Consider the following 56,185-nt stretch of genomic DNA (forward strand, 5'->3'; position numbering starts at 1 on the left):
TCGATCGTGAACGTGAACGGCGGCGCCATCGCCATCGGTCATCCCATCGGCGCCTCGGGTGCGCGCGTGCTCGTGACACTGCTGCACGAGATGGGCCGGCGCAATGCCAAGAAGGGCCTCGCCACCCTGTGCATCGGCGGCGGCATGGGCGTCGCCATGTGCCTTGAAAGATAAAAGCTGCCTGGAACGCTGAAAGCGATCTGACCCCGAAAGTGGATTGCACTTTCGGGGTCAATCCATGCTCATCGTCCAGGTTTGCGCTGAAAACTTTCGCAGGCTCCTGAAATTCGGGAGCTTCACCCTTCCCCGCACCGTCGTTTATCCTAAGCTATGTCGTGAGGCGGTTTGAACAGAGCCGCCTCACGAAGGGATCCTCGAGAGATCCGCTAGGGAATGATCTTGGGAAGGAAACAGCATGGCGCGCGTTGCATTGGTCACCGGCGGCACCCGCGGCATCGGTGCCGCGATTTCAACGGCCTTGAAGCAAGCAGGCTACAAAGTTGCCGCCAACTATGGCGGCAATGACGAAGCCGCCAACCAGTTCAAAGCCGAGACCGGCATCCCGGTCTTCAAGTTCGACGTCTCCGATTCCTCTGCCTGCGAGACGGGCATCCGCGCCGTCGAGGCCGAACTCGGCCCCGTCGACATTCTCGTCAACAATGCGGGCATCACCCGCGACGGCATGTTCCACAGGATGAACTTCGATCAGTGGTCCGCCGTCATCCGCACCAATCTCGATTCCATGTTCACCTGCACGCGCCCGGTGATCGAGGGCATGCGCGAGCGCGGGTTTGGACGCATCATCATCATCTCCTCCATCAACGGCCAGAAGGGCCAGATGGGGCAGGCCAACTACTCGGCGGCCAAGGCCGGCGTGGTCGGCTTCGCCAAGGCGCTCGCGCAGGAGAACGCCAACAAGGGCGTCACCGTCAACGTGATCGCGCCGGGCTATATCGCCACCGAGATGGTAAAGGCGGTGCCCGAAGAGGTGCTCAAGGCGAAGATCCTGCCGCTCATCCCCGTCGGCCGCCTCGGCGAGGCGGAGGAGATCGCACGCGGCGTGCTCTTCCTCGCGGGCGACGAGGCCGGGTTCGTGACCGGCTCGACCCTGTCCATGAACGGCGGCCAGTACATGGCCTGACCGTCGGCCTGACCGTCGGCCTGACCGAACGCGCGATCCCGGACAGAATCGTCCCGGGATCGCCGCCCGCCCTGCTCCTCAGCCAGAAACCACGAGTCTCACGCATGAATCGCATCGACATGACCGGCCGGACCGTCGTGATCACGGGCGGCGCCCGCGGCATCGGCTATGCGATCGGCGAAAGGCTCGTGAAATCGGGCGCCAGAATCGCCGTCTGGGACCTGAGGCTCGAAGAGGCGCAGGCGAGCGCCGCGTCGCTCTCGAAGGAGAGCATCGGGCTCAGCGTCGACGTCGCGGACGGCCTTTCCGTCGAGCACGCAGCCCAGCAGACCCAGGCCGCCTTCGAGCGCATCGACGGGCTGGTGAACGGCGCCGGCATCACCGGCCCGGTCAAGCCGCTCGCCGATTATTCCGTCGAGGAATGGCGCAGCGTCGTCGAGGTCAACCTGACCGGGACCTTCAATTGCTGCCGCGCCATCGTGCCGATCATGCAGCAGGACGATTACGGCCGCATCGTCAACATCTCGTCGGTCGCCGGCAAGGAGGGCAATCCGAACCTCGCCGCCTACAGCGCAGCGAAAGCCGGCATCATCGGCCTCACCAAATCGCTGGGCAAGGAGTTGGCGAAGACCGGCATCGCGGTCAACTGCATCACGCCCACCACCGCCAAGACGAAGATTTTGGATACGCTCACGCCCGAATTCATCGAGTACATGCGCGTGCGCATTCCGCGAGACCGTTTCGCGGAGCTGCACGAGATCGCCGCCATGGTGGTCTGGATGCTGTCGGAGGAAAACTCCTTCACCACCGCCGCCACCTTCGACCTCAGCGGCGGACGAACGACTTATTAGAGCGACGTTGTCATAGGTTTGCATCCAACGGCAGGTTCGCGCCTCATGCGGAGGCTCAAACGAACTCGACGCCGTATTTCGCCGCGATCTCACGGAAGCTCGATGACCCGGCCCTCGCCGGGCCGCCGGTGTCCACCTGAGCGTCGACGATCTCGGTGATGAGTGCTTCGAACACCCCAGCCGGAGAGGTGATTCCTATCTGTCGCCCAGGATCGGGGCCAAGGCTCTTCAATCCATGAACGGTTCCCCCAGGAGCGAACATGGCGCCGCCCGGACCGAGGATTCGGACTTCGTTCCCGACCTGACATTCCCATCGTCCTTCGATGATGACGTGCCACTCGTCATATGGATGCCGGTGCAGGCCGGCGCCGGAGCCCGGAGGGCTGTGAGCCATGCAGACGCTGTAGTCGCCGTGGGTCGAGCCCGGATTCAGGAAGGTCAGGTCGATCGTGCCGAGCCGAACGGTTCTGCCTTCGTCAACGCCAAGGAAGCCGGATATCTGAGCCATCTCACCCTCCCGTGTCCCCGGCGATTTTACACAAAGCGCATCCCATGCGCCCGGAGCAAACGGAGAGAATTTCGTGCCAAGACTGAATTCGCTTCATCAGGAAAGTCGTGGTAGGTGGCGGCCATCATGCCGACTCGCACCGCCACTTCCATCGGCCTCATCGCCATCCTGCTCTGGTCCATGCTCGCGCTGTTCACGGCGGCGACCGGCACGATCCCGCCGTTTCAGCTCGCAGCGATGACCTTCCTCGTCGGCGGGCTCGTCGGCGTCATAAGCTGGATCATGCGGCCGCAGGGGCTCAAGGCGCTGCGCCAGAAGCCTGTCGTGTGGGCGCTCGGGATCGGCGGGTTGTTCGGCTATCACGCCCTCTATTTCGCTGCTTTGCGCTGGGCGCCGCCGGCGGAATCGGGCCTGATCAATTATCTCTGGCCGCTCCTGATCGTACTCTTCTCATCCCTCCTCCCGGGCGAGCATCTGCGGCGCGCACATATCGTCGGGGCGCTTCTCGGCTTTGCCGGCGTGATCGTGCTGATCGCCGGACGCGGCGCCTTCGACGCGCGGGCGGAGTACATGCCGGGCTATCTCTGCGCTTTCGTCGCGGCCTTCGTCTGGGCCGGCTATTCGGTGCTCTCCCGCCGCTTCGGCCAGGTGCCGACCGACGCGGTGGCGGGCTTCTGCCTCGCGACCGCGCTCCTGAGCCTCGTCTGCCATCTCGCCTTCGAGACCACATTGTGGCCCGAGACGACGACGCAATGGCTCGCCGTTCTCGGGCTCGGCCTCGGTCCCGTGGGTGCCGCCTTCTATGTCTGGGACATCGGCATGAAGCGGGGCGACATCCGCTTTCTCGGCGTCGCCTCCTACGCGACGCCGGTGCTGTCGACCCTGCTTCTCGTGGTCGCCGGCTATGCGGAGCCGACCCTGACGCTCGCGCTCGCATGCGGCCTCATCGTGGCCGGTGCACTCGTGGCGACGCTTACTCCGAAGAAGACCGCCCCGGCATGACGCGGTGGGTGTAGCGGTAGGCGATCCGGAAGCCGAAGGCCTCGTAGAGTGAACGGGCGATCTCGTTCTCCTCGCGCACCTGCAGATAGGCGGTATGCGCTCCCTGACCGTAGCCCCAGGCCATGAGGCTCGACACCACGCGGCGGCCGAGACCGATGCCTCGCAGATCCGGCGAAACGACGATGTCGTAGAGGCCGACATAACCGCGCTCGACGACGCCGAGGCCCCAGGCGACCGGGCGATCATCCAGGCTGAGCGTCGCGAAGGCCGTCTTCTGACGGATGCGGGCGACGATGCGCATCAAGGTTTCATCGTCGGCCTTGTCGCCGCCATAGGATTTCGCCGCCTCGCGCACCCAGCGCTTCGACACCTGCGGCTCCAGATCGACCTCGGGATCGATCTCGGCATGGTCGATCCCGATCGGCGCGGTGAGGACATGCGTCGGCTCGATTTCCTTGAACCCACGCTGCTTGAGGAGTTCCTCGGCGTTCGGATCCTCCACGCCGTTGAGGCGGAAGGTCGGGCGCACGTTCGCCTCGACGAAACGGGCAACCATGTAGTCGATCAGTTCGTCGTCGAGACCGACATCGGGCCGGAACGGGGTCGCCGAATTGGCACGCTTTGAATAGCCGTTCGCGAGACGCAGAACCCAGCCGTCATAGAGCTGATAATCGAACGAAGGCCACGCATTCAAAAGGCGGCTCTCGAGTCCGATGATGAGGCTGTGGTCTTTCATAAGGCTGTTCGCTCCCGGAAGGTCATGCCTCTCATCAGAACCTGTTCTTCCATTCGCGCAAGGCCTGAAACACCTCTACCGGCGTCGCACCCTCTTTTTGAACGGCTTTTGCAAGCGCCGGCTCGCCCGCACGCAGGAAGGGATTGGTCGCCTTCTCATGCCCGATGGTCGAGGGCACGAGGAAACGTCCTTCGGACTTGGCTTTTTCCGCTTCCGCTGTCCGTGCCTTCAGCGCCTCGTTGTCCGGATCGGCCGCAAGCGCGAAGCGTGCATTCGAGAGCGTGTAGTCGTGTCCGCAGAAAACGCGCGCCTCCTCCGGCAACGCCGCGAGGCGCTGGAGCGAGGCCCAGAACTCGGCGTAGGTTCCTTCGAACATCCGCCCGCAGCCGAGGGTGAAGAGCGTATCGCCGGCGAACAGGGCGCGATCAGCCGCGAACCAGTAGGAGACGTGATCGACGCAATGGCCTGGCGTCTCCCACACATGCGCCTGCAAGCTTCCCACGACCGCCGTGTCGCCCTCGCGCACATAGGCGTCGGCCGATGGCACGGACTCGCGCGCCTTCAGCGGCGCGATCACACGGCAACCAGTGCGGCGCTTCAGGGGCTCGACGGCCTGCACGTGATCGGAATGACGGTGGGTGACGAGGATGTCGGTGAGCTGCCAGCCCGTCTCCGCGAGAGCCGCGAGGATCGGCTCCTCTTCTGGCGCGTCGATGGCGGCGCAGGCGCCGGTGTTGGGATCGTGGATCAGAACACCGATATTGTCCTGAAGGCAGAGAAAGGCGTGGATCTGGGCGGACATCGGGGAACCCTGGCTTGATGTGCTTTGAGCTATCATGGAACAGTCGTCTCCCGAAACCAGACCCCGATCTCAGCTTTGCGCCTGCCGGGCCGGATCGAGAGGCATTCGCTTTGTGGCCATGAGCATCGACATCACCGATCTGCGCGGCTTCTACGCCAGTCCCCTCGGGGCGGTGACGCGCCGCTTCGTCGGGCGGGCCATCGACCGGTTCTGGGGCCCGCTCACGGGCCTGCGCGTGCTCGGCCTCGGCTATGCGCCGCCCTATCTTGCCGCCGTGAAGGGCGAAAGCGAGCGCACGCTCGCCTTCATGCCGGCGAACCAGGGCGTGGTGAACTGGCCTCGGACCGGTGCTTCGGCCTCGGCGCTGGTCGATCCCCTCATGATGCCCCTTCCCGATGCCTCCATCGACCGGGTTCTCCTGGTCCATGCCCTCGAGACCGTAGAGAGCCCAAGCGAACTCCTGCACGAGATCTGGCGCATTCTCACCCCCGGCGGCCGGATCATCCTCGTCGCCCCCAACCGCCGTGGCCTTTGGGCACGCATGGACACCACCCCCTTCGGATACGGCCAGCCCTACAGCCGCTCGCAGCTGAAAAGCCTCATGCGCCAGACCTGGTTCTCGCCGGAAGGTTGGGCCGAGACGCTCTACGTCCCGCCCTTGCGCAACCGCCTTCTGCTCCAGAGCGCGCAGGTCTGGGAGCAGATCGGCGCCGGCTTCTCCCTGCCCTTTGCAGGGCTCCACATCGTCGAGGCGACGAAGCAGCTCTACCGGCCCGGCGCCGTGCGTGCCGTGCGCCGCTCCCGCCGCTTCTCCCCGGTTTTCGTTCCCGCTCCGGCGGCTCCGGCCTCGCGGATGAGCGAACTTCCATGATTTGGCCGCGTTTTGCGGGAGTAAGGTGGGCTCAACTTGACTTCACCCCCCTGAAACGCCAGTGTCCGCCCCGCTTCGGCAGGGCCTTAGGACCTGCCGGTCTTCTTTTGCATAGAGTCCGATGCGCAGTTATCTCGATTTCGAAAAGCCCGTCGCCGAGCTTGAAGCCAAGGTCGAGGAGCTTCGCGCCCTCGGCGAGAACCGGGACGCCGTCTCCATCGCCGACGACATCTCGCGCCTGGAGGTCAAGGCCGCCGACGCGCTGAAGGAGCTCTATGCCAAGCTCACGCCCTGGCAGAAGACCCTTGTCGCGCGCCATCCGCAGCGGCCGCATTTCGTCGATTACTGCTCCGGCCTCATCACCGAGTTCACGCCGCTCGCCGGCGACCGCAAGTTCTCAGAGGACGAGGCGATCGTCGGCGGCTTCGGCCGCTTCCGCGGCCAGCCGGTCTGCGTGATGGGCCAGGAGAAGGGCTTCAACACCGAGACCCGCATCCGGCACAATTTCGGCATGGCCCGCCCCGAGGGCTATCGCAAGGCCGTGCGCCTGATGGAGATGGCGGACCGCTTCGGACTGCCGGTGATCTCCTTCGTCGATACCGCCGGCGCCTATCCGGGCATCGAGGCGGAGGAGCGCGGACAGGCCGAGGCCATCGCCCGCTCGACGGAGGCGCAGCTGGGCCTCGGCGTTCCCAACGTCTCCGTCGTGATCGGCGAAGGCGGCTCGGGCGGCGCCATCGCGATCGCCACCGCCAACAAGGTGCTGATGCTGGAACACGCGATCTACAGCGTGATCTCGCCGGAAGGCGCCGCCTCGATCCTCTGGCGCGATGCGGCTCGCGCCCAGGACGCCGCCACCAACATGAAGATCACGGCGCAGGACCTGCTGCGGCTCGGCATCATCGACGGCATCGTCACCGAGCCCGTAGGCGGTGCCCATCGGGAGCCGCAGACGGCCATCGAGGCCACCGGCAATGCCATCGAGGAGGCCCTGCACGACCTCGGCAACATGGGACCGGCGGAAATCCGCGATCACCGCGCCGACAAGTTCCTCAATATCGGACGCAAGCTTTAAGACTCAGGCCCTGTGGATTTCGGGACCTGCCCGGCCTCGTCGGCGGGTTCCGTTGCTGCGCAATCCGTGCTTTACCTCGGAAGAGATGTGCTTCCTCCGATGAAAGGCACACGAACGCTTCGCAGGCGGACTTTTTACCTTCCTTTAAGCATAACTCCATCACAGCCACGCTTGCAGTAACAGGCAGTTAAGGCTAACGATTTAAGGGTTAAAGGGGAACTGACCGGCAGAAAGCCGGGCAGATCAAAAATTGCGGGGTCCCCCATGATGAAGCGTTTCGCATTGGCCGCGAGCCTGGCGCTCGCACTCGCAGCCTGTCAGGACGACAACCTCACCCGTGGCTCGACAAGGCATCTTGCGCCGATTCCGCCTGCCACCATGGCGCTGATGTCGACCAAGGGCATGTCCAAGAACGATCCCATCCTGGTCCGGGCCTACAAGAAGGAATCGGAGCTGGAGATCTGGAAGCGCGGCTCCAACGGGAAATACGCGCTCCTCAAGACCTATCCGGTCTGCCGCTGGTCGGGGCAGCTCGGCCCCAAGACCCGCGAAGGCGACCGTCAGGTGCCCGAGGGCTTCTATTCGGTCAGCCCGGCCCAGATGAACCCGAATTCGGCCTATTACCTGTCCTTCGACACGGGCTATCCGAACGCCTACGACCGCTCCTTCGGCCGTAACGGCGGCGACATCATGGTTCACGGCGCGTGCTCGTCGCGCGGCTGTTTCGCCATGACCGACCAGAACATCTCGGAAATCTACGCCATCGCCCGCGAGGCGCTGAGCGCCGGCCAGCGCGGCTTCCAGTTCCAGTCCTATCCGTTCCGGATGACGGCCGAGAACTTGGCCAAGCACCGCCTCGACCCGAATATCGGCTTCTGGAAGAACCTGAAGGAAGGTTCCGACACCTTCGACGTCACGAAGGAAGAGCTGCGGGTGGCCGTCACCAACCACCGCTACGTCTTCAACGCGGACGAGAGCGTCGCTTCCGTCGTGGCGCAGAAGAGCGCACAAGACGAGAAGGACGTCGCCGATCTGGTCTCCAAGGGCGAGAAGCCGGTCAAGCTCGTCTACCATGACGGCGACACCCACGAATCCTTCCGCGAGGCGCTCGCCAATGTCTCGGGCGTCTCCGACACCAAGCTCGGCTTCGTAAGCCGCACCGAGGGCATTTCCTCGGGACCGCGGGTGGTCGCGCTCAACGATAGCGGCCAGGAGAAGCAGGAAGCCCCGCCGACGGCGCTCGCCTTCGCGTCCATGCGGGAAGTCCCGGTCTCGCAGCCCGCTGCTGAGCCGCGTCAGCCGGAGACCCGGGTGGCCGTGGCGCAGAAGACCGCTCCCATGGCGGCTGCCGCTGCTGCCTCCTCCACATCCGAGACACCCTTCTACAAGAAGATGTTCAGCAGCGTGACCGACCTGTTCAGCTCCTCGAGTGCCGAGCCGGTGGCCGAAACGGTCCAGGTGGCTCCCACCCCCCCCGTCAAGATGGCTCCCGCCGGCAAGGCGATACCGCAAAAGCGCGCGGACGCGCCGACGGGCGTCAGGGTGGCGACAGCCAACTGAGCACCTACCCCTCTCGAAAGAAAAAGCCCGCCTCGCCGGCGGGCTTTTTCTTTGGGTTTAGCGGAGCGGTTTCCGGCGCCCGCAAATGCGCCATGTAATGAGCTGAGCGTCGGTCCAGGGCCATCATCCGCCCGTCCCCGAGGGAGGCACCATGCATGGCCTTTCGCACCGGTTGTCCTGTGGCGTTATCGTCCTGGCCTGTATCGCAGCCGGCGGCGTCGGCGCGGCACCGGCTGTCGTCGACCTCTATGTCGGCTCCTTCTCCGGGTCGGGAACCATCCTGGAAGGGCCGGAGGCCAACTCCCATCAGGTCGGCTGCCAGTTCACGATCCTGCAGCAGGGCGCCACGGGCCTGTCGCTCCAGGGCACATGCCGGGCTTACCTCATCCTCACACGCACGGTCAGCGCCCGCCTGTCCTGGGATCCCGGTTCGGGACAGGTGACCGGCACCTATACGGGCTCGCGGGTCGGCACGGCGAAGCTCACCGGCCGGCAGCGCGGCACGGATTTCGATCTGACGATCGAATGGCCGAGACCCCTCTATGGCGACACGACGGCCCGGATGCGCGTCGCCAGCCTCGATCAGGACCGCTTCCGGATCGTCGTCACGGACCGCATCGGCGCCAACGGACCCGTCCGGGCCACCACCGACCTGACACTCCTTCGGCAATGAGGGAAAGCAAAAAGCCCGGCACCAAGGCCGGGCTTTCATTCGTTCGCAATGCAGGACCGATCACCCGAACAGGGCGTCGATCGCGTCCTGGGAGGTGCGCGTCGGATCGTCGTCGAGCGCCGGCCCGTTCAGGAGAGCCTCATCCCCTTCCCGCTCCGGCATCTTGAAGGCCTCCACGTCGTTGAAGCTCTCCAGGCCGCCCCAGATCTGTGCCATCTGGGTCACGCGCTCCTCGATGAACTTCATCGCGTTCACGACCTTGCCGATGCGCTGGCCGGTAATGTCCTGGAAATTGCAGGCCTCGAAGATCGTGATGACCCGGTCGGAGATCTGCCGGGCCAGCTCGGCATCCTCGCCCGCCAGCCGCGCAGTGAGCTTGCCGGTCATGTCGTCGATCTCCTCGGCTGCCGCCAGGATGCTGTTGGTGGCGGCCTCCGTGCCGCAGACCACGGCACCGAGCTCATCCGTGACGCTGGTCACCTGTCCGCCGGGCGTGCGGGAATGCAGGGTCGCGATCTCGCGCTTCGTGCGTTGGATCGACTCGGCGATGGCGTCGAGTTCCTCCTTGAGCCGAAGCGCCTCGCGCAGGTCGGTCCGGATCTGGTCTAGGAGAGCTTTCGACGCCCCGCTATTCGGCTCGAGCGCCGCATGGATCGCAGCCATGCCGCGCATGACCTCGGCATGGCGCCGGGCCGCGATGCTCTCGCGCGACTGAGCGAGAAGATCGAGGCTCAATGGATCGAAAGACACAGGGGGTGGGAGACGCATCGCGACTACTCACCCAGAACGGCGGCGATCTTCGAGCGCAGGGTTTCCGCGTTGAACGGCTTGACGATGTAGTTGTTCACGCCGGCCTGCTTGGCGGCGACCACGTTCTCGGTCTTGGCTTCCGCGGTGATCATGATGAAGGGCAGCGCGTTCAGCTCCGCATCGGCACGCACCTTCTGCAGCAGCTCGAAACCGGTCATCGGCGCCATGTTCCAGTCGGAAATCACGAGCCCGTACTGCTTGTCCTTCAGCTTGCCGAGCGCCTCCGTGCCGTCCTTGGCCTCGTCCACATCGGTGAAGCCGATCTGCTTGAGGAGGTTGCGGATAATTCGCAGCATGGTCTGGTAATCGTCAACGATAAGAACGGGAAGCGACGTATTCAATGCCATAATATTTCAGCCTGTGGAGTGAACGGGAGAGGCCCGAAAATGCGGGATCTCTCCTTTGGAGAAAGCTTGTGAGCGCACTCTAGTGTCTGATGCTTGCCCGATGCTTGCTTCGTCCAAGCGTCGCACAGCAAAAGTCCGGCACGGCGGCCGGGCTTTTCTCGGAGAATAATCCTGAAGCGCTTAAATCTAGTGCCGCAGCCCCGGCGCTTCCTGGCCGGTGCGCGCCACGTATTCGGTGTAGCCGCCGCCATATTGATGGATACCGTCCGGCGTGAGCTCGAGGACGCGGTTCGAGAGAGCCGCCAGGAAATGGCGGTCGTGCGAGACGAAGAGCATGGTGCCCTCGTATTTCGACAGCGCGTCGATCAGCATCTCCTTGGTCGCCATGTCGAGATGGTTCGTCGGCTCGTCGAGCACCAGCAGGTTCGGCGGGTCGTAGAGCATCTTCGCCATCACGAGACGCGCCTTCTCGCCGCCCGAGAGCACACGGCATTTCTTCTCGGCATCATCGCCCGAAAATCCGAAACAGCCGGCAAGCGTGCGCAGCGAACCCTGCCCCGCCTGAGGGAAGGAATCCTCCAGGAACTCGAACACCGTGCGGTCGCCTTCCAGCACTTCCATGGCATGCTGGGCGAAATAGCCCATCTTCACGCTCGCCCCGATCGCGACCGCTCCCTCGTCGGGCGCGGTAGAGCCTGCGACCAGCTTCAGGAGCGTCGATTTGCCGGCGCCGTTGACGCCCATCACGCACCAGCGCTCCTTGCGGCGCACCGAGAAGTCGAGCCCCTCATAGATGCTGCGGCTGCCGTAGCGCTTGTGCACGTTCTTCAGGCTGATCACATCGTCGCCCGAGCGCGGCGCGGGCAGGAAGTCGAAAGCCACACTCTGGCGCCGCTTCGGCGGCTCGACGCGGTCGATCTTCTCCAGCTTCTTGACGCGGCTCTGCACCTGGGCTGCATGCGAGGCGCGGGCCTTGAAGCGTTCGATGAACTTGATCTCCTTGGCGAGCATCGCCTGCTGGCGCTCGTATTGCGCCTGCTGCTGCTGCTCGCTCAACGCGCGCTGCTGCTCGTAGAATTCGTAATCGCCGGAATAGGTGGTGAGCGACCCGCCGTCGATCTCCATGATCTTGTTGACGATGCGATTCATGAAGGCGCGGTCGTGCGAGGTCATGAGCAGCGCGCCGTCATAGCCCTTCAGGAACTCCTCAAGCCAGATCAGGCTTTCGAGATCGAGATGGTTGCTTGGCTCGTCGAGCAGCATCGCATCCGGGCGCATGAGCAGGATCCGGCCCAAGGCCACGCGCATCTTCCATCCGCCGGACAGGCCACCCACGTCGCCGTCCATCATTTCCTGGCTGAAGCCGAGGCCCGCGAGAACCTCGCGCGCACGGCCATCGAGGGAATAGCCGTCGAGTTCCTCGTAGCGCGCCTGGACCTCGCCGTAGCGCTCGATGATCGCCTCGAGATCGTCCGCCTTGTCCGGATCCACCATCGCCGCTTCGAGCTCGCGCAGCTCGGCCGCCACCGCGCTCACGGGGCCGGCGCCTTCCATCACCTCGGCGACGGCGCTCCGGCCTGCCATCTCGCCGACATCCTGGCTGAAATAGCCGATGGTGACGCCGCGATCGACGGAAACCTGCCCCTCGTCCGGGACCTCGTCCTTGGTGATCATGCGGAACAGCGTGGTCTTTCCGGCGCCGTTCGGTCCCACCAGGCCGATCTTCTCCCCCTTCTGAAGGGTGCCGGAGGCTTCGATGAAGAGGATCCGGTGGCTGTTCTGCTTGCTGACGTTCTCGATGCGAATCATGGGAGTTCAAGGTCTGAAGGGATTTTGCGCGGCCTTATGGCATGGGATTTCCTCGAGGACGAGGGTCTCGGATCGGGCAAATTGTCGGGGGTCGGCGCGACTTCCGCTCAAGCGACAGGAATGTTTCCCCGTTCGCGTTTCGGAAAATTGCCGGAACCTCCGGCCTGACCGGCGATTAGCCCTGTTCGTGTCCTTATCCGTAGCGTCAGCAGAGTTTCCTCCCCGTGCCCCTGTCCAATGCGCAAGATTATCCCGTCTGGATCAATGCCGGGATCTTTCTCGCCGCGGCGGTGCTCGTGTGGATCGCCGGCACCCGGCTGACCCATGCCCTCGACGCGATCACGCGCAAAACCGGCTGGGGGCAGGCCTTCGTGGGCATGCTGCTTCTCGGCGGCATCACCTCCCTGCCCGAGATCGCCAACGCGATCACCTCGTCCTGGACCGGTAATCCGGCACTGGCCGTCAACAACCTGCTCGGCAGCGCCTCCATCAACATCCTGCTGCTTGCCGTCGCCGATGCCTTCATCGGCCGCGATGCCGTGACCTCCGCCGTCGCCCGCCCGTCGACGCTGATGATGGCAACCCTATGCATGCTGGTGCTCATCACCGTCGCCGCGGCCATCACCGTCACGGATACGCTCGTCATGGGCGTCGGCATCTGGTCCATCGCCATCTTCGGCCTCAGCATCGGCGCGTTTGGCCTGTCCGTGGGCTATAACGACCGCGCTCCATGGGTCGTCAAGGATGCCGAGCCGGAGACGGAGGACGAGGTCGAAGAGGAAAAGGTCACCGCGTCGATGCGATCCCTGGTGATCACGAGCGCGATCACCGGCGCCATCATCTTCATTGCAGGCTACGCGCTGGCCCAGACGGGCGATGCCCTCGCCGAGCAGACCGGGATCGGCCAGGGCATGGTAGGCTTTGCCCTGATCGGCCTCTCGACCTCCATGCCGGAGCTGAGCTCGATCATCGCCGCTCTCAGGCTCAAGCGCTACGAGATGGCCTTCGGCCAGGTGCTCGGCACGAATTTCGTCAACCTCTCGCTGATCCTGCTCGCCGACGGCGTCTTTTCCGGCGGACCGGTCATCAACGAACTGTCCCGCTTCGAAAGCGTCTCGGCCCTGCTCGGCGCCGTGCTGATCGGCGTGTTCCTGATCGGGCTTCTCGAGCGGCGAAACCCAACCGTGATGAAGATGGGCTGGGACTCGCTTGCCGTGATGATCCTCTTCGCGGGCGGCCTCGCCGTGCTCTACGCGGTCGAGTGAAGGCGGCGCTCGGCGAACCGACCGGCACCAAATTTGCAGGTCTCTTGTTCCATCGATGCAGTACCCATTGTTTAGCCGGATGTTGTAAGGCAGACCGACCAGTGCAATCCGCGTGAGGTCAGGGTCGACAGAGATGAGTTCCAGGGGCTGGGCGGCCTTCCGCCATCGCGATTTCCGGCTGTTCTGCGCCGCCCGCTTCGCGATGGCGCTCGCAACGCAGATCCAGACGGTCGCCGTCGCCTGGCTCGTCTACGACACCAGTGGAAGCGCCTTGAACCTCGGTCTCGTCGGGTTGGCTTCCTTCCTGCCAAGCATCGCCCTCGTGCTGGTGACCGGCCTCGTGGCGGATCGATACAGCCGGCGCTGGGTCCTGATGATCGTCTTCGCCGCCATGATGCTGACCTCGCTCGGCCTTCTCGCGCAGGTCTCCGCAGGCGTGCCGAAGCTCTGGCCGATCTACGTCCTCGTGGCGACGTTCGGCGCCGCCCGCGCCTTCGGCAATCCCGCGGCACAGGCGACCGTCCCCGCCCTGGTGCCCGAGGGGGATCTCGCGAACGCCATCGCCTGGAATTCCTCGGTCATGCAGATGGCAACCATCAGCGGCCCGGCGGTCGGCGGCATTCTCTATGCGGTCGATCCGACCGCGCCGTTCATCGGCTCGGCCATCTGCTTCGGCCTGTCGGCTCTGGTCATCGCGGCTTTGCGCCTGCGCCCTGCGGCCGCGAAGCGGGAACCCGTCACCTGGTCCCGCCTCGTCGCCGGCCTCGTCTTCCTGCGGACGAAGCCGATCCTGCTCGGCGCGATCTCGCTCGATCTCTTCGCCGTCCTCCTCGGCGGCGCGACCGCCCTCATGCCGATCTTCGCCCGCGACGTCTTCCATGTCGGGCCCTGGGGCCTCGGCCTCCTGCGGTCGATGCCGGCCGTGGGCGCCCTGACCATGGCGATCGTGCTCGCCCATTCATCCCTGCTCTCCCGACGCGCGGGCCTGCGCATGCTGCAGGCTGTCGCAATCTTCGGCCTCGCGACGATCGGCTTCGGATTGTCGACCAATTTCACGCTGACACTGGTGCTGCTCGCGATCCTCGGCGCCGCGGACATGGTGAGCGTGGTGGTGCGCCAGACCCTCGTCCAGGCGGAGACGCCGGATGAACTGCGCGGGCGTGTGGCTGCCGTGAACACGGTGTTCATCGGAGCCTCGAACGAACTCGGCGAATTCGAATCGGGAACGCTCGCATGGCTGGTGGGCCCTTCCGCCGCCGTCGTGATCGGCGGCGTCGGCACCTTCATGCTGGCCATATGCTGGCGCTCCTGGTTCCCCGATCTCGCTCACCGGGATTCGCTCATCAGGCGCGAAGCGACCGCTCTGGCGAAGGCAACGCCGTAAGCGGAGCGGCTGCGCGACGGAAGCGTGGCCGGAAGGTGCCGAATAAGCGCTTCTAACCCTCATTTTCCATGGTTCTGCGCGAAGGAAGGGACCATTCTGCGCGAACGGGGGGAAGGGAGGATGGTCATCATGAAAAAGACCGTCGTTGCTGCACTGGGCATCCTGATCGCCGGTGGTGTCGGCGTTCTAGCCCAGTCGGGCGATCCGATCGGCCAGCGCCAGAATCTGATGAAGAACAATCAGGAGCAGATGAGAACCCTGACCGGCATGTCTCGTGGGCAGGTTCCGTTCAATGCCGCAACCGCCCAGGCCGCCTTCCAGCGGCTCGAGCAGAACGGCCGGCAAATTCCCACCTTGTTCCCCGCCGGCTCGACCCAGGGCAAGACGGCAGCTCTTCCCGCCATCTGGGAGCGCAAGGCCGATTTCGACGCGCATGCGGCGAAACTCGAACAGGATGCGAAGGCGGTGCAGGCCGGAATTACGGATCAGGCGAGCCTTCAGGCCGCGATCCAGCGGGTCGGGTCCGCTTGCGGCAGTTGCCACGACGCCTATCGCAGGAAGGAAAGCTGAGACCATCCAGGGCGGGGGGTACAGGCCCATCGATGGAAGGGGATCGCAATGCGCTATCCCAAGGCTTCTTGGCTGCTTTGCCTTGCCGGAGTCGGGCTGCTGCCGTTCGTCTCCGCCTGGTATCGCGCGCCCGTCGACGTCGACCTCGCGCTCGTCATCGCGGTCGACGTCTCCACCTCCATGGATCCTGACGAGCAGGACCTTCAGCGGCAGGGCTATGTGGAAGCCTTCCGCTCGCCGATGGTCTATGGCGCCATCCGGGAGGGCATGACGGGCCGCATCGCCGTCACCTATGTGGAATGGGCCGGCGCGCATCCGCGCTTCCAGAACGTGGTCGTGCCCTGGACCGTTCTGGAGAGCCCGAAGGACATCATTACCTTCGCCGACCGTCTCTCTCAGGCACCGATCTATCGCAAATCCGGCACGTCCATCGCCGAGGCCATCGATTTCAGCCTGGACCTCCTTGCCGCCGACAACCTTCTCGCCTCGCGGCGCGTGATCGACATTTCGGGAGACGGCGCGAACAACCAGGGCGCCCTGGTCACCGAGGCCCGCGACAGGGCGGTCTCACGCGGCGTCACCATCAACGGCCTTCCGATCATGATCCGGCAGCCCGACCAGGGCGAGAACCTCGCGCTCGATGCCTATTACCGAGATTGTGTGATCGGAGGCTCGAACGCCTTCATGATCCCGGTGCGCGAGCGCCGGCAGTTCCTCACCGAGACCCGCCTCAAGATCGTCCGCGAAATCGCGGACACGAAAGTTCCGTATGCGCAACGGCAACCCGCAGGAATGAGGCCGGCGGCGGATTGCGATACCAGCGAGAGCCTCTGGGACGACCCCGGATCCGATCCTCATCTCCCGAGGCGCAGCGCAGGCCAGGAATTGTAGTGGCAGGGCCCGCTTCACTGGTTCGCTGCAGCAAAAAGCCCGGCCTAGGACCGGGCTTTTTCTTCAACGGTTCTGCTTGGCCGCCGTCAGGCGACGTACTGGCCGTGGCAATGCTTGAACTTCTTGCCGGAGCCGCAGGGGCAGAGCTCGTTGCGGCTGACGCGGCCCCAGGTCGAGGGGTCGTTCGGGTCGCGGGACGAGCCCTGTTCCGTCGCGGCGGCAGCAGCGAAGCCGAGCGCCGGAGCTGCGCCGAAGGCATTGCCCCGGGCGAGATCGAACTCGTTCTCGCCGGTGGCCGGATCGAGATGCTGGGCGAACATGGGCGGCAGCTGCTGCGGCTCGGGCTGCTGGAACACGACCTGGATCCGCATGAGCTGACCCGTCACCTGCTCGCGCAGATGGCCGATCATCGTGTTGAAGAGCTCGAAGGCCTCGGACTTGTATTCGTTGAGCGGATCGCGCTGCGCCAGACCGCGCCAGCCGATGACCTGACGCAGGTGGTCGAGGGTCACGAGATGCTCGCGCCAGAGGTGATCGAGGCTCTGCAGCAGGACCTGCTTCTCGACGTAGTTCATGACCTCGGCCGAGTTCGCCTCGACACGCTGGGCATAGCCTTCGTCGGCCGCCTTGGTGATGCGCTCGCGGATCTCGTCGTCGGCAATGCCCTCCTCCTTCGCCCATTCCTCGATTGGCAGATCGAGATTGAGGAAGTTGACGACGTTCTCCTTCAGGCCCGCCACATCCCATTGCTCGGCATAGGCGTTCTCGGGAATGGCGCGGGAGACGATGTCGTCGATCACGCCGTGGCGCATGTCGTCGATGGTGTCGCGCACGCTCTCTTCCGCCATGAACTCCTTGCGCTGCTCGAAGACGACCTTGCGCTGGTCGTTCATGACGTTGTCGTATTTCAGGATGTTCTTGCGGATGTCGAAGTTGCGCGCCTCGACCTTCGCCTGCGCCCGCTCGATGGCCTTGTTGATCCACGGATGGATGATGGCCTCGCCTTCCTTCAGGCCGAGCTTCTGCAGCATGCCGTCCATGCGGTCGGAGCCGAAGATGCGCATCAGGTCGTCCTGGAGCGACAGGTAGAACTTGGAGCGGCCCGGATCGCCCTGGCGGCCCGAGCGGCCGCGCAGCTGGTTGTCGATTCGGCGGGATTCATGGCGCTCGGTGCCGAGCACGTAGAGGCCGCCGGCGGCGAGCGCCTTCTCCTTGAAGGAAGCGACCTCGTCGAGGATCGCCTTCTCCTTGGCCACGCGCTCCTCGCCCTCGATGCCGGTGAGCTCGCGCTCGATGCGCATCTTGGCGTTACCGCCGAGCTGGATGTCGGTGCCGCGGCCGGCCATGTTGGTGGCGATCGTGATCGCGCCCGGCACGCCGGCCTGGGCGACGATGAAGGCCTCCTGCTCGTGGAAGCGGGCGTTCAGTACCGCGAAATGCTTGGTGCCGCGGCCTGCGCGAGCATCGCGATAGAGCGGCTCGAGAGCCTGCGGGTTCTCGAAATCGATGAGGGTATAGCCCTCCTTGACCAGCATATCGGCCAAGTGCTCCGACTTCTCGATGGAGGTGGTGCCGACCAGGATCGGCTGACCCTTGGCGGAGGCCGCCTCGATGTCCCGGATGACAGCCTGGTAGCGTTCATCCATGGTCCGGTAGACCTCGTCGTCCTCGTCGAGACGGGAGACGGGGCGGTTGGTCGGGATCTCGACCACTTCGAGGTTGTAGATCTCCAGGAACTCGTCGGCTTCGGTCGCCGCCGTGCCGGTCATGCCGCTGAGCTTGCCGTAGAGGCGGAAGTAATTCTGGAAGGTGATGGAGGCGAGCGTCTGGTTCTCGGGCTGGACCTGGACGTGTTCCTTGGCCTCGAGCGCCTGGTGCAGGCCTTCCGAATAGCGGCGGCCCTGCATCATGCGGCCGGTGAACTCGTCGATGATCACCACCTCGCCGTTGCGGACGATGTAGTCCTTGTCGCGCTGGAACAGGGTGTGGGCGCGCAGCGCCTGGTTCATGTGGTGAACGAGGGTCGCGTTCTGGGCGTCGTAGAGGTCGCCTTCCTTCAGGAGGCCCTCGGCGCGCAGGAGCTGCTCGATCTTTTCGGTGCCGTCCTCGGTAAGCGCCACGGAGCGCTGCTTCTCGTCGAGCTCGTAATCGCTCTTGTCGAGGCGCGGGAGGACCTTGTCGATGGCGTTGTAGAGGTCCGAGCGGTCGTCGAGGGGACCGGAGATGATGAGCGGCGTGCGGGCCTCGTCGACGAGGATCGAGTCGACCTCGTCCACGATGGCGAAGTTGTGGCCCCTCTGGACCATCTGCGCCATCTCGTACTTCATGTTGTCGCGAAGATAGTCGAAGCCGTATTCGTTGTTGGTGCCGTAGGTGATATCGGCCTTATAGGCCGCGGCACGCTCCTCGTCGTCGAGCCCGTGGACGATGATGCCTACGGTCAGGCCCAGGAAGCGGTAGATCTGGCCCATCCATTCGGCGTCGCGGCGGGCAAGATAGTCGTTCACCGTCACCACGTGGACGCCCTTGCCGGCGAGCGCGTTGAGGTAGACCGGCAGGGTCGCCACCAGGGTCTTGCCTTCACCGGTGCGCATCTCGGCGATGGATCCCTCGTGGAGGACCATGCCGCCGATGAGCTGCACGTCGAAATGGCGCTGGCCGAGCGTCCGCTTGGCGGCCTCGCGGACGGTGGCGAAGGCCGGCACCAGGATGTCGTCCAGGGTCTTGCCGGCGGCGAGCTGGGCCTTGAAGTCCTCCGTGCGGGCGCGGAGCTGCTCGTCGGACAGGGCCTCCAGCTCGGCCTCCATCGCGTTGATGGCCGCTACCTTCGGCCGATAGGACTTCAGCCGGCGATCATTGACCGAGCCGAAGATTTTCTTCGCGAGAGAACCGAACATCGGGAGCCTTCGAAAATTCCATGAAGAGACAAAGGGGGCGTTTGCGCCGCCTTATAGACCTAATTATGCCAGAGTGCATCTTAAAGGCTGTGCCGGAGTGGCGCAGCCTCAAGTGTCTCCCGAGGGGTCGTTCAAGACCCTGCGAGCGGCGATGCTGTGACATAAATATGCCATCACTTGCAAACGTAAACACATTCAGCCATCTCATCGTCGCTGTCCGTGGGCGATTACGCTCACCAGAGGAAACCCCATGTCTCGCTCACATAACGTTCGGAAGAGCCTCCTGACCCTCGGCGTCGCCCTGCCTCTCATGGCCGGAGCGGCCCTCGCCCAGACGCCGCCCGCCCCGACCCCTCCGGTTCCGGCGACCTCGCCCGCGGCGGTTCCGGCCGTCGACCCTGCCAAGGTGGTCGCCCGCGTCAACGGCACCGATATTACGGAGGGCGATCTCGCCATCGCGGCCGAGGACCCGGCCCTGCAGATGCCGAACGTGCCCGACGAGCAGAAGCGGGAGCTGCTGACCGGCTACCTGATCGACCTGAAGCTCGGCGCCAAGGCGGCCGAGACGGCGAAGGTGGGCAGCGGCGCCGAATTCGCCCGCAAGATCGCCTATAACCGGGACAAGACCCTGCTCGACGCGTATCTCGACCAGGAGGCCAAGAAGGCCGTGACCCCCGAGGCCGCCCGCAAGCTCTATGAAGAGACCGTCAAGAGCGTGCCGGCCGAGCAGGAGGTGCGCGCCCGTCACATCCTCGTCGAGAACGAGGACGACGCCAAGAAGATCGCAGTTCGGGTGAAGGGCGGCGAGGACTTCGCCAAGGTGGCCGGTGAGGTCTCGAAGGACCCCGGCTCCAAGACCGACGGCGGCGATCTCGGCTTCTTCACCAAGGACCGCATGGTCGAGCCCTTCGCCGAGGCCGCCTTCAAGCTCGAGCCCGGCCAGATCTCGGACCCGGTGAAGAGCCAGTTCGGCTGGCACGTGATCAAGGTCGAGGAGAAGCGCAACAAGCCGGCCCCGACCTTCGAGGAGACCAAGGACCAGGTCGAGACCTACCTCGCCCGCAAGGCGCAGCAGGACCTGATCATGGGCCTGCGCAAGAACGCCAAGGTCGAGCGCCTGGACGACAAGGGCAACCTCGTCGAGCAGAAGCAGCAGTAAGCCTTTTCAGAACTCACGACGTTCAAGGGCGGCCTTTAAGGTCGCCCTTTTCGTTTCGAGTGTCATTCCCGGCCGGAGCGCCCCGGAGGGGAAAGGAATCCATAGTGCCGGCGCGCTCATGAGTGGATCCCCTTCCCGGCCTGCGGCCGCCGGGGATGACATTGCCTTCGATGACAGTGCCGCTTTTGATCCAGCCCAATCCGGCTCGGATCAATGGCACCGAATGGCCCCTCCGGCGTTTTCGACTCTGTCGCCATGAAGCTTCGATGAAGCTTTGACTTGACAAGAAGCCTTAAAAAACCACAGGTCGCGGCTCGCAACGTCGTATCCCAACAGCCTTTTTTCGAGTCACCCATGTCCAAGACCGCGTCTCCGCTCGCGCCCAAATCGTTTCCGGCCCTTCCCGCCATCGACGGGGTCAGAATCGCGACGGCGGAGGCCGGCATCCGATACAAGAACCGGACCGACGTTCTCTACATGACCCTGGCCAAGGATACGGCGGTGGCGGGCGTGTTCACCCGCTCGAAATGCCCCTCGGCTCCCGTCGACTGGTGCCGCAAGAACCTCGCCAAGGGCACCGCCCGCGCGTTGGTGGTGAATTCCGGCAATGCCAATGCCTTCACCGGAAAGAAGGGCTCGGAAGCGGTGAAGATGACCGCGGATATCGCCGCCGAGGCGGCTGGCTGCCGCGCCTCGCAGGTCTTCATCGCCTCCACCGGCGTCATCGGTGAACCTCTCGACGCGACGAAGTTCGGAAACGTGCTCGCGGCTTGCGAGAAGAAGGCGAAGACCACCGCCTGGCTCGACGCCGCGAAGGCGATCATGACAACCGACACCTTCCCGAAAGTGGCGACGCGGACCGCCACCATCGGCGGCGTCGAGGTGACGATCAACGGCATCGCCAAGGGGGCGGGCATGATCGCGCCGGACATGGCGACCATGCTCTCCTTCATCTTCACCGATGCCCCGATCGCGGCTTCGGTGCTGCAGGCGCTTTTGAAGAAAGGTGCCGACAAGAGCTTCAACTGCGTGACGGTCGACAGCGACACCTCCACCTCCGACACGCTGCTCTTCTTCGCGACGGGGGCCGCCGCCGCCAAGGGCGCGCCGGCGATCGCGCTCCCGAGCGACCGTCGCCTGAAGGAATTCCGCGGTGCCCTGGAGAGCCTGCTCTGCGATCTCGCCCAGCAGGTCGCCCGCGACGGTGAGGGCGCGCGCAAATTCGTCACCGTGAAGGTGACCGGCGCCACGGGCGCCATCTCCGCCAAGCGCATCGCCATGTCCATCGCCAATTCGCCGCTGGTGAAGACGGCCGTTGCCGGCGAGGATGCCAATTGGGGCCGCGTGGTCATGGCCGTCGGCAAGGCGGGCGAGCCCGCCGAACGCGACAAGCTCGCAATCTGGTTCGGCGACATTCGCGTCGCCGTCAAAGGCGCCCGCGACCCGGAATACGACGAGGCCAAGACCACCGCCTATATGAGGGGCGACGAGATCACGATCCGCGTCGATCTCGGCCTCGGCCGGGGCGAAGCCAAGGCCTGGACCTGCGACCTCACCAAGGCCTATGTGGAAATCAACGGCGACTACCGGAGCTGACCGGCCCGGTCAGGGAATGACCCTGACCTTCATTTTGGTCGTGACGCGCATCGGGCCGCCGTATTGGTCGGTTCCGATGATGGCATAGGAAAACTCGTCCGGTCCCTGATAGCCCGGCTTCGCTACGTAATAGGGCATGATCCCTTGCACACCGGCCATTCCGGCTTTCGGCTTCTGAACGATGACTGCTTCCCTGATCGCTCCCTCAATGCCGTTCAGGCCGAAGCCGCATCCCTTGCCGGCCTTGACGGTCATCTCGCCTTCCAGATTCGCGACATGCGAGTTGAACGTCATCGGCGCCACGGCGCAGTCCTGGGCTTGTGCGCCGGCCGCGAGGAACGTGCAGGTAAGGCCGAAAACGGCCAGGGAAACAGGCTTTCTCATCGTTTCCTCCACTCTTTGAAATGAAATGTAATTTCGATACAAATCATCATCTATCGTGGAGGCTGGCTCGTGCAAGAAGCCGATTGGGATCGCCGGAACTGCCCTGTGCGTAACCTCACATCACGTCACCGGCGATGGAGCCAGACAGAAAGTCGGATCCCCTTTTGCGCACGATGCGCTCGAGCATTTTTCGGCGAAGTGGATCCGGTTCGCCGTTAAAAAATGCGGCAAAGTAAAGAAGAGAGCTGATTCCATGTCAGTGGAAACAGCTCTAAGAGACTAACAACTCGCCCTCAACGCCGTTTTCCTGAGCAGATTCATCAGTGCCCCCTCTCAAGCTCACCCTTGTCGTCGCCGTCGCCCTGATCGACACAGACAACCGCATCCTTCTGGCGCAACGGCCGGAAGGAAAGCAGCTCGCGGGTCTGTGGGAGTTTCCCGGAGGTAAGGTGGAGCCGGGCGAGCGGCCGGAGGAGACGCTGATCCGCGAGCTGCGCGAAGAGCTCGGAATCTCGGTGAAGGAGCCCTGCCTCGCGCCTCTGACCTTCGCGAGTTACGCTTATGAGAGCTTCCACCTGCTCATGCCGCTCTATGTCTGCCGCCGCTGGGACGGCTTCGTGCAGCCGCTCGAAGGCCAGGGCCTGAAATGGGTCAAGCCGCAGGAGCTGCGCTCCTATCCCATGCCGCCGGCCGATGAGCCGCTGATCCCCTTCCTCACCGATCTTCTCGGGCCCTAGAAGCGCATCCATGTCGTCCCAGCAAGCAACGGAAGCGGCTTCCGCAACGCCCGTTCCCACGGCCGCCTTCGTCGCCTCCAACCTGCTCGTTTGCTCGATGCTTTGGGGAAGCTCGCTTCTCCTGATCAAGCTGAGCGGCAATCAGAACCCCTTCGTTCTCGCGGCCATGCGTGGGCTGGTCGGCGGCACCACGCTCGGCCTCTGGTTCGCAATCCAGGGCAAAAGCGTTCTGCCGAAGCGAGGTGAATGGGGGATCTGGGCGACGCTCGGTACGCTCAACGGCTGGCTGCCGAACGTGCTCCTGGCCTATGCCCTGACACGAATTCCCACCGCGCCCGCAGGCATGATCCAGGCCTCCTCGCCTCTGATGGTGGCGGTGATGTCGCATATCCTTTTTGCCGACGAGCGGCTGAGCCCGCAGCGCTTCGTCGGTGTCGTGATCGGGCTCGTCGGCATGGCCATTCTGATCGGTCCGGCCGCCCTCCCCGACAGCGGCCTCGACGCGGTGGGCGTTCTGATCATGGTGGCGGTCGCCTTCAGCTATGCGACCGCGAACGTCTATGTCCGCACCGTCAGGCGAGCCGATCCGGCCCGCATGGCGCTCGGCCAGCAGGTTTGCTCCGGCTTGGGGGCGATGGTGCTCGCGCTGACCCTGGCCGGGCCGCCGGCCTTCGCGTCCGTGCCGCAGAACCTGTTGCCGCTCATCGCGCTCGGCGCCCTCGCCACGGCTTTGCCGATGCTGCTCTTCATGCATCTGATCAGCCGCACCGGCCCGACCCGCGCCGCGATGGTCGGCTACCTGACGCCGGTCTGGACCACCGTCATGGCGGTGCTGTTTCTCAACGAGAGCATCGGCCTGCGCGAGATCATCGGCGGCGCCGTGGTGATGGTGGGCGTGGCGTTCGTTTCCTTAAGCGGCCGGATCAGGTCAGCTCGCTGAGAGCCCTCCGGGTCTCGAACGGGATCTCCACCGGCCGCTGGGTGGCGCGGTCCACATAGACATGGACGAAGTGCCCCTGTGCTGCGGCCTGAAGGGCGCCTTCCTGGAAGATCCCGATCCGGTAGCGCACGGACGAACGCCCGAGATGGGCGACCGCGATGCCGGCCTCAAGCGCATCGGGAAAGGCGACGCTCTCGAAATAGCTGCAGCCCGATTCGACCACGAGGCCAATGACCGGGCTATCGGCGATGGCGAGCAAGCCCTTTTCGACGAGCCAGCCGTTCACGGCGCTATCGAAATACGAGTAGTAATGAACGTTGTTCACATGCCCATAGGCATCGTTGTCCATCCAGCGGGTGGCGATGGGACGAAACAGGCGGAAAGCGGAGCGGTCGGTGCGCGCGGGACGGTCGGACATGGAGCAGGTCACCAGGCCGCTTCGTAGATCGCTCGCGCATCCTGAAGCGTCAGCGGGCGCGGATTGTTCACGAGGAGCCGCGTCTGCTTCATCGCATCCTCCGCCATCATCGCCAATGCCTCCCGTGGAATGCCGACATCGCGCAGGCGCGGCTGCAGCCCGACCTTCGTGCAGAGCGACGCCAGCGCCTCGACGAAGGCGGCCGCATTGGCCTGGCCTTCGAGATCGGGAAACGCATGTGGCGCAAGCTCCGCATAGGCGGCCTCGCAGGCGCCGGCATTGAAGCGCAGCACATGCGGCAACACGAGCGCGTTGGACAGCCCGTGCGGGATGCCGAAATGCCCGCCGATGGGATAGGCGAGCGCATGAACGGCTGCCACCGGCGAGTTGGCGAAAGCCTGGCCTGCGAGCAGGGAGCCGAGCAGCATCGCGGAGCGCGCCTCCAGATCCTTTCCGTCATGCACGGCGCGCTCGATGTTGCGGCCGAGCAGACGCAGCGCCTCCTTCGCCAAAGCCTGCGAGACGGGGTTGTTGTTGGCGCTGGTCGAGGTATAGGCCTCGATGGCATGGACCATCGCGTCGATGCCGGTCGCGGCGGTCACATGCGGCGGAAGGCCGAGCGTGAGATCGGGATCAAGCAGCGCGATGTCCGGTATGATGAGCGGCGACACGACGCCCTTCTTCTCGTGCGCACCCGTGGTGACGATGGAGATCGGCGTGACCTCCGATCCGGTGCCGGCGGTGGTGGGAATGGCGAGCAGCGGCAGACGCGGTCCCTTCGCCATGCCGACACCGTAGATCTCCGACAGGCTCTCGCCGCCCGGGGTCAGCAGCGCCACGAGCTTCGCCACGTCGATGGACGATCCGCCGCCGAAGCCGATCACGGCCCGCGCTTCGAAATCGCGCGCCTTCTCAACGGCTGCCAGCACCACCTCCTCGGGCGGATCCGCGACGACCGCGTCGAACACGTCGACGGCGATGCCTGCCTCTTCCAGTGCATGCAAAGCGGGCGCGATCAGCCCTGCCTTCACGAGACCGGCATCGGTGATCAAAGCCACCCGTGGCCCGAGCCGCTGCGCCGCGATTTCCCCGAGGCGCGCAATGCTGCCGGAGCCGACGACGAGGGAGGGCGCGGTGTTGAAGGTGAACGGCAGCATGGGATTTCCTGCAGATAAGGTGCCTTTGCACCCGAGATTGCCCCGCAGGCCGCGGGCCAGCAACCAACAGCTGTTACGCCCTTAGGCGAAGACCTTAGTCGTTGAACTCTTCGATGGCGTCGACCTTCTCCGGATAGAAGGCCAGATGCTCCCTGATGGCCTCGACCGAGGGAAACGGCGTCTCATAGCTCCAGGCCGCGTTCTCCCGCACCAGCCCGCCGCCGTTCACCGTGAAATAGGACGCATCACCCTTGTAGGGGCAATGGGTGCGGTGATCGGTGGGATCGAGCAGGTCCATCCGGACATCCTCGCGCGGAATGTACTGCACCGCCGGAAGGGTCGCTTCCTGCAGGGTGAGCGCCTGCGTGGTCTCGGCGACGATGAAGCCGCCGAGCATGACCCGGATCCGGTGCGGATTCCTGGTGATGGTGATCGGATGATCCGGACCGGGCTCTTTCATGAAGCGATGCTTTCCAGAGACGTTTCTGGGAAAATCAGTATAGGTCAACTCGGTTGCGGCCCAAAGTGGCGGCAGGTTTACTTCTTATTGCTCTCGGGTCCGCCCTCTCTCACGCCGAGCGCATCGGCGAGCCGCACCTTGGCCGATCCGGGGCGCAGAGGCTTCTGCTGGCTTTCGTGCGGGGTCCAGCCCGAAAGCCACACGATCTCGAAGGTCGCCGGAATGCGGCCGTCGGCCTCGCCGAAGCGCTCCGCGTAGATCTCCGCCGTTCTCAGCAAGGTCGCACGCCGCAGCGGTGTCTTGCGGCGGTCGTTGAGGGCATTGGTCAGGCCCATGCGGCGCAGGTCCTGCATCAGGGCGAAGGCATGGGCATAGCGGACCCTGACGACGTCCGAATCGGTCACCGGCAGGGCAAATCCCGCCCGCTGCAGCAACCCGCCAATGTCGCGCAGATCGGCGAAGGGTGCGACACGCGGGCTTGCGCCGCCCTCGATCTCCGCTTCGGCCTGGGCCAGGGCCTGACGCAGCTCCGTCAGGGTCGAACCGCCCAGAAGCGCGCCGATGAACAATCCGTCGGCCTTCAGCGCCCGCCGGATCTGGACGAGCGCGCCGGGCAGGTCGTTCACCCCATGCAGAGCGAGGAGCGACACCGCCAGGTCGAAGCGCTCGCCGAAGAACGGCAATTGCTCCTCGTCGCCGAGAACGCTGCCCGGCTCGGGCACCGGAGACAGACGGATCACGGTCTCGGCACGCCCGCTCCGGCGCAGGGCCTCGGCCGCCGCCGGCGTCGGCGTGCCCACGTCGAGGGCGAGGGAGAAGGTCCGCAACACGGCAGAGAGCCGCTCTTCCAGATCCTCGACCGCGCGGGCGAGGAGAAAATCGGCATAGCCCTGACTCAGCGCCCGCGACAGGCGGCGGCGGACGAGGGAACGGTCGAAGACGAGAGGTGTGCTCATGAGGCGCTCGATATGGCGTCTGCCGTGCGAAGGTCCAAGGGATTTTTCAGGATCAAGCGCTTGTCATCCCCGGCGAGCGTAGCGAGGTAAGGGGATCCACAATCAGGCTCAGCGCCATGGATTCCCTTCCCCTCCGCTACGCGTCCTTCCGGGAATGACACAGAGGCGACCACCCTGAAGCTCCCCTCCTCGTCCTTCAAGCTGCCTTCGGCTAAGCTTGCCCCATGAGCGAGCCCCGCGATGCCCTTGAGACCCGATGGAGCTCCCGCCTCCGCCGCGGCGGGCGGGAGGCGTGGCGGGCGGCGCTCGGCCTGCTCTATCCCCCGACCTGCATCGCCTGCCAGGCAGCGACCGGCGAACCTCATGCCCTGTGCGCCGCCTGCTGGTCTCAAGTTCGCTTCATCGAGCGGCCCTTCTGCGAACGGCTCGGAACGCCTTTTGCCGTCGATCTCGGCCAGCCGCTTCTGTCGCCGGCCGCCATAGCCGATCCGCCGGTGTTCCAGCGTGCCCGAGCCGTGGCGGAATATGACGGCACCGCAAGCCTGCTCGTCCACCGCCTCAAGTACAATGACCGCCTGGAGCTTGCCCGGGCTCTCGGCGGCATGATGGCACGGGCCGGCGCAGAGCTGCTGCGGGAGGCCGACGTGATCGTGCCCGTGCCCCTGCACCGCTGGCGGCTGTGGTGGCGGCGCTTCAACCAGGCCATGGCTCTCGCCGGGGCGGTCTCGGCTGAGAGCGGACTGCCCTGCGATCCCTTCCTCCTCGCCCGCGTCAAGCGCAGCCGCCGGCAGGTCGGGCTCACCAAGGCGCAGCGGCAGGAGAACCTCCAGGGCGCCTTCCGCGTGCCCGTGGAAGCCAGGGCGCGGCTGAAGGACAAGCGCGTGCTCCTCGTCGACGACGTGCTCACAACCGGCTCCACCGCCAATGCCGCTTCGCGGGCGCTTCTGCGCGGCGGAGCGGCCAAGGTGGATATTCTGGCCTTCGCGCGAGTTGTGCGAGAGTCATGAAGCAGTTGTGACCGGAGCCCAAAGCTTCCTATATCCACTCCAACACAGGAGAATTCTCTGTCATGCCGCCTATCACGATCTACACCAAGGGCTGGTGCCCCTATTGCTCGGCCGCCAAGAAGCTTCTCGACGACAAAGGCGCCGAATTCACCGAGATCGACATCGAGAAGAAGCCGGAGGCCCGGGCCGAGATGATTCAGAAGGCCAAGGGCCGCACCACCGTGCCGCAGATCTTCATCGGCGAAAAGCATGTCGGCGGCTGCGACGATCTGTATGCTCTTGATGACAGGGGCCAGCTTGAGCCTTTATTGCAGGCCTGACGGAGACCAGATTCCATGACCTCGACCCGCTTCACCGCCGCCTGCATCCAGATGCGCTCCGGCCGCGACGTGCTCAAAAACCGCGACGCGGCCGTGGCCCTCGTCCGAGAGGCCGCGGATAAGGGCGCGCATTTCGCCCAGACGCCGGAGATGACCTCGCTCGTGTGCCGGGACCGGGCGGAGCTGTTCGACAAGGTCGGACCGGAAGCGAAGGACCCGGTGCTTGCGGCGCTTCGCGAGGTGGCGCGGGAGCGGAACATCGTGGTCCAGATCGGCTCGATCGCGGTGAAGGAGGGCGACAAGGTCGCCAACCGCGCCTTTCTCATCGGCACGGACGGCGAGGTCATCGCCTCCTACGACAAGATCCACCTCTACGACGTCGATCTGCCGAACGGCGAGAGCTGGCGCGAATCAGCCACCTATACCGGCGGTGCCTCAGCCGTCGCCGCCGAGACCCCCTGGGGCTATCTCGGCATGACCATCTGCTACGACGTGCGCTTCGCCGCCCTCTACAAGGCGCTTGCCGACAATGGCGCCTCGTTCCTCTCGGCGCCGGCCGCCTTCACCAGGCAGACCGGCGAGGCCCACTGGCACGTGCTGCATCGGGCGCGGGCCATCGAGACCGGGTCGTTCATGATCTCCGCCGCTCAAGCGGGCCTGCACGAGGACGGGCGCGAGACCTATGGCCATTCCGTGATCATCGATCCCTGGGGCCGGGTGCTGGCGGATGGCGGCACGGAGCCGGGCGTGTTCCTGGCTGAGATCGACACCGCCCTCGTCGCGGAGGTGCGCGGGCGCATCCCGACCCTCAAGAATGCGCGGCCCTTCAAGGTCGAGGTCGTTCCCACCATCGAGACGGATCGGGCGGCCACCGCCTGATCCCTTCCCTTTCCGCGCCTGAATCCTTACGTCTCCCAAGACATGATCAAGTATGCCCTGGCCTGCGAGCAGGCCCATGAGTTCGAGAGCTGGTTTCCTTCAAGCGAGGCGTTCGAGACGCAGCGCAAGCGCGGCTTCGTCACCTGTCCCTTCTGCGACTCGCCCAACGTCGAGAAGCAGATCATGGCGCCCTCCGTCGCGCGCACGGACAAGGCCCCGCCGGCACCGATGCCGGAGGCGCAGCCGGTCGCGGTTCTCACCGACCGCGAGCGCGAATTGCGCGCCGCCCTGCGGGCGTTGCGCGAGCACGTGATGAAGAACGCCGAAGATGTCGGCAAAGGCTTCGTCGAGGAGGCGCGCAAGATGCATTTCGGCGAGACGGAGGAGCGCTCGATCTATGGCGAGGCGGATCTCGCGGAGGCGCGGGCGCTGCTGGAGGAAGGCATCGACGTGCTGCCTCTTCCTGTCGTGCCGGACGACCGGAACTAGCCGCTACGCCTCAGGATTACGCCTCAGCCGCATCAAAATCGGGGCTTTCCTTGACGGTCTTCTTCACCAGCGACACGCATTTCGGCGATCCGCGGGTCCTGCGCATCGACAAGCGCCCGTTCAGGACGATTGCCGAGCATGATGAGGCTCTCATCAAAAACTGGAACGCGGTCGTCTCAGGCAGCGACGAGGTCTGGCATCTCGGCGATTTCGCGCTGCATGTACGGCGGGAGCGGATCGACGAGCTGCTGGGCCTGCTCAACGGCCGCAAGCATCTGATCACCGGCAACAACGACGGCCCGGAAACGCTTGCGGCGCAAGGCTGGGAGAGCGTGCAGGCCTATGCGGAAATCCATCTGGAAGGTCATGCCATGGTCATGTGCCATTACGCCTTCCGCACCTGGAAGAACATGGGCCGCGGCTGGATCGACCTGCATGGACATTCGCACGCCAAGCTGAAGCCGCAGACGCGCCAGTTCGATGTCGGCGTGGACGCATTCGACTATCGCCCGGTGACTCTCGAGACGATTCTGGCCTCCCGGACGAGACGCCGGAAGGCCAGTGCCGAAGTGGCCTCTGACTGAGAGACGCTGTCAGATTCCGGCTTTCACAGGTGCCAATACCGGCGAGGCGTCAGCGCGGTCGAGCCTGCGGCTCCACAGCGCCAGGAGCAGGCCGGAGGCGGGCAGCAGGGCCGCGACCCACGGGACCGCGCCCAGGCCCAATCCGTGATCGATCACGAAGCCGCCGAGCCAGGCGCCGAGCGCGTTGCCGAGATTGAAGGCGGCGATGTTGAGGCTCGAGGCCAGGCTCTGGCCGGCGCCGTCGGCCTTTTCCAGCACCCACATCTGCAGCGGCGGCACGGTGGCGAAGGCGGCGGCGCCGAGGAGACCGACGAAGGCGATTGCCGCGATCCTGTTGTGGATGCCCAGCGTCATGGCCGCGAGGACGACGGCAAGGAGGCCCAGCGTTCCGATGAGGGTCGCCATCAGGCGGCGGTCGGCGAGCCTGCCGCCCACGAGATTGCCGAGCACCAATCCGCCGCCGAAGACCAGCAGGACCGGCGAGACGGTGGCCTCCGAGAAGCCGGTGATCTCGGTCAGGATCGGCGCGATATAGGTGAAGACCGCGAAGACGCCGGCATAGCCGAGCACCGTGGTGAGGAGGCCGAGCAGCACCGGGCGGCGCGCGAGCACCTTGAGCTCGTCGCGCAGGCTTCCGCCCTCCGAAGCCTCCTCGCGATCCTTCGGCACGAAGAGCGCGATCACGGCGAGCGCCGCCACGCCGACGGCGGTCACCGCCCAGAAGGTGGCGCGCCAGCCATAGGCCTGGCCGAGCCAGGTGCCGAAGGGAACGCCGAGGATGTTGGCGACGGTCAGCCCCGTGAACATGATGGCGATGGCCGAGGCCTTCTTGTCGGCCGGAACGAGGTTCGTGGCCACGACCGAGCCGACGCCGAAGAAGGTGCCGTGCGCGAAGGCCGTCAGCACGCGGGCGGCCATCAGCGTCGCGTAGTCCGGCGCGACGGCGCAGGCGAGGTTGCCGAGGGTGAAGACGATCATGAGCGCGAGCAGCACATTCTTGCGCGACCAGCGGCCGGTGAGCGTGGTCAGCAGCGGCGCGCCGACCACGACGCCCAGCGCATAGCCGGAAATGAGCAGGCCCGCCGCCGAGATCGAGACGCCGAGATCGGCGCTGACCTGCAACAGCAGGCCCATGATGACGAATTCCGTGACGCCGATGCCGAAGGCACCGGCCGTCAGGGCGTAGAGAGCAAGAGGCATGGGAGCGTCCTTGAGCGAAGTGTTGCCGCAAGATGGACGCCATGAGGCTTGTGAACTAGCCTGCCGGCAGGCACATCATTTATGAATTGAACTCACAATGGCGCGGATGGACATCAACCGGTCGGGCGAGATGGAGGTTTTCGTCCGGGTCGTCGATCTCGGCGGCTTTTCCGCCGCCGCCCGCGCGCTGCGCATGACGCCCTCGGCCGTAAGCAAGCTGATCGCAAGGCTGGAGGCCCGCCTCGGCACTCGCCTCGTCAACCGCTCGACGCGCAAGCTGCAGCTCACCCCGGAGGGTTCGGCCTTCTACGACCGCGCATTGCGGGTTCTCGCCGATCTCGACGAGGCCGAGCGCGGCGCCGCTTCGGGTGCTGCGCCCCGGGGTCGTCTCAGAGTGAACACGAACGTGCCGTTCGGTACCCATTATCTCATTCCGCTCCTGCCGGATTTTCTGAAGCGGCATCCCGAGGTGAATGTGGAGGTGACGCTGACGGATACGGTGGTCGACCTGCTCGAGGACCGTGCCGATGTCGCCATCCGCATCGGCCCGCTGAAATCCTCGCAGCTCGTCGCCCGCAAGCTCGGCGAGAGCCGCATGATGCTGGTCGCGGCGCCCGCCTATCTCGGAGCGCGGGGCACCCCGGAGACGCCGGCGGATCTGGCCCGGCACAACCTTCTCGGTTTCAGCTTCGCCCGCCAGAGCAATGGCTGGCCGTTCCGAAAGGCGGACGGCAGCGCAAGCGCCGTGGTGCCGACCGGCAACGCCCAGGTCAGCGACGGCGAATCGATGCGGCTTCTCGTTCTCACCGGCCTCGGCATCAGCCGCCTGTCGCTCTTCCATATCGGCCCCGACGTGGCAGCAGGGCGCCTCGTGCCGGTGCTGGAGGTCTATAATCCCGGCGACACGGAAAGCATCCACGCGATCTATGTCGGCGGCGGCCATCTTCCGGCGCGGGTGCGCGCCTTTCTCGATTATCTCGTGGAAAGGGTGCGGCTGGATTGAACCGTCAAGAAAAGCTTCTTCTGATGATAGAAGGACGAGGAGTTCGCGGTGGGTGTGAGTGCGACGCTGATTGAGTTCAGTACTGACGCTGCCGCAGCCTTACCTCTCCCCGGTGGGGAGAGGTCGAGCGCAGCGAGGGTGAGGGGGTACAGGTTTGTCCGGAGAAGGTGTAACCCCTCACCCGCGCCTCCGGCGCGACCTCTCCCTCAGGGAGAGTTAGACCCGCGCCATCCCCTGCTAGACTATCGCTCACACCCCCACCCTTGATCCCTCCCCACAAGGGGGAGGGAGACATGCACTGCGAACCAACCCCAACCCTGAGGGAGACATCGATGGATCGGCCGAAAAGCGATCTGAGGCCCACGCATCGCATCACGCTGATGCGTCGGTTCTTCGACAGCGAGGCCGCCGGCGGCATCATCCTCATGGGCGTGACGGTGATCGCCCTCGTGGTCGCGAATTCGCCCCTCGCCGGTGCCTATTTCGGCTTGCTGAAGACCTATGTGCTGGGCCTCAGCGTCCTGCACTGGATCAACGACGCGCTCATGGCCGTGTTCTTCCTGTTGGTGGGGCTCGAGATCAAGCGCGAGATGCTGGACGGGCAGCTCTCCACCTGGCCGCGCCGGGTCCTGCCCGGCATCGCGGCCGTCGGCGGCATGGTGGTCCCCGCCCTCATCTATCTCGCCATTACCTGGAATGAGCCTCAGCTGCGCAACGGCTGGGCGATCCCGACCGCGACCGACATCGCCTTCGCGCTCGGCGTGCTCGCGATCCTCGGATCAAAGGTGCCGGCCTCTCTCAAAATCTTCCTGACGGCGCTCGCCATCCTCGACGATCTCGGCGCGATCATCGTCATCGCACTTTTCTATACGAGCGAGCTGTCGCTGCCGATGCTGGGCGCGGCGGCCCTGTGCCTTCTGGTTCTCATCGCCTTCAACCGCTTCCATGTGACGGCTCTCCCGCTGTATCTCACTGTGGGTGCGGTGCTGTGGTTCTTCGTGCTGAAGTCGGGCATCCATGCGACGCTCGCCGGCGTGGCTCTCGCGCTCACGATTCCCTTGCAGGCAGAGCCGAAAAAGACCCGGGCGGAGGATTCCCCGCTGCACCGTCTCGAACACGCCATCCAGCCCTGGGTCGCCTACGCGATCATCCCCATTTTCGGCTTCGCCAATGCAGGCCTGCCGCTCGGCGGGCTGTCGTTCGATTCCCTCCTGAGCCCCCTGCCGCTGGGCATCGCCATGGGCCTCTTCGTCGGCAAGCAGATCGGCGTCTTCGCCTTCGCGGAAATCGCCGTCAGGCTCGATCTCGCCGACATGCCGGCCGGAGCCTCACGGCTGCAATGCTACGGCGTCGCGCTGCTTTGCGGCATCGGCTTCACCATGAGCCTGTTCATCGGAGCGCTCGCCTTCCCGGATCAGGAGGACCTGATGAACGCCACCAAGATCGGCGTGCTCCTCGGCTCGGCTCTCTCCGCGCTCGCGGGCTATCTCCTGCTCAGCGTCGCGCCGCGGGAGAAGCCTCACGCCCGCGCGGCGAGAAGCATGTAGTTGACCCCGGTGTCCGGCGAGAGCGACCAGGAATCCCGCAACGGGCTGTATGCGACGCCGGTCAGGTCGGTGACATCCAGCCCCGCGCCCCGAATGGTGTCGCTCAGCTCGTCGGGGGTGACGAACTTGTCCCATTCATGGGTGCCCTTCGGCAGCCAGCCGAGAATGTACTCGGCCCCCACGATGGCGGAGGCGAAGGAGCGCAGGGTCCGGTTGATCGTCGCCATGGCGAGGCAGCCCTCGGGCTTCACACCCTGAGCACAGGCATTCACGAAGGCTTGCCGGTCGGCCACGTGCTCCACCACCTCCATGGCGAGCACCATGTCGAAGGTTTCACCACGGTCGACCAAAGCCTCCACGGTCTCGTTGCGGTAATCGACGCTCAACCCCGCCCGTTCGGCATGGAGCCTCGCCACCGAGATGTTGGTGGGGGCGGGATCGAGCCCCGTGACCCTGGCGCCGAGCCGCGCCAGCGGCTCGGACAGCACCCCGCCGCCGCAGCCGACATCCAGGATCGTCAGCCCGTCGAGGGAGCGGGCCGAGCGCGGATCGCGCCCGAAGCGGCGGCAGGCCTCGTCCCGGATATAGGCGAGGCGGACCGGATTGAACTTGTGCAGGACCTTCATCGGCCCCTTCGGATCCCACCAGGTCTCGGCGATCTTTTCGAAACGGGCGACCTCGGCCGGGTCGATGGTCGTCATGAAGTCCTCCGCGAGACGTCCCTCCCCCTTACGGGGAGGGGTATGGGTGGGGTGGCCCGACAGGGTGAGACTTATCCCGTCATGGCCGGCCTCGTGCCGGCCATCCCGATCCTATGAGGCTCAGCGCTTTAGGCAATCGGGATCACCGGCACAAGGCCGGTGATGACGTCGAGAGTGTTGCGAAGGGCGGCGCTCCGGCTTTGCGACCCCACCGTTCCGAGCAAGCCAGGATGAGCGGCAGGGGCGCAAAACTGCGCGTTGACAGGGCGCGGCCCTACCGTCATGTATACGCGCCTTTTCGCGGCGCGAAGGGGCAATTTTCTCCATTCCTCACCACGGCCCCACTTCGCCCATGCCCCGTCTCGTCATGAAGTTCGGCGGAACATCCGTCGCCACCGTAGAGCGCATCCGCAACGTGGCGCGGCATGTCAAACGCGAGGTCGAGGCCGGTTACGATGTCGCCGTCGTGGTTTCCGCCATGTCGGGCAAGACCAACGAGCTCGTCGGCTGGGTCAAGGAAGCGAACGCCCTCTACGATTCGAAGGAGTACGACGTGGTCGTCGCCTCCGGCGAACAGGTGACCTCGGGCCTTCTCGCGATCGCCCTGCAGGAGATGGGCCTGAAGTCGCGCTCCTGGCAGGGCTGGCAGATCCCGATCATGACCTCGGAAGCCCATGGCTCGGCGCGAATCGCCGCCATCGACGGCACCGGGATTCTCAAGGGCTTCACCGATCACAAGGAAGTGGCCGTCGTCTCCGGATTCCAGGGCGTGCACCAGCCCTCCGGCCGCATCACGACCCTCGGTCGCGGCGGCTCGGACACCAGCGCCGTGGCGCTCGCCGCCGCCGTCCAGGCCGAGCGCTGCGACATCTACACGGACGTCGACGGCGTCTACACCACCGATCCGCGCATCGTGCCCAAGGCACGGCGCCTGGACAAAGTTTCCTACGAGGAAATGCTGGAGATGGCCTCGCTCGGGGCCAAGGTGCTCCAGGTGCGCTCGGTCGAGCTCGCCATGATGCACCGAGTCCCCACCTATGTGCGCTCCAGCTTCGACGATCCCGCCGACCCCAAGCTCGGCACCCTCATCTGCGACGAGGAAGACATCATGGAACAGCAGGTCGTCACGGGCATCGCCTATTCGCGCGACGAGGCCCAGATCACGCTGCGGGACATTGCGGACAAGCCCGGCATCGCCGCCTCGATCTTCGTGCCCCTGGCGGATGCCAACATCAACGTGGACATGATCATCCAGGTCGTGTCGGACAACGCCGCCACCACGGACCTGACCTTCACGGTGCCCACCGCCGATTACGAGCGGGCCTGTGCGATTCTCAACACCCACCGGGACGAGATCGCCTTCAAGGAGCTCCAGGGGGCCACCGACGTGGTCAAGGTCTCCGCCATCGGGGTCGGCATGCGCAGCCATGCCGGCGTGGCGGCCCGGGCCTTCAAAGCCTTGGCGGAAAAGGGCATCAACATCCGCGCGATCACCACCTCCGAGATCAAGTTCTCGGTGCTGATCGAATCCGCCTACACGGAACTTGCGGTTCGCACGCTCCACTCGCTATACGGCCTTGATCAAGCCTGATTGACGAGGGATCGCTCGGGCTGCGACACTTGAACAAGGTAACCGCCGGTCCGCTTCGCCGGCCCTGGCAGGACGGGAACTGATAGCTCATGCCCAGCGCTCCCGGCGGTCCGCGCCTTCTGCTGCGCCGCCTCCGCGAGATCATGGCGGAGCCGGTGGGGGCGCAGGACCGTCTCGACAGGATCGTCACCCAGATCGCCGCGAACATGGTGGCGGAGGTCTGCTCCGTCTATGTGCTGCGCGGCGACGGCGTTCTCGAGCTTTTCGCCACCGAGGGCCTGAACCGGGAAGCCGTCCACCTCACAATCATGCGCTCGGGCGAGGGCCTCGTCGGCCTCATCGCCTCGACGGCCGAGCCCCTGGCGCTCTCCGACGCCCAGAGCCACCCCTCGTTCTCCTACAAGCCCGAGACGGGCGAAGAGATCTACCACGCCTTCCTCGGCGTGCCGCTGCTGCGGGCCGGCAATACCCTCGGCGTCCTGGTCGTCCAGAACCGCACCTACCGGGTCTATACCGAGGAGGAGGTCGAGGCCCTTCAAACCACCGCCATGGTGGTGGCGGAGATGCTCGCCACCGGCGAGCTTCAGGCCCTGGCGCCGGTCGAGACCGGCATCGCGCTGCGCCGCCCGGTCTATCAGAGGGGCGTCGCGCTGGCCGACGGCGTAGGCCTCGGGCACGTGGTGCTCCATGAGCCCCGGGTGGTGGTCAAGAACCTGATCGCCGAGACCATCGAGCCTGAACTGCAGCGCCTCGATTCGGCCATCGCCGAGGTGCGGCTCTCCATCGACGAGCTGATCGAGCGCGGCGACGTGGCCCATCACGGCGAGCACCGGGAGGTCCTGGAGACCTTCCGCATGTTCGCCCACGACCAGGGCTGGCTCCGGCGCATGCGCGAGGCGGTGACCTCGGGCCTGACGGCGGAGGCCGCGGTGGAGCGGGTGCAGTCCGACAACCGCGCCCGCATGCTGCGCCAGACCGATCCTTACCTGCGCGAGCGCCTGCACGATCTCGACGATCTCGCCAACCGCCTGCTGCACCGCCTCGTCGGCCGCGATCTCGTGGTCGAGCGCGAGCAGCTGCCGGAAAACGCCATCATCGTGGCCCGCTCCATGGGCCCGGCGGCGCTCCTCGACTACGACCGCTCGCGCCTGCGCGGCCTCGTGCTCGAAGAAGGCGGGCCGACCAGCCACATCGCCATCGTCGCCCGGGCGCTCGGCATTCCCGCCGTCGGCGAGGTCTCGAACGCCACCTCCCTGACCGAGCAGGGCGACGCCATCATCGTCGATGGCGCCGCGGGCGACGTGCAGATCCGGCCCAACGCGGATGTGGAGGCGGCCTATGCCGAGAAGGCGCGGCTGCGCGCCCGCCGGCAGGAGCAGTATCTCAAGCTGCGGGACGTGCCCTCCGTCAGCAAGGACGGCGTCGAGGTGGTGCTGCAGCTCAATGCCGGGCTCGTCGTCGACCTGCCGCATCTCGCCGAGACCGGAGCCGCGGGCGTCGGGCTGTTCCGCACCGAGCTGCAGTTCATGATCGCCGAACGCATGCCCTCGGCTTCAGAGCAGCAGGCGCTCTACTCGACCGTCTTCACCGAGGCCGGCGACCGGCCGGTCACCTTCCGCACCCTCGACATCGGCGGCGACAAGATCCTGCCCTACATGCAGTCCGTCGAGGAGGAGAACCCGGCTCTCGGCTGGCGCGCCATCCGCATCGGCCTCGACCGGCCGGGCCTGCTGCGCGCCCAGATCCGCGCCCTGCTCAAGGCGGCTTCCGGGCGGCCGCTCAAGATCATGTTCCCGATGGTGGCGACCTGCGACGAGTTCGAGCGCGCCAAGCAGATCGTCGAGCGCGAGAAGAACCACCTCGCCACGCACGGCCATCCCCTGCCCTCCGACCTCAAGCTCGGGGTGATGCTGGAGGTGCCCTCGCTCCTGTTCCAGCTCCGGGAAATCTGCGAAAGCGCCGATTTCATCTCGCTCGGCACCAACGACCTGATGCAGTTCCTCTTCGCAAGCGACCGCGAGAACCGGCGCGTCTCGGACCGTTTCGATCCTTTGAGCGCTCCCATGCTGCGGGCCCTGCAGATGGTGGCCGATCAGGCGAACGAAGCAGGCTGCCTCGCCACCGTCTGCGGCGAGATCGGCGGACGGCCGCTCGAGGCCATGGCCCTGATCGGCCTGGGCTTCCGCTCGCTCTCCATGTCCCCGGCTTCCATCGGCCCCGTGAAGGCGATGCTGCTGGAGACCAACATCGCCGAGATCGGCGCAATGATCCGCGAGGAGCTGAAGCATCCCGGGAGCGTCGAAACGCTGCGCCCGAAGCTCGCCCGCTTTGCGGAAACCCATGGTATTCCGGTCTGATGTCGATTGCGCCTCCTTCCGATCGCCTGAACGCCATTCTCGCCCGCCATGACATCATCACGGCGACGCTCAATGCCGGCCCCGATCCCGAAACCTTCGTGTCCCTCTCCCGCGAGCTCTCCGAGCTCGACGGCGTCGTCGAGGCCATCCGCGCCTACCGCGCCATGGAGGAGAACCTGAGCGGCCTCGAAGGCCTGCGCGACGATCCTGCGACCGATGCCGAAATGCGCTCCCTCGCCGAGGACGAGCTGCCCCAGGCCCGCGAGGACCTGGAAAAGGCCGCCCAGGACCTGCGCGTCATGCTCCTGCCCAAGGACGAGGCGGACGAGAAGAGCGCCATCCTCGAAATCCGCGCCGGCACCGGCGGCGACGAGGCGGCCCTCTTCGCCGGCGATTTGCTGCGCATGTACACCCGCTATGCGGACCTGAAAGGCTGGAAGGTCGAGATCGTGTCCGAGAGCGAGGGCACGGCCGGCGGCTACAAGGAAGTGGTGGCCGAGATCAAGGGTCGCGGCGTGTTCGCCCGCCTCAAGTTCGAGAGCGGCGTGCACCGGGTCCAGCGCGTGCCGGACACGGAGACGCAGGGGCGCATCCACACCTCAGCCGCCACGGTCGCGGTGCTGCCCGAGGCCGAGGATGTGGACATCGTGATCAACGATGCCGATCTGAAGATCGACACCATGCGCGCCCAGGGAGCGGGCGGTCAGCACGTGAACAAGACCGAATCGGCGATCCGCATCACCCATATCCCGTCCGGCATGGTGGTGTTCGTCCAGGACGAGCGCTCGCAGCACAAGAACCGCGCCCGCGCCATGGCCCTCCTGCGCGCCCGCCTCTACGATGCCGAACGCAACGCCAAGGACGCGGCCCGCGCCGCCGACCGCAAGGCGCAGGTGGGCTCGGGCGACCGCTCCGAGCGCATCCGCACCTACAATTTCCCGCAAGGCCGCGTCACCGACCACCGCATCAACCTGACCCTCTACAAGCTGGAAGAGGTGATCGCCGGCAATGCCCTGGACGAGCTGATCGACGCCCTCGTGACCGAACACCAGGCGGCCCAGCTCGCAGCCCAGGACCAGGCGGCATGATCGAAGGCCTCAGCCACATCACCCTGATCACCCGCGATCTCGCCCGCATGACGGCCATCGTCGAAGGCGCGCTCGGCGGCCGGGAGATCTATTCCTCGGGCGAGGACACCTTCTCCCTGTCGCGGGAAAAGTTCTTCGACGTGGGCGGTCTCTGGATCGCCGTGATGGAGGGCGAGAGCCTCCCGACCCGGACCTACAACCACATCGCCTTCAAGATTCCGGCCTCCGCCATCGACGAATACCGGCGGCGGATCGAGGCGTTGGGGCTGGAAATGCGCGAGTCCCGCCCCCGCGTCGAGGGCGAGGGCCATTCGCTCTACTTCTACGACGACGACAACCACCTGTTCGAGCTGCACACAGGCACGCTCGAGGAGCGGCTGGAGCGGTACCGACAGGGCGTGAAGTCATAAGGGCGTGCTCTTCCCTCCCCCTTGCGGGGAGGGGTTAGGGGTGGGGGTCGGAAAGTCAGATGAAGCAGCTAACGAATTGAGCATGAAGGCCGTTACCGGTGCCTCACCCACCTGACACATCACCCGGTCGGACCACCCCCACCCCTACCCCTCCCCGCAAGGGGGAGGGAAGACTTGAACAAACCCGCGCTGATGCCCTGAAGGACCTGCGTCGGACACTGAGCGAAGCCGGGTTCGCGAACGCCGCCCTGGACGCCCGCCTGCTGCTCCTGACGGCGCTCGGCATCCCGGCGACCGCCCTCGTCACGCATCCCGACACGCCTTTGACCGCGGAGGAAGCCGAAACCCTCGCGGCCTTCACCCGCCGTCGTCTCGCCCATGAGCCGGTGGCCCGAATCGTCGGAACTCGTGAGTTCTGGGGCCTGCCCTTCCGCCTGTCGCCCGAGACCCTGGTGCCCCGGCCCGACACGGAAACCGTCGTCGAGACGGCCCTCGCTTTCCTCCCCGACTGGCAGGCGCCCCTTCGAATCGTCGATTTCGGCACCGGGTCGGGCTGCATCCTGGTCGCGCTCCTGCACGAGCTGCCGAAGGCCACCGGCCTCGGGATCGACCTGTCCCCCGGCGCCCTCGTGACCGCGCGGGCCAATGCGGAGGACAACGGGGTCGGGGCGCGCAGCCATTTCGCCCTCTCCCGCTGGGCCGAGGCGGTCTCGGGCTCCTTCGACCTGATCGTCTCGAATCCGCCCTATATCGCCTCCGGCGTGATTCCGACCCTCGACGAGGAGGTGCGCGAGCACGATCCAAGGCTTGCCCTCGACGGCGGGGCGGACGGCCTCGAACCCTATCGCATCCTCTTGAGCGAGGCCGACAGGCTCCTTGCCCCTGGAGGCCTGCTCGCGGTCGAGATCGGCTACGATCAGGCGGAGGATTTAAGAAGCTTGGCCGGTCTCCACGGCCTTGAAGTCCTGCGAATCGCACACGATCTATCTGGCAATCCCCGCTGCGTCGCCATGAAGCGATCCTTATGAGCGGGGTGCGGCTTTCTTGTCCCAGGATGGGATAAAACCCGAATTAGCCCTTGTTGGACCGAGCGGAACCCGCTAGATTCGGATCTAGAGATCGTCCTCGGTCTAAACAAATCGGCAGCTCCCGAGGGGCATGCCGGAAGACCAACGAGATCAATCGCGCAGGCAGGGGCTCTTTAAAACGGAACAGCCTGGCGCGATCACCTGAACCCGACACTGAAGGATGGCCAAGTCTCTTGAGGGCTGTGGTCGAACGACAGACGGTTTGCCACGCGAACGGTGGGCGTTGAGCCCGTTCGGTGAATATTGGCTTGCATATCGCGTGGGCTTTAAAGAACCAGCGAGGCTCGTAGAGCGAAAATGAGACCAGGACAAAACAGGCGTATGCGCGGTCGTAACAACAACAACCGCAACAACAACAAGGGGCCCAATCCCCTGACCAAGAGCTACGAGTCGAACGGACCGGACGTGAAGATCCGCGGCACGGCTCAGCATATCGCCGAGAAATACAGCCAGCTCGCCCGCGATGCGCTGTCGAGCGGCGACCCGGTGGCGGCCGAGAACTATTTCCAGCACGCCGAGCATTATTACCGCATCATCGCTGCCGCCCAGGAGCAGCTGCGCGAGCAGTACGGCTATCAGCAGCGTTCCTTCGACGAGGAAGGCGGCGACGAGGAAGGTTTCGGCCAGGGCGACCGGCAAGGCTTCGAGCGCCAGGGCGGCAACGCCCAGGATTTCGGCAATGGCGACGAGGCCGATTTCGGCTCCCAGCCGCAGCCTTACGAGAACCGTGGCGAGCGCCCTTCCCGCTTCGACCGTCAGGACCGCCAGGACCGGGGCGATCGGCAGGACCGGCAGGATCGGAACGACCGCCAGGATCGCGGCGACCGGCGCGAGCGCTTCCAGCGCGACCGTGGCCCCCGTCAGGACTTTCAGCGTGACGACCAGCCCTTCGAGGCACGCTCCGAGAACGGCGAGCGCAGCGAGCGCCCGGCCCGTTTCGAGCGCCAGGATCGTCCAGACCGCAACGAGCGTCAGGACCGCAATGATCGGCAGGACCGGGGCGACCGTCCGGAGCGCCAGGAGCGGAGCGACCGCCCGGAGCGTCAGGAGCGAAGCGATCGTCCGGAGCGTCAGGAGCGGAGCGACCGCTTCGAGCGTGGCGACCGTCCCGAGCGCCGCGAGCGCTTCCAGCGCGACCGCCGCCGCGACGAATCCGAGGCTCCAGAGCAGGGCACCCTGCCCGCTTTCCTGACCAACCCCGTCCGCTCCGCGCCTCCGGCTCCCGCTGCGGAAGAGGCACCGGCGCCGGCGCCGATGGTGCAGGAAGCGGCCAATGACGAGGCAGCCCCTCGTCCGCGCCGCCGCCGTCGCACCCGTCAGGAGATGATCGACGCGGCCAATGCGGAGAACGGTGGCTTCAACCCCGACGCGGTCGAGACCCCCGCCGCCGAGTAAGACCCGCGGCATACGAGATCGAAAGGGAGAGCCTGGCTCTCCCTTTTTTGTTGCCCTCGGGATCGTCCATAGCGAATTGATTCGTAATAACGTTTAACATAGGTTAGCGGCCAAGCTTTCTTCCTGAACGGAATTTCGCCATGGCCCAATCGCGCTGGATCGTCCTTCCCCCTGCTCCGGTGAAGAAGAAAGCGCCGCTCATCGATCCGAGCGCTCTGGACGAGCGCCTGTCCGATATCTCGGCCGCTCTCGCCGCGCCGAATTCCCGCACCGTCTCCGGCACGCCGAGAGCCGACCGGCTCTTCGGCACCTCCGGCAACGACGCGCTCTCGGGGCTCGGCGGCAACGATCTGCTCGACGGACGAAAAGGGCGCGACCGCATGACCGGCGGGGCCGGCAACGACACCTATATCGTCGACAACACCGGCGACCGGGTCACCGAGAAGGCCAAAGGCGGCACCGATCTCGTCAAGGCTTCGGTGAACTGGACTCTCGGTTCGCAGGTCGAGAACCTGACGCTCACCGGCAGCAAGGCCCTGAAGGGCACCGGCAATAGCCTCGCCAACACGATCACCGGCAATGCCGGCCACAACATCCTCGACGGCAAGGGCGGCGCCGACAGGCTCGCCGGCGGAAAGGGCAACGACACCTACATCGTCGACCATGCCGGCGACCGGGTGACCGAGAAGGCGAACGAGGGTCTCGACACCGTCCAGGCCTCGGTGAGCTACAGCTTGAGTGCGCATGTGGAGAACCTGCTTCTCACCGGCGGCGCCCTGTCCGGCACCGGCAACGAGCTCGCCAACGCGATCACGGGCAATGCGCTCGCCAACCAGCTCGACGGCGCTGCCGGCAACGACACCCTCGACGGCGGCGCCGGCGGCGACGTGATCCTCGGCGGGGCCGGCGCCGATCTGCTCCGGGGCGGCGACGGCGAGGATGACCTCGACGGCGGAGCGGACAACGATGCTCTCGAAGGCGGCGCGGGCAACGACCGGCTCGACGGCGCGGCGGGGGCCGACACCATGGCCGGCGGCCAGGGCGACGACGTGTACTTCGTCGACCAGGCCGGCGACGTGGTGAGCGAGGCCGCCGGCTCCGGCACCGATACGGTGTGGTCGGAGATCGATCATACGCTCGGCGCTCATGTGGAGCGCCTGGTGCTCACCGGCGCCGCGCTTTTCGGCACCGGCAACGAGCTTGCCAACAGCATCACCGGAACCTCCGGCAACAACACCCTCGATGGCGGAGCGGGCGCCGATACGCTCGACGGCGGTGCAGGCAACGACACCTATCTCGTCGATCAGGCCGGCGACAGCATCGTGGAAGCCGCAGGCGGCGGCACCGACACGGTGTGGTCGCGGGTCGATCATACGCTCGGCGCGCATCTCGAGCGGCTGGTGCTGACGGGTGCTGCGCTCTCCGGCACCGGCAATTCCCTCGACAACACGATCACCGGCAACGATCTCGCCAATAATCTCAAGGGCGAGGCCGGAAACGACACCCTCGACGGCGGCACTGGCGCGGATGTGCTTCAGGGCGGCGCAGGTAACGACCTCTATCTCGTCGACGATGCGAGCGACGAGATTCTGGAGGCGTTCGACGGCGGCTATGACAGCGTCCAGGCCTCGGTCGACTACGTGCTCGGCGACAACGTCGAACGGCTCGTCCTCGTCGGCAGCGCCGTCGTCGGAACCGGCAACGCCATCGCCAACACCATCGTCGGCAGCGCGCTCGCGAACTCTCTCACGGGTGGAGAGGGCAACGACACCCTCGATGGCGGCGTGGGCAACGACAGCCTCAATGGCGACGACGACAATGACAGCCTCGTCGGCGGCGGGGGCGACGATACCCTCACCGGCAGCGAGGGCCACGATATCCTCATCGGCGGCAGCGGCAACGACAGCCTCGACGGCGGTGCCGGCAGCGACAGCCTCGCAGGCGGCGACGGCGACGATACTCTTTTCGGCGGAGCGGGGAGCGACACCCTCGAGGGCGGCGCGGGCGACGACACGTATGAGGTCGAGAATTTCGACGACTGGGTTGTCGAAACCGGGGGCGGGACCGACACGGTTCGCACCGCGCTCAGCTACATGCTAGGAGCCGGCCTCGAGAATCTCGTGCTTCTCGGGACGGCGCTCTCCGGCAGCGGCAACGATCTCGCCAACGGGATCACCGGCAACGCGCTCGCCAACCAGCTCAGCGGCGAGGACGGCAGCGACAGCCTCGACGGCGGCGAGGGCGACGACATCCTCGACGGCGGCAACGGCAACGACATCCTGGTCGGCGGCGACGGCAACGACAGGCTCTGGGGTGGCATCGACAGCGGCAACGATACCCTCCTGGGCGGCAGAGGCAACGACAACCTTGAGGGACGCGAAGGCGACGACAGCCTCGACGGCGGCGGCGATAATGACAATCTCTTCGGCGGCGACGGCGACGACGCCCTCATCGGCGGCGTCGGCCACGACAGCGTCAGCGGCGGCAACGACACCCTCGTCGGCGGCAACGGCAACGACACCCTCATCGGCGGTGATGGCAACGACACCCTCGTCGGCGGCGGCGGCAACGATACCGTCAATGGCGGCAACGACCTCCTCGACGGCGGTGATGGCAATGACCTCCTCGACAGCGGTGGCGGCAATGACAGTCTCGACGGCGGCGACGGCAATGACACTCTCGACGGCGGCGGCGGCAACGACACTCTCGATGGCGGCGGCGGTAGCGACCTGCTGATAGGCGGTCTCGGCGACGACATCTATATCGTCGACCATGTCGATGACTTCGTGGGCGACGCTGGCGGAAACGATACGGTCCGGGCTTGGGTCGATTATACGCTCCACACGGATGTCGAGGATCTGGTGCTGCTCGGCACGGCGCTGAGAGGCACCGGCAACGGCCTCGCCAACACCATCACCGGAAACGACCTCGCCAACGAGCTCGACGGCGGCGATGACGACGACACCCTCCACGGCGGTGCAGGCAGCGACATCCTCAATGGCGGCTTCGGCAAAGACAGTCTCGTCGGCGGCATCGGGAACGATACCTATGTGGTCGACGTGGAGACCGATGAGATCGTCGAAGAGGATGGCGAAGGGATCGATCTCGTCCTGTCGGCTGCTGCGAATTATACGCTTCGGGACCATGTCGAGAACCTGACGCTCGTCGGCATCACCGACGCCAACGGCACTGGCAACGGCCTCGACAACCATCTGATCGGCAATGCCGCGGTCAACATCCTCGAGGGCGGCGACGGCAACGACACGCTCGACGGCGGCGGAGGCGGCGATACACTTCGCGGCGGGGCCGGCAACGACCTCTACATCGTCGACAATGCCGGCGATATCGTCGACGAGCAGGGCGGCGACAAGGGCGATACGGTTCGCACGACGCTGACCTACTACGTGCTCACTGCCGGCATCGAAGTGCTCGTGATGGAGAATGACGGCGCGACCAACACCGCGCAGGGCAACAATCTGGACAACGACATCACCACCGGAAACGGCAACGACTATCTCAATGGCATGCAAGGCAACGACACGCTGCGTGGCGGGCTCGGGAACGACGAGTATATCGTGCTCGATGCCGGCGATGTGGTGATCGAAGCGGAGGGCGAAGGGCACGACCGGATTCTGGCCTATGTCAGTTATGCCCTTCCGGACCATGTGGAAGAGTTGACCGTCCAGAGCAACGACGGATTGGAGGGCACCGGCAACGGCCTCGACAACACCCTCACTGGCGGACAGGGGAATGATACCCTCTATGGCGGCGACGGCGACGATTATCTCGCGGGAGGCTTTGGAAAAGCATTTTCGGGCCAGGACAGCCTCATCGGCGGCTCCGGCGACGATACCTATGTGGTCGATCTGGAGAACGACAAGGTGGAGGAATTCGAGGGCGAGGGCACGGACCTTGTTCTTTCGAGAGCGCTGAATTTCACGCTTCCGGATCATGTCGAGAACCTGACGCTCATCGACGATTCGGGTTCTAACGGCACCGGCAACGGCCTCGACAACGTTCTGACCGGCAATGCCGCCACCAACCTCCTCGAGGGCAAAGGCGGGAACGACACCCTCGACGGCGGCGGGGGCAGCGACCAATTGAGAGGGGGTCTCGGCGATGACGTCTACATCATCGATGGCGGGGATACGCTGACCGAGATTCCCGGCGAAGGAACGGATACGGTCCGGGCGGACTTCAGCTATACCTTGCAGGTCAATTTCGAGCATCTCGAGCTCACCGGGTCTGCCTCCATCAACGGAACGGGAAACGGCGCCGGCAACCGCATCATTGGCAATGCGTCGGCCAACATCCTCAGCGGCCTTGGCGGAGCGGACACGCTCAGCGGCGGCGGCGGCCGCGACACCTTCGTCTTCAGCAGCCTCGCGGATCTGAACGCGAACCCGAATTCAAGCGACGTGCTTTCCGATTTCGACCATTCCCTGGCCGGGGGCGTCGACGGTTCGACCCTCGACGTGATCGATCTGTCTCCCATCGATCCGATCACGGGAGGACAGAACAACAGCTTCTCTACGATCGTAACCGGGACGGCCGCGCCCGGTCAGCAGAATGCCGGCACTCTCTATTACGACACGACAAGCGGCATTCTCTACGGATTCGCCGGAGCCCCGGGCCCCGTTGTCTCCCCCAGCTTCGCCATTACGGTTGGAGCAGACGTTATCTGGAACAGCCTCGCGGGCGGGAACATCATTCTCTAGCGCAATACGCTCGCGCATCGTGCAGAAAAGTGGACCCGGTTTTCTGCACGATGCGCTCTCTTTAGAGTGGAGCATCGGAGTGGATCCCAAAAGTGGGTCCACTTTTGGGTCCGATGCTCTAGAGCGCCAGCGTCGCCTGCTCGCGCTCGAAGCTGTCGCCGGACTCGAGCGTTCCACCGTCGAGCACCTCGGCATAGATGCCGCAGTCGAAATGGCCGTAAGATCGCATCAGGCTTTTCGGGATCTCCAGGTCGCGGATGCCGGTGTCCGGGTCCACATTCGTCGCTGCGCAGCGCTCGATGCGCTTGGTCACTTTCAGGCGCAGGCCGGACGGCGCGGTGAGCACCTTGCCGACGAGGTCGAACTCGGCCCACGGCGCCAGCCTCTCGATGTGGATGTTGCCGCGAAAGCGCAACGGATCGACGGGCGCGCCGACCACGTTCTCCAGCTCGCGCACGCTCGCAAGATTGATGAGCGAGACGAAGCCGCGTCGTGAATCGGTGAAGCGGAAGCCGTCGGGCGCTGCGAGCACCTTCGGCGGGCCGCGCAGTTCCTTCGGCATGAAGCGGCGGAAATAGGCCTCGATGGCAAGCTGCCCTTCCCGCGTCGAGAGATCGCCGCGCGCCACCTCGCGTCCGCCCTGCTCGATGAAGAGCGTGGTGATCGAATCGATGTACCGGGTCTTGAGCCGCGCCAGGCTCTCGTTGCGCATCAGCATCAGGAACTTGATCTTGGGCTGATGCTGCGGGTTCTCCGGATCGAACCCGGCCGGGCCGTTCTCGATGGCGAAGAGCCGGTCGCCGGGAAAGTAATCGCCCTTGGCGAGGGCGACGGAAGACAGCGGCTCGGGCGAGAGGCCCTTGACCGGGTAGCGCTGGAGGGAAGCGATGCGAATGCTCATGGCTTAAGCGATAGAGGGCGAGAGAGAGCGGGGCAAGAGCTCCGCGCCGGCATCGCCGCCCCACTCATCCGATCATGCGGAAGGGAGCTGGTCACGGCTGGGCTGCCCCTTTAATGCGACCGGGGAATCCCGTCGCTGCATGTTCTCGGCATTGGCCGCGCTGTCGACGATGAGGCGGGCGCCGCGCTGATAGGTCAGGTAGTTCCACAGCCAGCTGAAGGCGACCACGGCCCGGTTGCGCAGGCCGATCAGGAAGTAGACATGCGCGATGCCCCAGAACATCCATCCGATGAAGCCCGTCAGATGAAGCTTGCCGAGTTTCACCACCGCAGCCTTGCGGCCGATGGTGGCGAGATCGCCCTGATGGCGATAGCGGAACGGCCCGGGCGCCGGCCGGTTCGAGGCTCTCGCCGCGATCACCTCGGCCACATAGCGCCCCATCTGCTTGGCGGCAGGCGCAATGCCCGGAACGGCCTTTCCTTCCCCATCCACCGCCGCTGCGGTGTCGCCGATCACGAAAATCTCCGGGTGGCCGGGGATCGTGAGATCCGGACCCACCTTCACCCGTCCGGCCCGGTCGCGCTCGACGTCGAGCCATTCGCCGGCCGGCGAGGCGACCACGCCTGCTGCCCATACGATGGTGCCGGTCTCGATCCGCGTGCCTTCGAGGTCGACGCCGCGCTCGTCGCAATTCGTCACCCGGGCCGAGGTCAAAACCTCGACGCCCATCCGCTCCAGCGCCTTTTGCGCATAGGCCGCGAGGTCCTCCGGAAAGGTCGGCAGAATGCGCGGCCCAGCCTCGATGAGAATGACGCGGGCGGCATGCGGGTCGATGCGCCGGAACTCGGCGGGAAGGGCATGGTGCGCCACCTCCGCGATGGCTCCGGCCATCTCGACGCCGGTCGGGCCGCCACCCACCACCACGAAGGTGAGAAGCCGCCGCTGCTCCTCCCCGTCATCGGTCGTCTCCGCACGCTCGAAGGCCAGCAGGACCTTGCGGCGGATCCTGGTCGCATCCTCGATCTGCTTGAGGCCCGGAGCTGCCGAGGCCCATTCCGGATGGCCGAAATAGGAATGCGTGGCCCCTGTCGCGAGGACGAGGATGTCATAGGAAAGTGTGACGTCCCCGGCCTGGACGAGGCGCAGCGCCGGATCGATGCCCGTCACGTCGGCCATGAGGACGGTGGCGTTCGCCTGGCGCCTCAGAATGCTGCGGATCGGCCAGGCGATGTCGGCCGGCGACAAGGCCGCGGTTGCGACCTGGTAGAGCAGAGGCTGGAAGGAGTGGAAGTTGTGCCGGTCGACCACCGTCACGTCGACGGGAGCTTTCGCCAGGAACTGAGCGGCCGTCAGGCCGCCGAAGCCTGCACCGACAATGACAACCTTTGGCGCAGCCGCTGCCATGGCGCCCCCGCTTCATCGCTTGAGAAGAACGCTCCGCATCATAAGAAAAGCCCCGCCGAATGGCGAGGCTTAGTCAAAGTTCGCAGTCGTAACGCTTAAGAAGCATCTCCCGAGCGGGCAACCTTGGAGCGCTTCAGCTGGGGCGTGACGCCGTTCAGGCGGCCGCTGCGGTCGAGCTCGACCTGGTGCGGATCCTGATGCATGCCGTCATGGGAGGTCTGGTGATCGGGAATATGGGTCTGGGGACCGGCCTCCTGCTTCATGCGCAGAGCCTTCTCGGCATTGGCCTTCAGCTCCTCGCGCGCCTTCTCGGCCTTCTCGGCCTGTTCGGCCTTGCGCTTCTTGGGGCTGAGGCGGGAGATCATCTTCGACAGGACCATGGTGCGTCACTCCTTTGCGCGCGACAGGATGTCTTCGTCGTTATCCGGCCGCTGCTTGGTTTCGGGTTCGTCGGGGTAGACAGGAACGTTCCCGCTGAGAGGGATCGAGCCCGTACCGGTGGAATCCCCGTCATCCTCCTCGAGCGGCTCCGCCTTGCGGGCGGCCGCCAAGTCGCGTGCTTCCTTGCGGGCGAGCTCGGTGGTGTCGCCGAAGGTTTCCGGGGTCACGGAAGGCTCCTGTTCCAGCGGGCTTTCCGGCACCGCAAGGCCAAGCTCGGCATTGCGGGCAAGGTCGGCGCGGGCCTTTTCAGCTTCTGAGCGCGGGTCGCGCGTCATGGGAATCTCCTCAACTGTTGCTTGGTCAATGCGAGTATGGGAACCCGGTTCCTCGCCTCTTGTTGTGGCGAATGGGATACACCATCTTCAAGCTCAAGCGGACGCCTCTCGATGAGGGTCCGACATCGCAGGGTCCGTTCGTGCCTATCGAGGGCGGATAGACCTGAGGAGGGATGAGAATGAATTTTGAAAAGTATACCGAGCGTGCCCGAGGCTTCGTTCAGGCGGCGCAGAATCTCGCCGTGCGCGAAGGCCACCCGCAGCTCGCGCCAGGGCATGTCCTAAAAGTTCTGCTCGACGATCCGGAAGGCCTGTGCGCCGGCCTCATCGACCGCGCCGGCGGCCGCTCCCGCGACGCGCATGCGGCGGTCGAGCAATGGCTCGCCAAGCAGCCCAAGGTTTCGGGCTCCGCTTCGCAGCCGCAGGCGACGCGCGAACTGATGCGCTTCTTCGACACCGCCGAGAAGGCCGCCGAGAAGGCGGGCGATTCCTTCGTCACCGTCGAGCGGATGCTGCTCGCGCTCGCCGTCGAGAAGGACAGTGAGGCCGGCAAGATCCTGGCCCAGTCCGGCGTGACGGCCCAGGGGCTCAACACCGCCATCAACGCCCTTCGCAAGGGCCGCACCGCCGACAATGCGACGGCTGAGAACGCCTATGATGCGTTGAAGAAATATGCGCGCGATCTGACGGAAGCGGCGCGCGACGGCAAGCTCGATCCGGTGATCGGCCGTGACGAGGAAATCCGCCGCACGATCCAGGTTCTCTCGCGCCGCACCAAGAACAACCCGGTGCTGATCGGCGAGCCCGGCGTCGGCAAGACAGCCATCGTCGAAGGTCTTGCGCTGCGCATCGTCAACGGCGACGTGCCGGAATCCCTGAAGGACAAGCAGCTGCTCGCGCTCGACATGGGCGCGCTGATTGCGGGTGCCAAATATCGCGGCGAGTTCGAGGAGCGGCTTAAAAGCGTGCTCAGCGAAGTGACCTCGGCCGAGGGCGGCATCATCCTGTTCATCGACGAGATGCACACGCTGGTCGGTGCCGGCAAGGCCGATGGCGCCATGGATGCCTCGAACCTCTTGAAGCCCGCGCTCGCCCGCGGCGAGTTGCACTGCGTCGGCGCGACGACCCTCGACGAATATCGCAAGCATGTGGAGAAGGACGCGGCGCTCGCCCGCCGATTCCAGCCGGTTTTCGTGAGCGAGCCCACGGTGGAGGACACCGTGTCGATCCTGCGCGGCCTGAAGGAGAAGTACGAGCAGCATCACGGCGTGCGCATCACCGACAGCGCGCTCGTTGCCGCCGCCACTCTCTCGAACCGCTACATCACCGACCGCTTCCTGCCGGACAAGGCGATCGACCTCGTCGACGAGGCTTCCTCGCGCCTGCGCATGCAGGTCGATTCGAAGCCGGAAGAGCTCGACAACATCGACCGCGAGATCGTGCGTCTCAAGATCGAGCAGGAGGCGCTGAAGAAGGAAACGGACACAGCGTCCAAGGACCGCCTCGAGCGCCTCTCGAAGGAGCTTGCGGATCTGGAGGAGCGCTCGGCTTCCATCACCGCGCGCTGGAAGGCCGAGAAGGACAAGCTCGGCACCGCTGCCGATCTCAAGAAGAAGCTCGACGAGGCCCGCAACCAGCTCGCTGCCGCGCAGCGCGCGGGCGACTGGGCGAAGGCGGGTGAACTCTCCTACGGCGTCATTCCCGGGCTCGAGAAGCAGGTCGAGGAGCTGGAGTCGCGGGCCGATGGCGGCGGGCTGATGGAAGAGGCGGTGACGCCCGACCACGTGGCCGGCGTCGTCTCGCGCTGGACCGGCGTGCCCGTCGACAAGATGCTCGAGGGCGAGCGCGAGAAGCTGCTGCACATGGAGCAGGATCTCGCAAAGCGCGTCGTCGGACAGGCCGAGGCCGTCACCGCCGTCTCGACCGCGGTGCGCCGTGCCCGCGCCGGTCTGCAGGATCCGAACCGGCCCATCGGCTCGTTCATGTTCCTCGGCCCGACAGGCGTCGGCAAGACCGAGCTGACGAAGGCGCTCGCGAGCTTCCTGTTCGACGACGAGACGGCTTTGATCCGCATCGACATGTCGGAATACATGGAGAAGCACTCGGTCGCCCGGCTCATCGGCGCGCCTCCCGGCTATGTCGGCTACGAGGAGGGCGGCGCGTTGACGGAAGCCGTCCGCCGCAGGCCCTATCAGGTGGTTCTGTTCGACGAGATCGAGAAGGCGCATCCGGACGTGTTCAACGTCCTCCTGCAGGTGCTCGACGACGGACGCCTCACGGACGGCCAGGGGCGCACCGTGGACTTCCGCAACACGCTCATCATCATGACCTCGAATCTCGGCGCCGAATATCTGGTGAACCAGCCCGAGGGCCAGGACACGGATGCGGTGCGCGACGAGGTCATGGGCGTGGTGCGCTCGCATTTCCGGCCCGAGTTCCTCAACCGCGTGGACGAGATCATCCTGTTCCACCGGCTGAAGCGGTCCGAGATGGGCGCCATCGTCGACATCCAGATGCGCCGCCTGCAGAAGCTGCTGGAGGATCGCAAGATCGTGCTGCAGCTCGACGAGGGAGCCCGCAACTGGCTCGCCGACAAGGGCTACGATCCCGCTTATGGCGCGCGGCCCCTGAAGCGCGTGATCCAGAAGCACGTGCAGGATCCGCTGGCGGAGCTGATTCTCGCCGGCGAGATCAGGGATGGCGAGACCGTGCCGGTGCATGCGGGCCCCATGGGCCTGATGATCGGCGACGTCACCGTCGGCAGCGAACGCCCGCCGGAAGGCGTGCGGCTGAACTGAGTCACGGCGAGTTGAAAACGAGAACGGCCGGGTGAAAACCCGGCCATTTTCATGACGGCATGTCATTCCCGGCCGACGCGCAGCGGAGGGGAAGGGAATCCAAAGCGCTGAGCGTATGAACAGATCCCCTTTCCGCACTGCGTGCGCCGGGGATACATTCCGAACGTCATGCCCGCACTTGTTGCGGGCACCCACGTCTTGAAGCCAGTTAAAGACGTGGGTAGCCGGGACAAGCCCGGCCATGACGTCGAAGTGAATCGGCACACGCTGCCTTCCCGGGTCTTCGACCCTTTCCGGCAACGCTGAACAGATTGTACGGATTACTCGGCAGCTGCGCGGTAGTCGCTCTCGTCGTTGGCTGCCTGAACCTCTTCGTCCTGCGGCTCACGGCGTGGCGCCGTATTGCCCTCGCGCAGGAGCATGTCCTTGTCGACACGTTCAGCCTTGTCCTCGCGCAGTTCGCGCTTGGAGCGGCGAAGCTGCTTGGCCGACTTCTGCAGGGCGGCCCGGAAGGCGGTGTAGAGGTCCTTGTCCTTGGCCTCGCCGCTCATCGTCTTGAGCGAGCCCATCTGGATATTGACCGTGCACCGGTAGGTGATCCCGTCGCGGGTGATGTGCACGGACGCGGAACTCAGCCGCCCAAAGTATTTTTCGGCGACGCGACGGATGTTGGTTCTAGCAAATTCGGGAAAATTTTCACCTAGATCGACTGTTGAGCTTTGCACCAGAATGTTTTCGGCGCCTTCGAGACTCATTCGCTCCTCCTTGTGTGAAGGTTCGATGGCTAACGGCGGGGCAACGGGAAAGTTTCGGCCGATCTGAAACAAAACGACCGTCGAGAACGTTATTTTTATTCATGGTCTGCGGTTGCGCGGAACCTGCTCCCCCACATCGGTGACGGTCACTTCCAGGGTCTGGGACCTGTCGTTGCGCAGGATGGTAAGCTTCACCTTGTCGCCGACGCGGACCTTTTCCAGCTTGTCCGTGAGATCGGACAGGCGCCGCACAGGCTCGTCCTCGGCGCCCACGATGATGTCGCCGATGACACCGGCCCGCGCGTCGACGCCGCGCAGGCCCGCCTGCTCGGCGGGGGAGCCCGGCACCACGCCGGCGACGATCACCCCGTTCACGCCAAGCTGGGCCGCAAGCGTCTCATCGCCGGCGACGATCCCGATTCCCGGCGTCGGCACCCGACCTTTGCTGATCAGTTCCGGCACGACTCTGTTGACCACATCGACGGGAATGGCGAAGCCGATGCCCGCATTGGTGCCCGAGGGCGAGAAGATCGCCGTATTGACGCCGATCAGGCGCCCGGCGGAATCGAGCAGCGGGCCGCCGGAATTGCCGGGATTGATCGCGGCATCCGTCTGGATCACATCGGCCACCTCGCGCCCGCCGCTCGTCGGCAGGCGGCGCTTGAGAGCGCTGATGATGCCTGTGGTGAGCGACTGGTCGAGCCCGAACGGATTGCCGATGGCATAGGCGGTCTGGCCGACTTTGAGATCGGCCGAGCTTCCCACGGATACCGGCGCAGGCAGGCCGCCCTGACGCTGGACCCGCAGCACGGCGAGATCGTAGTTCGGCGCCTGACCCACGACCTCCGCCGGCAGCACCTCGCCCGAGGCCAGACGCACCACGAAGGAGGAGCCGTTCGCGACCACGTGATCGTTCGTGACCACATGGCCCGCCTTGTCCCAGATGAAGCCTGTGCCGGACCCGGCCGGCTCGCCGCCCGCACGACCGCGGCCTCCCTGCAGCGCCACCACCTGCACGACGGAGGGCGCGGCATTCTCGAAGACCTGGATCGTCGAGCGCTCGAATTCCGCGAGATCGCCCCGCGCCGCCACCGGCCGCGGCTCGCGCGCTGAGAAGAGCCAGGTGTTCACGTAAGGTTGAAGCACGAGGATCGCGAGCAGCGCGGCCACCACCAGCATGACGATTCGTGTCGCCCGATCCTGCATTGTTTCTCCCCATGGACGAAAGATCTGACTCACAACCGATAAGCTTGGGCGAAGTTCACCTCAAATTCGCAAAGCGCGGCAGGGGGCGCATCGGGATCGTGAGAGGCTGTCGATAGCCAGCGATCCTCTCGCACGAACGACCTGTTCGAACTTCCCTCCGCGATCGCCCTGAAATAACATCCGTCAGGTCCCTATCTTCTCACGATCTGCCCGACAATGTCGCTCGATGTTTTCGCCATCATCCTTGTCGCCGCGTTTCTGCATGCCAGCTGGAATGCCGCCGCCAAATCCGGCAAGGGCGACCCGATGGTTCAAGCCAACCTGATTGCCGTGGGATCGGCTCTTTCCGCGGTTCCGGCTCTGCTTGTCACAGGCCTGCCCGACGCGGCGAGTTCCATCTATGTCCTGGCATCGGCCCTGATTCATGTGGCCTATTTCATCCTGATCGGCCTCGCCTACCGCTACGCGGATTACTCCGCCATCTACCCTCTCGTGAGGGGCAGCGCGCCTTTGTTCACGACGATCCTTGCGATGCTTCTCCTCGGTGAAACACTCAATTCTTCAACGTGGTTGGGAATCGGCGTGTTGTGCGGCGGGATCCTCGGATTGGGCGTCGATGCGATCCGTCGTGGCGGATTGAACGGCCGCTCTCTGCTGATCGCCGCCGTGACCGCCGCCATCGTGGTGAGCTACACGCTCGTCGACGGGTTGGGCGCGCGCCTGTCGGGCAACTCTGCCGGATACCTGCTTACGATGATGGCCATCACGGGCGCGCTCATGGGGCTGGGGATGGTCTTCCACCAGAGATCAGCCTTGCTCGGCGCGCCGGCATCCTTGTGGGGCAAGAGCATCGCAGCCGGGGCCATCGCCAACATCTCCTACGGAACCGCCCTCTGGGCCATGACGAAGGCTCCTATCGGGCTGGTCGGCGCCGTCCGCGAGACTTCCGTTCTGTTTGCCGCGCTGATCGCCATGGTTGTCCTAAAAGAACGCTTCGGTGTTGCCCGGTGGGCGGCATCCCTCATGATC

Annotated in this window: 51 protein-coding genes and 1 pseudogene (1 of these 52 cut by a window edge); 32 read left to right on the forward strand and 20 right to left on the reverse strand. The window is 65.3% G+C overall.

The genetic code is table 11. The annotated features are described in order from the left end of the window. From JKL46_RS05615 to JKL46_RS05625, 3 genes and pseudogenes are all read left to right on the forward strand, one after another. Window positions 1-174: pseudogene (locus tag JKL46_RS05615) on the forward strand (acetyl-CoA C-acetyltransferase); the annotation flags it as partial. A gap of 241 nt (window positions 175-415) precedes the next feature. After that, window positions 416-1,141 (forward strand): acetoacetyl-CoA reductase, encoded by a 726-nt coding sequence (gene phbB, locus JKL46_RS05620; RefSeq protein ID WP_201830657.1) that lies wholly within the window; start codon window positions 416-418, stop codon window positions 1,139-1,141. 104 nt (window positions 1,142-1,245) lie between these two features. Further along, a complete protein-coding gene (locus JKL46_RS05625; protein WP_201830659.1) occupies window positions 1,246-1,992 on the forward strand; it encodes an SDR family NAD(P)-dependent oxidoreductase in 747 nt (248 codons plus the stop codon). Window positions 1,993-2,047: 55 nt separating this feature from the next. On the opposite strand, the gene JKL46_RS05630 is transcribed toward JKL46_RS05625, so the two are convergent. Continuing rightward, window positions 2,048-2,500, reverse strand: a complete 453-nt coding sequence (locus JKL46_RS05630) for a cupin domain-containing protein (RefSeq protein WP_201830662.1) — start codon at window positions 2,498-2,500, stop codon at window positions 2,048-2,050. 126 nt (window positions 2,501-2,626) lie between these two features. Between JKL46_RS05630 and yddG the strand changes: the two genes are divergently transcribed. Beyond that, a complete protein-coding gene (gene yddG, locus JKL46_RS05635; RefSeq protein WP_201830664.1) occupies window positions 2,627-3,502 on the forward strand; it encodes an aromatic amino acid exporter YddG in 876 nt (291 codons plus the stop codon). Here the strand turns inward: yddG and JKL46_RS05640 are convergent. Continuing rightward, a complete protein-coding gene (locus JKL46_RS05640; RefSeq protein ID WP_201830666.1) occupies window positions 3,474-4,238 on the reverse strand; it encodes a GNAT family N-acetyltransferase in 765 nt (254 codons plus the stop codon). The genes yddG and JKL46_RS05640 overlap by 29 nt on opposite strands. A gap of 34 nt (window positions 4,239-4,272) precedes the next feature. Next, window positions 4,273-5,040 carry a hydroxyacylglutathione hydrolase gene (gloB, locus tag JKL46_RS05645; protein ID WP_201830669.1) on the reverse strand — a complete coding sequence of 256 codons (768 nt, stop codon included), beginning with the start codon at window positions 5,038-5,040 and terminating at the stop codon, window positions 4,273-4,275. A 118-nt stretch (window positions 5,041-5,158) separates the two neighbouring features. On the opposite strand from gloB, the gene JKL46_RS05650 reads away from it, so the two are divergent. The 4 genes from JKL46_RS05650 (at window position 5,159) to JKL46_RS05665 (ending at window position 9,219) form a co-directional block, all read left to right on the forward strand. Then, window positions 5,159-5,911, forward strand: a complete 753-nt coding sequence (locus JKL46_RS05650) for a class I SAM-dependent methyltransferase (RefSeq protein WP_201830671.1) — start codon at window positions 5,159-5,161, stop codon at window positions 5,909-5,911. Between the two features lie 121 nt (window positions 5,912-6,032). Continuing rightward, complete coding sequence (locus JKL46_RS05655; RefSeq protein WP_201830673.1) at window positions 6,033-6,986, forward strand: acetyl-CoA carboxylase carboxyltransferase subunit alpha; 954 nt, start codon at window positions 6,033-6,035, stop codon at window positions 6,984-6,986. Window positions 6,987-7,250: 264 nt separating this feature from the next. Continuing rightward, the gene (locus JKL46_RS05660; protein ID WP_201830675.1) at window positions 7,251-8,546 is read left to right on the forward strand and encodes a L,D-transpeptidase family protein; all 1,296 of its coding nucleotides are present in this window, start codon (window positions 7,251-7,253) and stop codon (window positions 8,544-8,546) included. A 151-nt stretch (window positions 8,547-8,697) separates the two neighbouring features. Continuing rightward, complete coding sequence (locus JKL46_RS05665; protein ID WP_201830676.1) at window positions 8,698-9,219, forward strand: hypothetical protein; 522 nt, start codon at window positions 8,698-8,700, stop codon at window positions 9,217-9,219. Window positions 9,220-9,279: 60 nt separating this feature from the next. Here JKL46_RS05665 and JKL46_RS05670 read toward each other — a convergent pair whose 3' ends face one another. The 3 genes from JKL46_RS05670 to JKL46_RS05680 form a co-directional block, all read right to left on the reverse strand. Then, window positions 9,280-9,987 carry a protein phosphatase CheZ gene (locus tag JKL46_RS05670; protein WP_201830677.1) on the reverse strand — a complete coding sequence of 236 codons (708 nt, stop codon included), beginning with the start codon at window positions 9,985-9,987 and terminating at the stop codon, window positions 9,280-9,282. 5 nt (window positions 9,988-9,992) lie between these two features. Then, complete coding sequence (locus JKL46_RS05675; RefSeq protein ID WP_201830678.1) at window positions 9,993-10,376, reverse strand: response regulator; 384 nt, start codon at window positions 10,374-10,376, stop codon at window positions 9,993-9,995. A gap of 186 nt (window positions 10,377-10,562) precedes the next feature. After that, entirely contained in the window at window positions 10,563-12,185 is a 1,623-nt protein-coding gene (locus JKL46_RS05680; protein ID WP_201830679.1) for an ABC-F family ATP-binding cassette domain-containing protein, read from the reverse strand. A gap of 224 nt (window positions 12,186-12,409) precedes the next feature. On the opposite strand from JKL46_RS05680, the gene JKL46_RS05685 reads away from it, so the two are divergent. From JKL46_RS05685 to JKL46_RS05700, 4 genes are all read left to right on the forward strand, one after another. After that, window positions 12,410-13,450, forward strand: a complete 1,041-nt coding sequence (locus JKL46_RS05685; RefSeq protein ID WP_201830680.1) for a sodium:calcium antiporter — start codon at window positions 12,410-12,412, stop codon at window positions 13,448-13,450. A gap of 133 nt (window positions 13,451-13,583) precedes the next feature. Further along, on the forward strand, window positions 13,584-14,834 hold the full coding sequence (locus JKL46_RS05690) for an MFS transporter (protein ID WP_201830681.1): 1,251 nt from the start codon (window positions 13,584-13,586) through the stop codon (window positions 14,832-14,834). Between the two features lie 129 nt (window positions 14,835-14,963). Further along, entirely contained in the window at window positions 14,964-15,404 is a 441-nt protein-coding gene (locus JKL46_RS05695; RefSeq protein WP_201830683.1) for a c-type cytochrome, read from the forward strand. A 48-nt stretch (window positions 15,405-15,452) separates the two neighbouring features. Further along, window positions 15,453-16,295: a DUF1194 domain-containing protein gene (locus JKL46_RS05700; RefSeq protein WP_201830685.1), complete on the forward strand. Its 843-nt coding sequence runs from the start codon at window positions 15,453-15,455 to the stop codon at window positions 16,293-16,295. Between the two features lie 86 nt (window positions 16,296-16,381). Here JKL46_RS05700 and secA read toward each other — a convergent pair whose 3' ends face one another. Continuing rightward, a complete protein-coding gene (gene secA / locus JKL46_RS05705) occupies window positions 16,382-19,192 on the reverse strand; it encodes a preprotein translocase subunit SecA (protein ID WP_201830692.1) in 2,811 nt (936 codons plus the stop codon). 250 nt (window positions 19,193-19,442) lie between these two features. On the opposite strand from secA, the gene JKL46_RS05710 reads away from it, so the two are divergent. Further along, the gene (locus JKL46_RS05710; protein WP_201830694.1) at window positions 19,443-20,351 is read left to right on the forward strand and encodes a peptidylprolyl isomerase; all 909 of its coding nucleotides are present in this window, start codon (window positions 19,443-19,445) and stop codon (window positions 20,349-20,351) included. A gap of 354 nt (window positions 20,352-20,705) precedes the next feature. Beyond that, complete coding sequence (gene argJ / locus JKL46_RS05715; RefSeq protein ID WP_201830696.1) at window positions 20,706-21,947, forward strand: bifunctional glutamate N-acetyltransferase/amino-acid acetyltransferase ArgJ; 1,242 nt, start codon at window positions 20,706-20,708, stop codon at window positions 21,945-21,947. A gap of 9 nt (window positions 21,948-21,956) precedes the next feature. Here the strand turns inward: argJ and JKL46_RS05720 are convergent, their stop codons facing one another. After that, window positions 21,957-22,331: a hypothetical protein gene (locus tag JKL46_RS05720; protein ID WP_201830697.1), complete on the reverse strand. Its 375-nt coding sequence runs from the start codon at window positions 22,329-22,331 to the stop codon at window positions 21,957-21,959. 323 nt (window positions 22,332-22,654) lie between these two features. Between JKL46_RS05720 and JKL46_RS05725 the strand changes: the two genes are divergently transcribed. Then, window positions 22,655-23,068, forward strand: a complete 414-nt coding sequence (locus tag JKL46_RS05725) for an NUDIX domain-containing protein (RefSeq protein WP_201830700.1) — start codon at window positions 22,655-22,657, stop codon at window positions 23,066-23,068. Window positions 23,069-23,078: 10 nt separating this feature from the next. After that, entirely contained in the window at window positions 23,079-24,008 is a 930-nt protein-coding gene (locus JKL46_RS05730) for a DMT family transporter (RefSeq protein WP_201830704.1), read from the forward strand. On the opposite strand, the gene JKL46_RS05735 is transcribed toward JKL46_RS05730, so the two are convergent. The 4 genes from JKL46_RS05735 to JKL46_RS05750 all read right to left on the reverse strand — a co-directional run bounded on the left by JKL46_RS05735 (window position 23,992) and on the right by JKL46_RS05750 (window position 26,999). Further along, window positions 23,992-24,426, reverse strand: coding sequence for an acyl-CoA thioesterase (locus JKL46_RS05735; RefSeq protein ID WP_201830707.1), 435 nt, complete (start codon window positions 24,424-24,426; stop codon window positions 23,992-23,994). The genes JKL46_RS05730 and JKL46_RS05735 overlap by 17 nt on opposite strands. Window positions 24,427-24,434: 8 nt before the next feature. After that, complete coding sequence (locus JKL46_RS05740; protein ID WP_201830710.1) at window positions 24,435-25,583, reverse strand: iron-containing alcohol dehydrogenase; 1,149 nt, start codon at window positions 25,581-25,583, stop codon at window positions 24,435-24,437. A gap of 94 nt (window positions 25,584-25,677) precedes the next feature. Beyond that, window positions 25,678-26,043: a DUF427 domain-containing protein gene (locus JKL46_RS05745; protein ID WP_201830714.1), complete on the reverse strand. Its 366-nt coding sequence runs from the start codon at window positions 26,041-26,043 to the stop codon at window positions 25,678-25,680. 77 nt (window positions 26,044-26,120) lie between these two features. Then, window positions 26,121-26,999 (reverse strand): methyltransferase domain-containing protein, encoded by an 879-nt coding sequence (locus JKL46_RS05750; protein WP_201830715.1) that lies wholly within the window; start codon window positions 26,997-26,999, stop codon window positions 26,121-26,123. 224 nt (window positions 27,000-27,223) lie between these two features. On the opposite strand from JKL46_RS05750, the gene JKL46_RS05755 reads away from it, so the two are divergent. The 5 genes from JKL46_RS05755 to JKL46_RS05775 all read left to right on the forward strand — a co-directional run bounded on the left by JKL46_RS05755 (window position 27,224) and on the right by JKL46_RS05775 (window position 30,278). Beyond that, on the forward strand, window positions 27,224-28,006 hold the full coding sequence (locus tag JKL46_RS05755) for a ComF family protein (protein ID WP_246529170.1): 783 nt from the start codon (window positions 27,224-27,226) through the stop codon (window positions 28,004-28,006). Window positions 28,007-28,068: 62 nt separating this feature from the next. Beyond that, complete coding sequence (gene grxC, locus JKL46_RS05760; protein ID WP_201830722.1) at window positions 28,069-28,326, forward strand: glutaredoxin 3; 258 nt, start codon at window positions 28,069-28,071, stop codon at window positions 28,324-28,326. A gap of 15 nt (window positions 28,327-28,341) precedes the next feature. Beyond that, window positions 28,342-29,205, forward strand: a complete 864-nt coding sequence (locus JKL46_RS05765; protein WP_201830723.1) for a carbon-nitrogen hydrolase family protein — start codon at window positions 28,342-28,344, stop codon at window positions 29,203-29,205. 42 nt (window positions 29,206-29,247) lie between these two features. Further along, complete coding sequence (locus JKL46_RS05770) at window positions 29,248-29,694, forward strand: DUF1178 family protein (RefSeq protein WP_201830724.1); 447 nt, start codon at window positions 29,248-29,250, stop codon at window positions 29,692-29,694. A gap of 50 nt (window positions 29,695-29,744) precedes the next feature. After that, a complete protein-coding gene (locus tag JKL46_RS05775; protein ID WP_201830725.1) occupies window positions 29,745-30,278 on the forward strand; it encodes a metallophosphoesterase family protein in 534 nt (177 codons plus the stop codon). Between the two features lie 9 nt (window positions 30,279-30,287). Here the strand turns inward: JKL46_RS05775 and JKL46_RS05780 are convergent, their stop codons facing one another. Then, complete coding sequence (locus JKL46_RS05780; RefSeq protein WP_201830726.1) at window positions 30,288-31,478, reverse strand: MFS transporter; 1,191 nt, start codon at window positions 31,476-31,478, stop codon at window positions 30,288-30,290. A gap of 97 nt (window positions 31,479-31,575) precedes the next feature. On the opposite strand from JKL46_RS05780, the gene JKL46_RS05785 reads away from it, so the two are divergent. Together JKL46_RS05785 and nhaA are read left to right on the forward strand one after the other, a co-directional pair. After that, a complete protein-coding gene (locus JKL46_RS05785; protein ID WP_201830727.1) occupies window positions 31,576-32,481 on the forward strand; it encodes a LysR family transcriptional regulator in 906 nt (301 codons plus the stop codon). Between the two features lie 332 nt (window positions 32,482-32,813). Further along, window positions 32,814-34,028, forward strand: coding sequence for a Na+/H+ antiporter NhaA (gene nhaA / locus JKL46_RS05790; RefSeq protein ID WP_201830730.1), 1,215 nt, complete (start codon window positions 32,814-32,816; stop codon window positions 34,026-34,028). On the opposite strand, the gene ubiG is transcribed toward nhaA, so the two are convergent. Next, a complete protein-coding gene (ubiG, locus tag JKL46_RS05795; protein WP_201830736.1) occupies window positions 34,001-34,729 on the reverse strand; it encodes a bifunctional 2-polyprenyl-6-hydroxyphenol methylase/3-demethylubiquinol 3-O-methyltransferase UbiG in 729 nt (242 codons plus the stop codon). The two genes, nhaA and ubiG, sit on opposite strands and share 28 nt — an antisense overlap. A gap of 352 nt (window positions 34,730-35,081) precedes the next feature. On the opposite strand from ubiG, the gene JKL46_RS05800 reads away from it, so the two are divergent. The 7 genes from JKL46_RS05800 to JKL46_RS36245 all read left to right on the forward strand — a co-directional run bounded on the left by JKL46_RS05800 (window position 35,082) and on the right by JKL46_RS36245 (window position 47,376). Further along, window positions 35,082-36,320, forward strand: a complete 1,239-nt coding sequence (locus JKL46_RS05800; protein ID WP_201830743.1) for an aspartate kinase — start codon at window positions 35,082-35,084, stop codon at window positions 36,318-36,320. 89 nt (window positions 36,321-36,409) lie between these two features. Next, on the forward strand, window positions 36,410-38,677 hold the full coding sequence (gene ptsP, locus JKL46_RS05805; RefSeq protein ID WP_201830745.1) for a phosphoenolpyruvate--protein phosphotransferase: 2,268 nt from the start codon (window positions 36,410-36,412) through the stop codon (window positions 38,675-38,677). Further along, complete coding sequence (gene prfA, locus JKL46_RS05810) at window positions 38,677-39,765, forward strand: peptide chain release factor 1 (RefSeq protein ID WP_201830747.1); 1,089 nt, start codon at window positions 38,677-38,679, stop codon at window positions 39,763-39,765. The genes ptsP and prfA overlap by 1 nt, the downstream gene beginning before the upstream one ends. Beyond that, the gene (gene fosX, locus JKL46_RS05815; protein ID WP_210381276.1) at window positions 39,762-40,175 is read left to right on the forward strand and encodes a FosX/FosE/FosI family fosfomycin resistance hydrolase; all 414 of its coding nucleotides are present in this window, start codon (window positions 39,762-39,764) and stop codon (window positions 40,173-40,175) included. The genes prfA and fosX overlap by 4 nt, the downstream gene beginning before the upstream one ends. Window positions 40,176-40,273: 98 nt before the next feature. Further along, a complete protein-coding gene (prmC, locus tag JKL46_RS05820; protein ID WP_343074021.1) occupies window positions 40,274-41,203 on the forward strand; it encodes a peptide chain release factor N(5)-glutamine methyltransferase in 930 nt (309 codons plus the stop codon). Window positions 41,204-41,584: 381 nt separating this feature from the next. Further along, window positions 41,585-42,658, forward strand: coding sequence for a DUF4167 domain-containing protein (locus tag JKL46_RS05825; RefSeq protein WP_246529171.1), 1,074 nt, complete (start codon window positions 41,585-41,587; stop codon window positions 42,656-42,658). Window positions 42,659-42,798: 140 nt separating this feature from the next. After that, window positions 42,799-47,376, forward strand: coding sequence for a beta strand repeat-containing protein (locus JKL46_RS36245; RefSeq protein ID WP_201830758.1), 4,578 nt, complete (start codon window positions 42,799-42,801; stop codon window positions 47,374-47,376). Between the two features lie 118 nt (window positions 47,377-47,494). On the opposite strand, the gene JKL46_RS05835 is transcribed toward JKL46_RS36245, so the two are convergent. The 4 genes from JKL46_RS05835 to JKL46_RS05850 form a co-directional block, all read right to left on the reverse strand. After that, entirely contained in the window at window positions 47,495-48,277 is a 783-nt protein-coding gene (locus tag JKL46_RS05835) for an MOSC domain-containing protein (RefSeq protein ID WP_201830760.1), read from the reverse strand. Between the two features lie 72 nt (window positions 48,278-48,349). After that, the gene (locus JKL46_RS05840; protein WP_201830762.1) at window positions 48,350-49,681 is read right to left on the reverse strand and encodes an NAD(P)/FAD-dependent oxidoreductase; all 1,332 of its coding nucleotides are present in this window, start codon (window positions 49,679-49,681) and stop codon (window positions 48,350-48,352) included. A gap of 95 nt (window positions 49,682-49,776) precedes the next feature. Continuing rightward, a complete protein-coding gene (locus JKL46_RS05845) occupies window positions 49,777-50,061 on the reverse strand; it encodes a hypothetical protein (RefSeq protein ID WP_201830764.1) in 285 nt (94 codons plus the stop codon). Window positions 50,062-50,067: 6 nt separating this feature from the next. Continuing rightward, window positions 50,068-50,397: a hypothetical protein gene (locus JKL46_RS05850; protein WP_201830765.1), complete on the reverse strand. Its 330-nt coding sequence runs from the start codon at window positions 50,395-50,397 to the stop codon at window positions 50,068-50,070. Window positions 50,398-50,576: 179 nt separating this feature from the next. Here JKL46_RS05850 and clpB point away from each other — a divergent pair, with 179 nt between their 5' ends. Beyond that, on the forward strand, window positions 50,577-53,195 hold the full coding sequence (gene clpB / locus JKL46_RS05855) for an ATP-dependent chaperone ClpB (protein ID WP_201830767.1): 2,619 nt from the start codon (window positions 50,577-50,579) through the stop codon (window positions 53,193-53,195). Window positions 53,196-53,515: 320 nt separating this feature from the next. Here the strand turns inward: clpB and hpf are convergent, their stop codons facing one another. After that, complete coding sequence (hpf, locus tag JKL46_RS05860; RefSeq protein WP_201830772.1) at window positions 53,516-53,950, reverse strand: ribosome hibernation-promoting factor, HPF/YfiA family; 435 nt, start codon at window positions 53,948-53,950, stop codon at window positions 53,516-53,518. A gap of 99 nt (window positions 53,951-54,049) precedes the next feature. Beyond that, window positions 54,050-55,156, reverse strand: a complete 1,107-nt coding sequence (locus tag JKL46_RS05865; protein WP_201830773.1) for a S1C family serine protease — start codon at window positions 55,154-55,156, stop codon at window positions 54,050-54,052. 216 nt (window positions 55,157-55,372) lie between these two features. Between JKL46_RS05865 and JKL46_RS05870 the strand changes: the two genes are divergently transcribed. After that, window positions 55,373-56,185, forward strand: the 5' portion of a protein-coding gene (locus JKL46_RS05870; RefSeq protein ID WP_201830774.1) for a DMT family transporter. The gene runs 33 nt beyond the window's last position; only the first 813 of its 846 coding nucleotides appear in the window; its start codon is at window positions 55,373-55,375; the stop codon falls past the right edge of the window.

The sequence above is a fragment of the Microvirga zambiensis WSM3693 genome (assembly GCF_016735695.1).
In the GTDB taxonomy this organism is placed as follows: domain Bacteria; phylum Pseudomonadota; class Alphaproteobacteria; order Rhizobiales; family Beijerinckiaceae; genus Microvirga; species Microvirga zambiensis.

Excerpts from the sequence above, each read along its gene's own strand:
- phbB (WP_201830657.1), top strand. The coding sequence starts at position 416 with ATGGCGCGCGTTGCATTGGTCACCGGCGGCACCCGCGGCATCGGTGCC.
- JKL46_RS05625 (WP_201830659.1), top strand. The coding sequence starts at position 1,246 with ATGAATCGCATCGACATGACCGGCCGGACCGTCGTGATCACGGGCGGC.
- JKL46_RS05630 (WP_201830662.1), bottom strand. The coding sequence starts at position 2,500 with ATGGCTCAGATATCCGGCTTCCTTGGCGTTGACGAAGGCAGAACCGTT.
- yddG (WP_201830664.1), top strand. The coding sequence starts at position 2,627 with ATGCCGACTCGCACCGCCACTTCCATCGGCCTCATCGCCATCCTGCTC.
- JKL46_RS05640 (WP_201830666.1), bottom strand. The coding sequence starts at position 4,238 with ATGAAAGACCACAGCCTCATCATCGGACTCGAGAGCCGCCTTTTGAAT.
- gloB (WP_201830669.1), bottom strand. The coding sequence starts at position 5,040 with ATGTCCGCCCAGATCCACGCCTTTCTCTGCCTTCAGGACAATATCGGT.
- JKL46_RS05650 (WP_201830671.1), top strand. The coding sequence starts at position 5,159 with ATGAGCATCGACATCACCGATCTGCGCGGCTTCTACGCCAGTCCCCTC.
- JKL46_RS05655 (WP_201830673.1), top strand. The coding sequence starts at position 6,033 with ATGCGCAGTTATCTCGATTTCGAAAAGCCCGTCGCCGAGCTTGAAGCC.
- JKL46_RS05660 (WP_201830675.1), top strand. The coding sequence starts at position 7,251 with ATGATGAAGCGTTTCGCATTGGCCGCGAGCCTGGCGCTCGCACTCGCA.
- JKL46_RS05665 (WP_201830676.1), top strand. The coding sequence starts at position 8,698 with ATGCATGGCCTTTCGCACCGGTTGTCCTGTGGCGTTATCGTCCTGGCC.
- JKL46_RS05670 (WP_201830677.1), bottom strand. The coding sequence starts at position 9,987 with ATGCGTCTCCCACCCCCTGTGTCTTTCGATCCATTGAGCCTCGATCTT.
- JKL46_RS05675 (WP_201830678.1), bottom strand. The coding sequence starts at position 10,376 with ATGGCATTGAATACGTCGCTTCCCGTTCTTATCGTTGACGATTACCAG.
- JKL46_RS05680 (WP_201830679.1), bottom strand. The coding sequence starts at position 12,185 with ATGATTCGCATCGAGAACGTCAGCAAGCAGAACAGCCACCGGATCCTC.
- JKL46_RS05690 (WP_201830681.1), top strand. The coding sequence starts at position 13,584 with ATGAGTTCCAGGGGCTGGGCGGCCTTCCGCCATCGCGATTTCCGGCTG.
- JKL46_RS05695 (WP_201830683.1), top strand. The coding sequence starts at position 14,964 with ATGAAAAAGACCGTCGTTGCTGCACTGGGCATCCTGATCGCCGGTGGT.
- JKL46_RS05700 (WP_201830685.1), top strand. The coding sequence starts at position 15,453 with ATGCGCTATCCCAAGGCTTCTTGGCTGCTTTGCCTTGCCGGAGTCGGG.
- secA (WP_201830692.1), bottom strand. The coding sequence starts at position 19,192 with ATGTTCGGTTCTCTCGCGAAGAAAATCTTCGGCTCGGTCAATGATCGC.
- JKL46_RS05710 (WP_201830694.1), top strand. The coding sequence starts at position 19,443 with ATGTCTCGCTCACATAACGTTCGGAAGAGCCTCCTGACCCTCGGCGTC.
- argJ (WP_201830696.1), top strand. The coding sequence starts at position 20,706 with ATGTCCAAGACCGCGTCTCCGCTCGCGCCCAAATCGTTTCCGGCCCTT.
- JKL46_RS05720 (WP_201830697.1), bottom strand. The coding sequence starts at position 22,331 with ATGAGAAAGCCTGTTTCCCTGGCCGTTTTCGGCCTTACCTGCACGTTC.
- JKL46_RS05730 (WP_201830704.1), top strand. The coding sequence starts at position 23,079 with ATGTCGTCCCAGCAAGCAACGGAAGCGGCTTCCGCAACGCCCGTTCCC.
- JKL46_RS05735 (WP_201830707.1), bottom strand. The coding sequence starts at position 24,426 with ATGTCCGACCGTCCCGCGCGCACCGACCGCTCCGCTTTCCGCCTGTTT.
- JKL46_RS05740 (WP_201830710.1), bottom strand. The coding sequence starts at position 25,583 with ATGCTGCCGTTCACCTTCAACACCGCGCCCTCCCTCGTCGTCGGCTCC.
- JKL46_RS05745 (WP_201830714.1), bottom strand. The coding sequence starts at position 26,043 with ATGAAAGAGCCCGGTCCGGATCATCCGATCACCATCACCAGGAATCCG.
- JKL46_RS05750 (WP_201830715.1), bottom strand. The coding sequence starts at position 26,999 with ATGAGCACACCTCTCGTCTTCGACCGTTCCCTCGTCCGCCGCCGCCTG.
- JKL46_RS05755 (WP_246529170.1), top strand. The coding sequence starts at position 27,224 with ATGAGCGAGCCCCGCGATGCCCTTGAGACCCGATGGAGCTCCCGCCTC.
- grxC (WP_201830722.1), top strand. The coding sequence starts at position 28,069 with ATGCCGCCTATCACGATCTACACCAAGGGCTGGTGCCCCTATTGCTCG.
- JKL46_RS05765 (WP_201830723.1), top strand. The coding sequence starts at position 28,342 with ATGACCTCGACCCGCTTCACCGCCGCCTGCATCCAGATGCGCTCCGGC.
- JKL46_RS05770 (WP_201830724.1), top strand. The coding sequence starts at position 29,248 with ATGATCAAGTATGCCCTGGCCTGCGAGCAGGCCCATGAGTTCGAGAGC.
- JKL46_RS05780 (WP_201830726.1), bottom strand. The coding sequence starts at position 31,478 with ATGCCTCTTGCTCTCTACGCCCTGACGGCCGGTGCCTTCGGCATCGGC.
- JKL46_RS05785 (WP_201830727.1), top strand. The coding sequence starts at position 31,576 with ATGGCGCGGATGGACATCAACCGGTCGGGCGAGATGGAGGTTTTCGTC.
- nhaA (WP_201830730.1), top strand. The coding sequence starts at position 32,814 with ATGGATCGGCCGAAAAGCGATCTGAGGCCCACGCATCGCATCACGCTG.
- ubiG (WP_201830736.1), bottom strand. The coding sequence starts at position 34,729 with ATGACGACCATCGACCCGGCCGAGGTCGCCCGTTTCGAAAAGATCGCC.
- JKL46_RS05800 (WP_201830743.1), top strand. The coding sequence starts at position 35,082 with ATGCCCCGTCTCGTCATGAAGTTCGGCGGAACATCCGTCGCCACCGTA.
- ptsP (WP_201830745.1), top strand. The coding sequence starts at position 36,410 with ATGCCCAGCGCTCCCGGCGGTCCGCGCCTTCTGCTGCGCCGCCTCCGC.
- prfA (WP_201830747.1), top strand. The coding sequence starts at position 38,677 with ATGTCGATTGCGCCTCCTTCCGATCGCCTGAACGCCATTCTCGCCCGC.
- fosX (WP_210381276.1), top strand. The coding sequence starts at position 39,762 with ATGATCGAAGGCCTCAGCCACATCACCCTGATCACCCGCGATCTCGCC.
- JKL46_RS05825 (WP_246529171.1), top strand. The coding sequence starts at position 41,585 with ATGCGCGGTCGTAACAACAACAACCGCAACAACAACAAGGGGCCCAAT.
- JKL46_RS36245 (WP_201830758.1), top strand. The coding sequence starts at position 42,799 with ATGGCCCAATCGCGCTGGATCGTCCTTCCCCCTGCTCCGGTGAAGAAG.
- JKL46_RS05835 (WP_201830760.1), bottom strand. The coding sequence starts at position 48,277 with ATGAGCATTCGCATCGCTTCCCTCCAGCGCTACCCGGTCAAGGGCCTC.
- JKL46_RS05840 (WP_201830762.1), bottom strand. The coding sequence starts at position 49,681 with ATGGCAGCGGCTGCGCCAAAGGTTGTCATTGTCGGTGCAGGCTTCGGC.
- JKL46_RS05845 (WP_201830764.1), bottom strand. The coding sequence starts at position 50,061 with ATGGTCCTGTCGAAGATGATCTCCCGCCTCAGCCCCAAGAAGCGCAAG.
- JKL46_RS05850 (WP_201830765.1), bottom strand. The coding sequence starts at position 50,397 with ATGACGCGCGACCCGCGCTCAGAAGCTGAAAAGGCCCGCGCCGACCTT.
- clpB (WP_201830767.1), top strand. The coding sequence starts at position 50,577 with ATGAATTTTGAAAAGTATACCGAGCGTGCCCGAGGCTTCGTTCAGGCG.
- hpf (WP_201830772.1), bottom strand. The coding sequence starts at position 53,950 with ATGAGTCTCGAAGGCGCCGAAAACATTCTGGTGCAAAGCTCAACAGTC.
- JKL46_RS05865 (WP_201830773.1), bottom strand. The coding sequence starts at position 55,156 with ATGCAGGATCGGGCGACACGAATCGTCATGCTGGTGGTGGCCGCGCTG.